Below are 53,878 nucleotides of genomic sequence, written 5' to 3'. Positions count from 1 at the left end.
AAGGAATTAAACAATACAAAGAGACGATCATCCAGGTTCCAAGGCCTGACAAAAATATTTCCCAAAAAAAACGCACAGGGCATAGTAAAAGAGCTGCAATCGAACCTGTAATCGGACATTTAAAACGAGACTACAGATTATGCAGAAATTACCTGAAAGGAATATTAGGTGATAATATAAACGTAATTCTGGCTGCTGCAGCTATGAATTTTAAACGACGAATTAACCTCTGGCGCACAGAGGCAATTAACTGTTGGATACTGATTTATAAAATGATTATAAATGCTTGCTGGATTTTTATGCCCCCAAAAATTAAAATCGACTTTTTGAGGGACGACTAATTACAGTGCGTCATATAACAAAAAAGAGGCCGCTCTACTTCTGAGACGGCCTCTTTTTTAATTTACCTTATTTTAATTTAGTAGTCTTAAGCATATTCGCATCTGCTTCGTTTACAGGCTTAAAACTTACCTTTTATTAATTTAAAAGTCTGAACATTGCTTGCCTGTTGAACCTGAACTGTATACATTCCAGGAATAAAATTACCACCGAAAGTATAGGTCTGATTGCTTGCACCTACAGTCTTAAATAATATTTTTCCGTCATAACTCATTACGGTGATATAAATCTTTTCAGAAGATCCACCACTGGCTACCAAATTGAACAGCGAAGTTGACGGGTTGGGATAACACGTGATTTTAAGTGCTGTAGTTGTTAACGTAGTGGCAGCTGCGGGAGCAGCCAGTGACGCCGAAGCTGAAGCCGCGCTTCTTAGTCCTGCAGTGTTGAGGCCTGCTGCAGGATCTGTCAAAACATAGGCAAAAGAAGTACAGCCGCTTGCATCTGTCACATAATATTTAAAATAGCCTGATCCCACCACGAATTTACCTGTTCCTGCGTAAGGGGGCGTTCCTCCGTTTGCACTAACAGTAACTGTCGTACTGCCATTTACGAGGGCCGGGGCATTTGCATAGGCTTGTAAAGCGGTAGTTGGCTGTTGGATAACAATACCGACCGTGTTTGCTAAACCTGTAGCATCTGTTACAGTAAAATATTTGGTGCCGTTAATCTGGGCACTATTATCCCAGGTAGCTGTATGGTTACCGTTCAGACTCCAAGTGAAGAGACCTGATATTCCACTTTCGAAATCGCCCGCAGGGTATACATTCGGACCGACCAAGTCTCCGGCAGGGGTTGCTTCAAAAAACGCGATATTGTCGATATAGGTCGTACCGGAATTTTCCGCTACTTCAATCAGGAAGCTGGCATCGGTTGTGGTAATCGGGCCATTAAAAATAAACTGGTGGTCAACTCGGCTTGTCCCGAATGTGCTTGTCTGCGTTGGCGTAAGACTATAATAAGGAGATTGCGTTTGACGGATACTAGCTCTTACAACGCCATTGCTCGTTGTACCCAGTGTAGAAAAACGCAATACATACGATTTACTCGAATAAACGGTTCCAATTGTCCAATAATTTAATGTGTAATTGTCTGTAGGCGTATTAAACGAAAGTTTCAATGATCCGCTGCCTGAAGAAAGTCCGGTAAAACTACCGGTTCCGGAATAAGGAGCTGTTCCCCCAGCCGCGCTTACCGTAGCAGTAGTCGTGCCGCCAAAACAAGCTACCGGACTAGCTGCAGCACTAAGACTGAGTGTGCCGCCCGAGGTGGAAGTCGTGGGGACAGTAGGAATAGTAATTGGTTGCGGCGAAGTCAACGAAACTGTCGGTGGGGCAACCGTGATACTGGTCGTGCTGACACATCCACGGGCGTCTGTTACCGTATAGGTATAATTTCCTGCACCGACAGTAAAGTTGCCCACTCCGGTATAAGGTGCTGTTCCACCGTTGGCAGTTACTGAAACAGTCGTGCTGCTGCTGCCGGATAAGATGGCCGGTGCGGTAGAACTTGCCTGCAAGGCAGCCAGCGGCTGGCTGATTACAACGCCGGTGGTAGACTTGGCGCCTGTTGCATCCGTTACTGTAAAATAACTGGTTCCGTTTATCCTGGAACTGTTATCCAATGAAGCCGTATGGTTACCGTTTATGCTCCAGGTAAAGAGATTGGATATGCCCGCTTCAAAATTGCCTGAAGAGTATAAATTTTCACTCACCAGATTACCAGATGACGTCGCTTCAAAAAATGCGATGTTATCGACATAAATGGTTCCGGAATTTTCTGATATTTCAATCAGGAAGCTAGCGTCGGTTGTGGTAGCCGGCGCATTAAAAATAAACTGGTGGTCCACCCTGCTTGTTCCAAACGTGCTGCTTTGGCTACTAATAATGGGTAGATAAGGGGAAGCTGTCTGCCGAAGGGAGGCTTTGACAACTCCGTTACTACTGCTACCCAGTGTCGTAAATCTTAAAACATAAGATTTGGTACTGTAAACCGTACCTATACTGTAATATAAACTCGTAAAATTGGTACTGGCTGAATTATTAAAAGTAAGCTTAAGGGAGGCGTTACCCGAACCGGCCTGGGCGGAACCAGTGCCTGTATAGGGTGCTGTTCCTCCGCTTGCGGCAACAGTAGCAGTAGTACTTCCTCCAAAGCAGCTGACAGCGGGTGCAGTTGCTATGCTTGTTAAAGACGAATTGCTCGTTGCAGGCGGAGGTGCCTGAGGATTGGAATTGTCGAGTATCAATATCTTGGATGTGTAGGGTGCCAGGGTTACAGTGCCGGGATAAGCCGTATTGTCCACACCAATGTAATTTGCTCCAAGGCTGATCGTCTTGCTGCTGGTAGAGGCATTGTATTCAAAACGCACCTGTGATTCCACCGGAATCGTTGAGGCATTGACCGCATAAAACTCTATATTGTCAATATATGTCTGGCCGGAAGACTGGAGCACTTCGATCAGGTAACTCGGGTTGGCTTCTGACGCTGTAGGCGTGATTAAGAATTCATGTACCTGTGCCGTATTACCAAAAAATTGCGATTGCGTGGCGCTGATAGAATTGTAAGGAGAATTGGTCTGACGCAAAGACGCCTTTATAGTTCCATTGACAGTAGTGCCGAGGGTGGTAACTCTCAGCAAATAGGTATTACCTGCAGTTACAGAAGTTCCTATGGGGGCATACATCGTGGTAAACTGTGTAGAAGAAGAATTAGGTGTAATTACGACAGAACCTCCTGATATCTTGTTTGTGTTATCCCAACCTGCCGTAAAATTACCGTTCGAACTCCAAAAAGTGACGTTGCTGCTACCCGACTGAAAAGTTCCATTCGGCACACTGTTGGCAGTCAATAAACTGTTTATTTTGTAAGTAGGAATAACTGGGGTTGCCTTGGAATTATAATCCTGGTTAATATACGGCTTCCATTGGTCCAGATTCAAAATAGGGGGCTGTACAAAGGTTCCGTTTTGATATTCATGGTAAAAGAAGAAAAACGGAGAGGTGACATCATTTCTGTAATAATTATTATCAAAAGTCCCTATGGCCCTCATGTCCGTTTGAATATCTGTTACGTTCGGAACAAACAACTCCCCATTCCAGTAAAAAAAGGAAGATTGGTTACTGTACAAAGGAAAAAATATATTATTTTTAAACGTATTGTTTCTGAGCAGGGGGCCGCCGTAAAATCGTTGAAGGTCAAGTGCGTTTTGTGTATTGTAAATGGTGTTCCCAGTCGTGGTGACATTGGATATATTATCATAAAATAAGCCCCCTCCGACACAATTGGCAACCGAGTTGTCTGCGATGATTAAATTGTCTGATGCCACGTCAAGGTAGATGCCCCTTCCACCATCTTTAAGGGTGGGATTGTTGGTGCCAAGACTAGCGCCAATGGCATTGGTCACAATATTGCCCGTAACGCTTCTATTGGTAAGGGTGGTTGAACTTTCCCAGTTATAAATCCCGCCGCCATCATCTTTCACCTGACAAAAATTGGTGACAAAATTGTTTTTGATGTTAACACTGGCTCCGCCAAATTGTATGCCGTTAAATCCAACGCCATCTACCGTATTGTATTCCGCCAGTGTGTTACTGCCGTTAAGTGAAATGCCAATATATGTATTGTCGCCGCTCATACCCATGCCCGCCAGGAGTGCTGTATTGGTTACTGTATTGTTTCTGACAGAAGTGGGACTAACGAAAGTATTGTTTACACTTATACCAGTGCTTAACGCATTTTTTACCAGGTTTCCTTCCAGGCTGATATTGGGTATATTCTGAATCCAGATGCCGTAGGTCCCTGAATTGTTGACATCGCAGTATTGGATGGTAACGGAGCCACTGTTTGTGGCAGATATCCCGGCAGTGTTTCCTCCTTCTACACTAATATTATCCACGGTCAGGTAGCTATTTCCTCCCAAGTTCAATACATTGTCTATTGTGCTGACATTAATTGCATAGTTGGAAGGGCTATTACTTCCGAAATACATCTGAAGCGTTTTATTGCTTTTATTGAAATACCATTCGCCTAACTTGTCCAGCGTCCTGGGGTCGTTCTGTATAAAATACCCAAAATTAGCCAGCCCGGGGTAGGTATTGGGCGTAGGGGGATTTGTATAATTTAAAGTGGTACCGGAATGACTGGTTATTTTACAAATATCCAGTATCCAGCGGACTTTCCTAATTACCACATCGGCCCCTGTCCAATTGGGAGATCCTGGCAATTCATTGTCGGTGATCGAATTGGACCCCACGGATTCATAGTTTAAATACCCTCCGTTAGCAGCATCGGCATTTGGGTAGCGGCCCATTGCCTGCGAAGCACCATTTAAGGTAATCATGTTCAAAGCAGTACTGGCAGATCCCACGGTAGTTTGCCAAATACCATTACCTACATTACTCCAGTTTTGGACGTTTGTAAAGCCGGAAAATATGGGCTTTGCCCCCGAACCGTAAGCACCAATTGTGATACGACTGGACGAATTTCCAGATGTACTGGCATTGAGTGAACCATAAAAGAAATCACCTCGCTTGAAAAGCAGGTTGTCGCCCGGTTTCAGACTGGAAAAAAAAGCACTTGCTTTTGCCAGGCTCTGCCAGGGAGTGCTTGGGTTTTGCGCCTGTGCAGCCGAATAGGAGTCATTACCGTCGGTGCTAGAAACATAATAGGTGTTGGCCTTTAAATCGGACAATACCAAAGTCATAAAAGTTAATAAAATCAGTTTTAAGCAGTTTTTCATCATTGTAGACTTTTTGGATAATAGTTGAATTTAATATTATGAATTGTAAAAGATTTTTATTTATTGATTAAAATTTTTATCATGCGTAAGTGTTTAGCAATATAATATTGATGACTAAACAATTTTTTAAATAATTATCACTTAAATAGGGGGATAAAACAAAATTGGATTCAATTTTGAAAGACAGCATCATTCAAATACCATGCCTAACGACCTAATTTTTTCAAAAAAAACGCGGCTAGTTAGTAACAAAATTATTGTGGCTGTGGATAAATTTTATGCTGAAATGCTACAACATGAACAGAAAAAATGTTTTTAAGCACTAAAGATTTTTTTCAGTCATTGCAATCAGTGGTAATTTTTCCGGTTTTGATTAGGGGAGATTAAATGCTAACATATATATTTGCAGCTTATGCATAGTTTTGCCGAATTAAAGAAAAACTTAAAAAAAGATTTTACAGGTCTCAAAAAAATAAAAGTTGCCTTATTGGGCGACAATGCTACTCAATTGTTAGTGCAGGCCTTAAGGGGCGAGGGCTTTGTCAGGGGTATTGACCTCGAAATTTGGGAGGCCGATTTTAACCAGATAGCGAGGGAGGTATTAGACCCTGCTTCGGACCTTTACTTGTTTAAACCCGATATAGTTATCCTCTTTTATTCTACGCATAAACTGCTTTCTACATATAATAAACTTCCTACGGATCAGTACAGCGGCCTTGCAAACAGACAATTGGAACTCGTCAATCATATTGTTTCTGCGTTGAATGACAAGCTGAGCTGCAATATTATTTATTACAATTTCAGTGAAATTGATGATTCGATATTCGGCAGCTACGCCAACAAACTATCTTCGTCCTTTTTGTTTCAATTGCGTAAACTCAACTATGAACTAATGGTTTTTGCTTCGCAGAATTCGAATTTTTTTATATGTGACTTATCTTCTGTTCAAAATCATTTTGGGAAGCCGCAGCTTTTTCAGCCCGCTGTCTACATCAATACTGAAATGGTCTTAAGTATTTATATTTTACCCGAGATTGCAAGCAGAACAGTTGATATTATTGCTGCCGGCTCAGGGCATTTTAAAAAATGTCTGATCCTAGACCTGGATAATACGCTATGGGGGGGAATTATCGGCGATGACGGGCTTGAGAATATCCAGCTTGGAAGTTTGGGTATTGGTAAGGCTTTTACAGAATTTCAGTATTGGGTAAAGAAATTGCAAAAAAGAGGAATTATTATAGCTGTTTGTAGTAAGAATACCGAGTCCATTGCGAAAGAACCGTTTGAGCATCACCCGGATATGATTTTAAAGTTGGAAGATATTGCGGTTTTTGTAGCTAATTGGGAAAATAAAGCCGACAATATCAGGAAAATCCAAACTATATTAAATATTGGTTTTGATTCAATGGTATTCCTGGATGACAATCCATTTGAAAGAAATATGGTAAGGGAAAATCTTCCAGACATTACGGTACCGGAATTACCGGAAGATCCTGCTGACTACCTGGAATTTTTATACACATTGAACCTTTTTGAAACTGTTTCCTTCTCCGGTGAAGATTCAGAGAGAACGAAACTCTACCAGCTAGAGGCAAAGCGGTCAGTGCTGCAGCAAAGCTTTGTGAATGAAGGCGACTATTTAAAAAGCCTGGCGATGGTGTCGCTGGTAGAACCCTTTAATAAATTCAATACGCCCAGGGTTGCACAACTTTCGCAAAGATCTAACCAATTCAATTTGCGGACAATTCGGTATACTGAAAAGGATATTGAAGCAGCGAGATTGAATGAAAGCACATTTTCCTTTACATTTACACTGGCAGACAAGTTTGGTGACAATGGGATGATTTGTGTTATCATTCTTGAAAAAGAAGACGAACAAACGCTCTTTATAGATACCTGGTTAATGAGCTGCCGTGTTTTAAAACGAGGAATGGAGCATTTTGCACTGAACACCATAGTCCATTTTGCAAAGGAAAAAGGATTTCTTTATTTAAAGGGTGAATACATTCCCACAGCCAAAAATGAAATGGTAAAAAACCATTATGCCGAACTGGGTTTTAAGCAGTTGGGTGTGTTTTGGATATTGAATTTAAACGAATGCGAGGAGAAGAAAAATTTTATAATCAGAAAGTAGCACAATGGAAAAACCTGAAATACTAGCACAGCTGAATACAATTTTTATTGATATCGCTGACAATGAAAATATTAGATTGAATGAAATGTCATCCGCCGGCAATGTGGAGGGATGGGATTCTTTAACGCATATCCAGCTGGTGGTAGCCATCGAAAAGTATTTCAAAATCCGTTTTACTTCAAAAGAAATCCAGAGCTGGAAAAATGTGGGAGAATTGATGGATAGCATTGCCGCTAAAGTATCTGAATGAATTATTGATTAATCATTTTGTTAAACTCCAGCCCGTCAAATTAAGGTTTTTATGATTTTTACCTCTATACCTTTTTTTTTATTTTTTATTTCTTTTGCCTTTCTATACTATATTTTCCCGCTAAGATTTAGGTGGGTTTGGATATTGGCGAGCAGCCTGTTTTTCTATATGTACGGTAACCCTTACTCTATAATAATCATTGCATCAATTATTTTTGTTACCTGGTTTTGTGCGCTGCGAATGGAGAAGGGTCCTTCTGAAAAAGTTACACCTTATTTTCTTTTCGCGATTATCATAAATATTGCGCTACTCGTGTTCTTCAAGTACGCCAACTTTTTCACGTCCACCGTATTTGATCTTACCAATATTGTGAACACGCAGGTATTTCATGCTGGTGCGCCTTACAGCAATCCCTTTATTCTAAATGTAATAGCACCGTTAGGCTTATCTTACGTTACTTTTCAGGCGATTGGCTATCTCATTGAAATTAAGAGGGGTAATCACAAAGCCGAAGGAAACATTGGCTACCTGTCAACTTTTTTGCTTTTCTTCCCTAAGATAATTGCGGGGCCCGTGGAACGTGCACATCATATTTTGCCCCAGCTAAAACAGTATAAACCGTTTAATTATGATAATATAAGCAAGGGGTTAAAGTTGATTATATGGGGGCTATTTAAAAAATTAGTCATTGCCGACAGGCTATCAATATACGTTGACGCCGTATTAGATAACGCCGGGCATCATTCTGGAACGTCGATTAGTATTGCAGTCATATTTTATGTGTTTCAAATGTACGCCGACTTTTCAGGTTATACCGATATGGCGCTGGGAATTTCAAAAGTGTTGGGTTTTGACCTTTTACAAAATTTCAACAGGCCCCTCCTAGCCAAATCGATAACCGAATTTTGGCGCAAGTGGCACATCTCTTTATCAACCTGGTTCGCCGATTATTTTTATACACCCATTGCAATATCAAAAAGAGATTGGGGCATCTGGAGTGTGGTGTATGCTTTTTTTATAACGTTTATCACTCTTGGGTTTTGGCATGGCGCCAACTGGACATTTGTAGTATTTGGAGCCCTGCAGGGCTTCATACTTACGATTGAATTTTTTACCCGGAAGGCAAGAAAAAATATGCGTAAAAAAATTCCACCATTACTTAATAATATCATTGGTACTATTTTCACGGTTGGTTATTTTGCCCTGTCGCTGATTTTTTTCAGGGCTTCCAGTGTCAAAGATTCATTGATAATCATCAGGAGAATCTTTACCATTAAAGGTCCTGTCTATATTGAAAACCCTACAATAATTTTGTTTTCGTTGCTGGGCATTTTTTTTCTTGCCCTTATTGAATTAAAGAGGGAATATTTTGACACACTTTTCAATATTTCTACAAACAGACATTGGTTCATACGGAACTGCTATTATTGTTTTTTGCTATTGGCAATTTTAATAGCAGGAGTGTTCGACGGGGGAGAATTTATATACTTTCAATTTTGATGAGTCGTTTATGAGCAAGATACTGACACAAATAGTGACGCAACGGGGCTATTTATATCTTTTAAAAAAGCTGGCTGCTTTTATGGTATTGTTTATTCTTTTCGATTTTATTATCGGTAGTTTCTTCCGCTATCTGTATTTCAGGCAGACCTCGGGTTGGGAGTTCAGGACAAAATATTCAGTGGAAGACACCCGGGCCGATATATTAATTTTTGGTGCTTCCAGGGCACAGCAACAATATAATCCTATTTTTTTTGAGGAACGTTTACACCAGACTTGTTATAATGTTGGACGTGACGGCCAACCTATTTTTTATTATTATGGAATATTGAATGGCGTACTGAGAAGGTATTCCCCCAAAATGATTTTCCTGGATATTGAAAATGGCGTTTTTAATTCGGAGCAAAGTAGTTACGACAGAATCGGGGTACTGCTGCCCTTTTACAAAACGCATGCTGAGATGCGCCAGGTCATTGAATTAAAAAGCCCCTATGAAAAAATGAAGTTGCAATCCAGTATTTATCCCTTTAACTCACTTCTCTTTAAGATTGCAGTTGGCAATACTAAATTTAATAAAAACAGGAATGAGGATATAAAAGGCTATATTCCGTTATCCGGTGAACTCCATGAACCCATTAGAACTGTGAGTTTTTTAAACCAGCACGTCCTTGATACCAACAAAATAAACGTTTACCGTTCCTTTATTAACGATTGTATAAAACACCATATTAAATTGTACATTGTTTGTTCACCCTACTACATGAAGACAATAGGAACAGACACGTCCATATCGATTGCTAAAAAGATAGCCCATGAAAATAATGTTGATTTTATAGACTATTCAAAAGACGAATTATTTTTAACTAATTCAACATTATTTGATGATACGGTTCATGTAAATGTGGCGGGTGCCAGGATATTTTCAAATAAGCTTATAGACAATATTCTTGTGAAAGAATAGCAGACGGTATAGTAGTCAATCTATGGAGCAAATCGCAGCACTATGGAATTCCCGGCTTCGATTTTTCAAACCAAAAAAATAAAATATAACTTGTTTTAAATGCTGTTTAATTCCTTTCACTTTTTATTTTTTTTTGTAATTGTAACTACTCTTTACTTTTTATTGCCTCATAACAGAAGGTGGTTGCTTTTACTGTTGAGCAGTTGTTACTTTTATATGGCATTTGTGCCAGTTTATATTTTAATCTTAGGCTTCACAATAGTAGTAGATTATTTCGCAGGCATTTTTATCGAAAATGCTGCCGGTAAAAAGCGTAAATTTTTTCTTGTTTGCAGCCTGGTCGCTAACATCGGAATTTTATGTGTTTTTAAATACTATAATTTCATAAATGAAAATTTTTCTTTTTTACTCCATGGATTTGGATTAACAAATCCCATCCCTTATTTATCAATCCTGCTTCCGATTGGCCTTTCCTTTCATACTTTCCAGGCCATGAGCTATACCATTGAAGTTTACAGAGGCCATCAAAAAACGGAACGTCATTTTGGAATTTATGCCCTTTACGTAATGTTTTACCCGCAACTGGTTGCGGGGCCGATTGAAAGACCACAAAACCTGTTACATCAATTCAGGCAGCAATACGATTTTGACAGTGACAGGGTTTTTGAAGGCTTAAAAATTATGATATGGGGATTGTTTAAAAAACTGGTCATTGCGGACAGGCTCGGAATTTACGTGAGTGGCGCTTATAACAATGTCCCGGAACAAAACGGTATGACTTTATTATTGGCAACAATTTTTTTTTCATTCCAGGTTTATTGCGACTTTTCAGGTTACTCCGATATTGCCATTGGAGCGGCCAAAGTAATGGGCTTCGATTTAATGACCAATTTCAGAAGGCCGATTCTAGCTAAAAGCACCGGTGAATTCTGGCAGCGCTGGCATATCTCTTTATCTACCTGGTTTAAGGATTATTTATATTTTCCCATGGGAGGTAGCCGGGTGTCTGTTCCAAGGTGGTATATGAACCTGATGGTCGTATTTCTCATCAGCGGCTTGTGGCATGGTGCTAACTGGACGTATATTATTTGGGGGGGCATCAATGGCTTCTACCTGGTTTTTGCGATTGTTACCCAAAAATACAGGGATCGGTTTAACCAGTTTACAGGCATTGTTAAACGTCCGCGTTTGCATTTATTCTTTCAGATTTCAATTACCTTTTTACTGATTACGTTTTCAAGAATATTTTTCCGATCACGCAATATCAGCGATGCTGTCCAGGTAATAAAAAAAATCTTCACTTTTAAGGGTTCCATTTTTAATGATGGTACAGCTATAATTATCTATTGCTTCTTTGCAATATTTTTTTTACTGAGCGTTGAATTGAAAAAAGAATTTTACAGAGGCTCCTTTACTTTGTCGCGTCATAAAAATTTTTGGGTACGCAATTCCTACTATTCTTTTCTAATTATTCTTATCATACTCCTGGGCGTTTTTGATGGCGGACAATTTATCTATTTTCAATTTTAAACAATTCTCACATGATAAAAACAGGTAAAAGTACTTCCATTAAAAATTTCCTATTTAAACTTTGCGCATGTGTAATATTGTTGTTGACGATTGATTTCGCCGGCGGCAAAATGCTCAAAAAGTTTTATTTCATGCAAGAATCCGGTTATGATTACTTGACTACTTATTCTATTGAAAGGGCCACGCCGGATATTTTAATTCTGGGATCGTCAAGAGCAGTTAATATTTTCAATACGGGCATTGTTGAAACGCAAACGGGATTGTCCTGCTATAATGCTGGCAGATACGGAGAGCCTGTTTTTTATCATTATGCCGTATTGCAGGCAGCCCTAAAAAGATACACACCTAAAATGGTGATTTTGAGTTTTGATGCCGGTAATTTTAACAAGGGTCTGGAGGCCTATGATAGAATAGCCGTTCTTTTGCCTTATTATGAGAATCACCCGGAAATACGCCCGATAATAGCATTAAAAAGCCGTTATGAAAACATTAAACTCCTGTCAAAAATATATCCCTATAATTCTTTATTGCTGCCTATTATTACCGGCAACAGCAGGTATAGCAAAACAAAATATATCACACAAAAGGGCTTTATTCCAATAGGAAAAATTTTTTCCGGTGCCTTGCAGACTTATGACTATACCAAGGAAACAAGTTTAGACAGTACCAAGATCGATATCTACAGATCTTTTATTAAGGATTGCGTTGCGGCACACGTACAACTGCATATCGTATGCCCACCCTATATGATTCATGCAATTGGCACAGATCCTTCCATTACGGAGGCAAAAAAAATTGCTGCGCAATATCATGTTGAGTTTCTAGATTACTCAAATGATACTGCTTATACAGCCCATCCTTTACTTTTTGCCGACTACAGGCACTTGAATTCAACAGGTGTAGAAGTATTTACAAGAAGTGTGATAGCCAAAATACATAATTGAAAAACAATGACCGTAACATATGGATAAAGAAGTTTTTTTAAGTTGCCTGGCTCTATTTTTCAGCATTTCCCATTGCGGAAAGTTTATATTGCGCATTGAAAAAAATCACAAGCGACCGGGTTCAACACGGGTGGTAAATTGTGTCGTGAAAAGTATCATTTTTAATTTATTAATCTCATCTTAATGTCAATAACACTCTCAAAAAAAGATATCATCTGGGGCTATTTTGCCCAGTTTTTTTCCATAGCCTCAGGGATGATTATGTTGCCCATTATACTCAGGATGCTGACGCCTGATGAAATTGGCATGAACTATCTTATGCTTACAGTGGGCTCAATGGTTTCATTATTTGACTTCGGTTTTGCTCCCCAGTTTGGGCGTAACATTACCTATATTTTCAGCGGGGCACAATCGTTGCAAAAGGAAGGGGTGGAAGAACAGGTGGGGGAAAACAAAGCAATTAATTACAGGTTGCTTTCAACCATGATACACACGGCCAAATCTGTTTACAGGTTGTTATCTGTAATCGTATTGGTGGTTATGTTAACCTTTGGTTCTGTCTACATATACAAGGTAACCAATGGCTTTACAAACGTCCACAATTCATTTGTTATCTGGATTGTCTATTCTGTTTCAACATTTGTCAATATTTATTATACCTATTATTCGTCTCTACTGACGGGTAGGGGAATGATAATGGAGTCTAAAAAAGCCATGGTGTATTCCAAGATCGTCTATATCATTCTTTCAGCGACCATGCTGTTCTGCGGTGTTGGTTTGCTTGGCGTTGCCATTGCCAACCTGATTTCACCTTTTGTCAACCGGTATCTGTCCAACAAGTTCTTTTTTACCCCAGAATTAAAAGAACTGCTTGACAGGTATGAAATAACAAAACAAGAAAAGGTGGATCTATTTAAAGTGGTCTGGCATAATTCAAAAAAGCTTGGATTGGTTTACATTGGTTCATACGCCATCACTAGGTTTAGCATGTTCCTTGCTGGTTTATATCTATCGCTGAAGGAGATTGCTTCCTATGGCCTAATGATGCAGTTTGTATCCATCATTTTAACCCTGTCTGGTACCTTGTTTGTGCTTAACGAACCGAGGCTGTCAGCCCTGAAAGTTGAAGGAGATAAAAAGCTTTTATTGAAGACCTTTTCCTTCAGCATGGGTGTGTATTATGCGTTGTATTTTATTTTAGGGGCTGGTTTTATATTATTGGGTCCCTGGGTGCTCACCTTTATACACTCCAATACAACGTTGCCCTCGTCACTGATTATCTTTTTGTATTTATTGGTTATGATGTTAGAATTAAATCATTCATTTTTCGCTACCATCATTGTTATTGGAAATTCTGTTCCGTTTATGTGGATATCACTGGTAACTGGCGGGTTAATTGCACTCGGCAGTTTTTTTTCACTGGCTTTTACAAGCATGGGATTACTGGGGCTTGTTCTCGTCCAGGGAATTGTACAATTATCGTATAATAACTGGAAATGGCCGCTGTTTATTTGCAATGAGTTTAAAATTAGTTTTTTAACTTTTCTGAAGCTTGCCTTCATGGAAGTATATCAGTCACAAAAAGAATATTTTTATGGTAAATCAAAACACGGATTTTTTTCAAATAGCAGATAATTTTAAAGAGCACATCAATACACCATCCTTTGCCATTATAGCATCAACAGTCATTTCGGACAGTAAGATAACCGTTGCAATAACAACCTATAAAAGACCCGATTTATTAAAAATATCACTGGATTCTGTCGTTAACCAGGCCGGCAATTTTTCTTATGACATTGTTGTGGTAGACGATGATCCCACGAGGGAAACGGAAACAGAAAAGTTAATGGAATCCTACAGGGGAGTAGCCGGGCTGAGTTATTACAAAAATAAGCAGAACCTTGGACTATTCGGTAACTGGAACAGGTGCATTGAACTGACAAAGAGTGAGTATCTAACCATCCTAAATGATGACGATTGGCTTGATCTGCATTACCTGAATAGGGTGATAGCTTTTATTAGGGCAAAACCGGCCACGGACCTGCTACTGGTCGGAATAGAAGTTATGAAGGAAGGTAAAACACTGACTCCACCCGATTTTAAATATAAAAAGAAAATTGATAAAATATTTTTTATTGAATTTTTATACGGTAATATCAACCCGGGATCCCTGGGAATTTTGCTAAAAACCGATATGGCAAAAAAAATTGGCGGGTTTAATAATTTGTTTTTCCCGACGTCTGATGTTGTTTTTCTTATTAACTATCTGGCCACGGCCAAACATGCTTACAGAACTTCGGAAAAGCTGGCTTATTACCGGTTGTCCGTGAATGAATCATTTAAAACAAGTGTGCAGGTTAGTAATATAAAGTATGACAAAATTTTAAGAAGCCAGTTGATGCGCAAAATACCTTCTCTGAAATTTATTATTAAACTTGCCCTGCCTGTCTTTGACTATTATCAATTCGAAAGAGTTTGTGATTACTCTGCTGAATTCAATACCTTGTATTCATCAGAAAAGATACCCCTGAAACAGAAAATAAAAGGCATTAACCGACTCGCCTATTATTTTCTGCTTGTTGTTCGACGGGTGTCCTTAAAACTGGCTTCTATTTTTATTACCGGCGTAAAAAAGGTATAGGCATAATTTTTAGTTTGCTTAATAGCCGTTTTAAATAGAGCGTCTTCAGGTAACCTGTTCTAGCCTGCCGGGAAGTCTTCCATTAACAAAGTGGCCGGAATCAATTTCCGCATAATATCGCCTTTTGTACGGACAAATCATCTGTAAATAGTTTTGTGAAATACACGCCATTGTTGATGGCTGGTACCTTCTGATCAATTGTATTAAATCCCTTTTGTAACCCCACTTTATTTGCATAAACAATTCTGCCACTTGCGTCGGCTAGGACAATCTGTAAATTTTGCTGGTAGTTTGTATTCAGATTGATCGTTAAACTCCCCGTGCTTTTGGAAAGTAAAACACTGTTGATTTTAAAAGAGACCACATTTGCCGCCGATGCAGAAACAACCTTACTGTAGGCAAAAGTACCATCCCTATCAACCATCACAAGTCTGTAATAGTTTATTCCTTTGAGCGGGTTATTGTCGGCAAAATTGTAGTTGACTTGTATATCGGCCAGATTGTAAGAATTCAGCTGCCCGATATTTTCAAAATATTGCCCATCACTGCTTCTTTCTATGGAATAATGACTTACGTTTATTTCTGAAGCTACCTGCCATTGCAGGGCGATTTTATCATTGTTATTTTGTGCTTCAAAATCGATCAGGGTTACCGGCAATATTCCAGTCTGGTTGACATTGACCGTGGCCATGGCAGAATCTCCGGTATTATTGATTACTTTAAATTGAAAAGTATAGGTTCCAACGGTTAAATTACTTATTGAAGTACTTGGGCTGCCCGGACTGGAAATAGTGAATTGATCGGGGCCTGCAATTTTTGTCCAGCTGTAGGAAATAATTGTTCCAACCGCACTTCCTTTTAGTATGGTGTTGTTGGTTGGCAGCACCAGGGAAATATCCGTTCCTGCATCCGCTTTTAACGCGGCATCCAATGGCCCGGATTTTAAAAGCAGGGCTGATGTAAAGGGATGCAAGGTGATGGAACCATTGTAAAAAGTACTGTCTACACCTAAATATTTCGCATCCAGCGTAATAGTGGTATCGCTGCTTCCCGAGTTGAATTCAAACCGGTTTGCACCCGTTGCAATGACTTTGCTGTGTACCTCACCGTTGATAAAAGGCTGCCACTGGGAAAAATTCAATGCAGGCGGATCAACAAAAGTGCCTCCAACTGTCAGGTGGTAGTAATAATCAAATGCCGCAGCCAGATCATCTCTTACATAGTTACTATCGAAAATTCCAATTTCCTGCATATTTGCTTGTATTGTTGTTACGGTGGGTTCATTTAGCTGACCATTCCAATAAAATACATTGCTGACGGTGGGGTAAAAAATATTTTTTGTAAAGATATTATTGTGTAAGATTTCCGATGGTGCGGTGCTCGTATTAGGGTATCGCTGTAAGTCAATTCCCCATGGCACATTGTACATAGTATTACCGCTAACCCTGATATTAACACCTTGGTTTAATAAGATACCTGAGCCATCCGATTGCGACACTGTATTATTCAGTATGTCTACATTATGAGTATTACCATCCATATAAATCGCATGTGTTCGCCCGTCGTTTTCTCTTCCCAATCTTGCTCCTATTCCCCGCATGACAATATTTGAGGCAACTACTCTATTGATCTTGGTGAGATCGTTGTAAGTATAAATACCGCCGCCATCATCTTTCGTCATGCAGAAATTGGCTATATGATTATACCTGATTGATATATTATTTCCGTTAAACTTTATTCCATTAAATCCAATTGAATCGAGCCGGTTGTATTCAACGGTAGCATTATCTCCTGTTTGGATAATACCACAATATGCTCCATCATTGCTTCCTCCCATGCCTGTCATATTACCACAATTACGAATGATATTTTTTCGGATGACAGAAGGAGATGAGACTTCTCCATATATAAGGATTGCATTATTCAAAGAGTTAGTAACGGTATTGTTCTCAGTTAAAGAATTAGGGATATTCCACATGTATATTCCGACGTTATTATTATTAAAAGTGCAATTTTGCACCTTCATATTACTTCCATTCTGGCTAAAAAAAGCACGGTCATTTCCCCCTTCAAAAGCAATATTATTGATGACTAGAAAACTACGGGCTACTCTTCCGGTTCCGTTAAAACCGCCGTCGCCACAATTAAATAAAGTATCAACTGTAGAAGCTTTTATTGTGTAGGAAGCAGGAGTGGCGCTGCCAAAGTATACAGATAACTCTTTGGTGGTTTTATTTAAAAACCATTCTCCAAACTGGTCTAAGGTTCTGATATCATTTTGAATAAAGTAACCATATCCAGCTACACCAAAATTACCATCCGTATTTTTATAAGTCAACGTTCCTCCAGAATGGGCTGTAATGGGGCATATACTTGTAATATAAGAATACTTTCGGATTACAGCATCTGCACCCGTCCAATTTATTGAGGCTGTCAATTGATTATCTGTTATGGAAGGGGCGCTGCTATTAAAGCTTTCATAGCTAAGATATCCACCGTTGGCAGCGTCGTAATTAGGATATCTTCCCATTCTTTGCAGGTGATTGTCAATACTAACTAGCATTAATTTGTTATTTCCCGTGTTTACACTAGTTTTCCAAATACCCCCACCTACATTTGTCCAGGTCGATAAAGTTGTAAAACCTGAAATGAGGGGCTGGGCGCCGGTTCCGTATGATCCAAATACTATGGGCAGCGAACTTGTACCCGATTTACCGACAACAATGGAACCATAAAAAGTTTCACCGCTTTTAAATAGTATTGAATCCCCGGCCGCAATGATGCCAAATGAAGCATTCAATTTTGCAATGGTTTGCCATGCAGATGTGGGTGAGAGGCCAGTATTTGTATCAAGCCCTTTTGCTGAAATGTAATAGTTTTTTGCCTGCACCGTACTTGCAGAAATTACTAGCAGAATAATAAATAGTTGTCTCATAGGAAGGGATAGGATTATTTTCGATTATAGAATTCCGTTACCAGCATATCAACTCCATCCGAAATGCGGATATTACTGATATAACCAGTTTAAAACTGATCATTTCTTAAAATGAATTCAGCTTAAGATGCGAAGGCCTGACTTTAAAAGACCGAAGCATTAAATGATTTCGTTCGAAAAAAATACGAAAGGGTGGTGGGAACAAGTAAAATGGTTTTCATAGTTTTCAATTTTTAATATTGGATATAGTATATGCACAATGCCGTTAATGGCATTTGTATATAAAGTTAAAAATAATACCAGGGATTAACTGGCTAAAGGATACGGACCAATTTGAAACGCATAATTATGTGCCTTATTATTTGAGATAATAGGTTTTGGAAAGATCGGGTAAAACTGGGCAGTTGCTTCGGAAAATACGAAGTTGATATTTGGAAAATTTCCGCAAAAAGGACGGACTTTTTTACCCCTTCGAAAAACAGTTGATATCCTAAACAAATAAAAAGACTTCAGCTATTACCATTGTTGTTGCGGAATAAACGTTTACATCAAAACTTAAAACCTGTATAGCTAATAGCCTTACAGGTTTTAAGTAAGCACACATTACTACTTATTTGTTTGCTTAATAATTGGGATTCTGCGTAATAACCCCTTTGCTCTGGTCGATGATAATTTGCGGTACCGGCATATAATAATCCTTCGGGCGCTTAAAAGTGCGGCCCGGTATTACTACCGCACCTTTATATGGTTCCAATGGGGAAGCCGTTTTCGGTTTATTATAAATAGTATCCAGGTTTATAATCTGCGCTTTGTCCCATCGCATTAAATCGAAATGACGCACATTCTCAGCGCCCAACTCAACCCTTCGCTCATGAATCAATTGTTTAATTGTTGCGCCGCTCACCGGTTGTAAACCTGCACGGGTGCGAACTGCATTGATTTCAGCATCGCCAGCGCCGGGGCCGCTGGTGCGGATTTTAGCTTCCGCCACCACCAGGTAAATATCAGCAGTACGCAACAAAGGTTGTTTTAAATCTCCATCGAGATTACCTGAATTATCAGGGTTGAAAGCCGTATATTTTCTAACGCAATATCCTGTAGTAGATGATTGACTTGGCAGCATACGCCCGGTAAACTGGCCTTTCTTCCCCGCAAACATCTGGTACGCATCCTGATCCTGTATTTCAATCATAGTAGTTTGGTGAGGGATGGAATCACCCACTGATAACAACGTTGCCTGTTTGCGTACTACATCTGCCGGCTCAAACTCTTCAGCAAAATTTTGTGTCGGGTGATGAAAGCCCCAGCCATTCCAGGCCCTGTTGGTAAAGTAAATATTGATAGGCGAGTTGTTGTAATTGTTTTTATTCCACACCGCAAACAACAATTCAGAATTGTTCTCCTGGTTACCCAAAGTAAAGTTATCCGTGTAGTTGGGTGCCAGTGCATAATTGGCATTGGTGATTACTTTGGTGCCATATTCCTGCGCTTTATCCAGTTTTTCCCAGAACAGGTATAATTTAGCTAGCAAGCCCCAGGCAGCACCCTTGCTTACACGGCCCTTGTCTTCGGCGCCATACGTTTCGGGCAGCAAGTCAGCAGCTTTCAGCAAGTCTGATTCTATTAATTTTCTTACATCTTCTACAGTTGACTTGGCTACATTGTAATTACCGGTTAGTACATTGTCTTCCTGTATCAGTGGCACTTCCCCGAATATTAAATTAAGCGTCCAGTAACCATGTGCTCTTAAAAAATAGGCTTCACCTAAAGAACGCTTCCTTATATCTTCGTTCATCACAGGAACCTTCGGAACATAGATCAGTGCATTGTTCGATCTTGCAATTTGCTCGTAAGCCCATCCCCAGGTGGGGTGTAACTGGTAGGTAGCCGAATTGGTTGTAAATCTTTCTATTTCCCAAAAATCAGAGTGATCGCCATCAACTGAAATATCATCTGATGCATCATCAAACGCATACAGGTTATGGCCTACACCTTCTTCCTGTGTAAGAACATTATAGATACCATTGATACCGGCAACTACATCACTTTCGTTGCGCCAGTAATTGGCAGGCGTATACTGGCCCACAGGCGTAACATCCAATACTGATTTTTTTAAACAGCCAGCTCCTGAAAAAACAATGAGGGCCGAGGGAATAATCAATTTATAATTGAACCTTGTCATAATATTTTTCTTTTAAAAATTAAAGTTTGCACCAATGGTTAATGATCTTGCGGAAGGGTATTGCGCCACATCCACTCCTCTTTGTTTGTTACCATCAGTATAACCCAATTCTGGGGTGTATCCCCTGTATTTGGTAAGATAAAAAGCATTATAGCAACTGGCATACAGCCTGATTTCAGGGAACTGCACGTTGCCAATTTTAGGTTTTGAAAATGTATAGCCAACGGATACATTCTTTAATGCGAGGTAATTGCCTTTTTCAATCCAGAGGTCGGAAGAGCGATAATTTTGGTTGGCGTTTGCCCTTCCAAGACGTGGAATGGTATTGCTTGTACCTTCTCCATGCCAGCGGTTCAGGGATTCACTATACATGTTAAATACCTGGGTTGCATCCAGCCCGGCCATTCTATCTGCATTGTATAATTCAAACCCAAATGCACCTGCAAAAGAGAAATTAAAATCAACCTGTTTATATTGCAGACTACCATTGATGCCCAATACCATTGACGGATTAGGATCTCCCAGGTAAACCCTGTCTTTATCATTCACAATACCATCACCATTCAAATCACGGAATCTTACATCGCCTGGCCTGATATTGGCTTTGTTGGGATCGTTGCTGATATTGGCATCCTTGTCAATATCGCCCTGGTTCTGATACAAGCCATTTGTTTTAAATCCATAGAAAGAAGCAATGGGCTGTCCTTCATAAGTACGCGAAGTTTCCAACGATTCCCTGCCATAAAAAACGGAACTGATGTAATCAGAATTGGTGCCATATAAAAGGGTCACTTTGTTTTTTATAAAAGAAGCATTGCCCCCGATGGAATAAGTCAGTTCACCTGCTTTGTTCTGGTAATTCAGATCTACTTCAATACCGCGGTTATTAAGTGTGCCGATGTTTTGATTTGGAATGGTAACATTACCGCTGCCATAAGACAGGTTCACATTGGCACCGTAAGTTTCAACCAATGAATAGGGAATCAACATGTCTTTGGTATTCTTGTCGAACCAGGTAAGCGTACCGGTCAGATGGTTTTTCAGCAACCCGAACTCGAGACTTATGTTTTTCATTTCTGCTCTTTCCCAGGTAATATTTGGATTGGCAAGACTAGTTACAAAAGAACCGTCAACAACATTGGTGGCTGATCCGAAAGCATAGTTGATACCGCCGCTTCTGATAATGGAGAGGTATTGAAAATCGGGAATATTTTGATTACCCAATTGTCCCCAGCCGGCAGTCAGCTTCAGGTTATTGATAAAGTCAACACTGTTTTTGAAGAATTTTTCGTCGGATATACGCCAACCTGCAGAAACGGCGGGAAAGTAACCCCAACGGCTGTTTGGTGGAAATTTGCTTGATCCGTCGGCACGCATAGTAGCCGTTAAAAGATACCTGCCCATAAAGCTATAATTTGCCCGGGCGAAGTAGGACATCAACCCTGCCGCCCCACGGCTGCCACCTGAGAATTGGTTGGCGCTGCTTCCATTGTCCAGTATGCGGTGATCATCAGCCGGATCAGTATAACCTCTGCGTTCTCCATAATAACCATCGTTTTTAAATGACTGGGCAGAATAACCTGCTGTAACATTCAGGTTGTGCACTTTTGCAAACTGTTTGTTATAGGTAAGAAACAATTCATTCAATAAAGAACTTGACTCGGCATAACTGCGTCTGAGTGAAGCAAGTCCGTTTACCCTTGTCTGATCTGGCGTTGCAATACTAAAATTGTACCCGTTATAACTATTGTAATCGTACGCTATATTGGCCTTAAATTTTAACCCGCTGATAATATCGATTTCAGCAAAAGCATTCGCAAGCAGGTGATTGTTTTTATTAAACTGGTCTGTAGTGGCTGCAGTAAAAACAGGGTTATTGATATCGCCCAATTCGTTGCTAGCTTTGGAACTGCCCCAGCTGCCATCTGCATTTAAAACAGGGATAGCAGGATTAAAACGCAATGCTGACCAAACAAGCCCGGCCTGTGTAGACCTTGTATCAAGCCCACTGTTATTGGTGAAAGAGTACAAAACATTCTCGCCCACTTTTAGCCTGCTGCCAACTTTATGTTCAGAATTAATTCTTGCACTGTATCTTTTAAAAAATGAATTAGCAATCATTCCTTTTTCAGCATAATAGTTACCAGAGATACTGTAGGTGGAAACTGCATTGCCACCTCTTACCGCAACATCAGCATTGGTTACTTTACCAGTTCCAAACAGGGCACGCTGCCAGTCGGTGCGCTGCGTAGAATAATTGGCATCATTCCAGATAGATGGAACAGGCAGATTATCGTTTGTAAACTCCTCTTTTTTTAAGGTTACCAAATCAGGTGCTGTAAGTAATGATAAATATTTAATGGGGTTTGAATTACCGGTATATACGTTTACCGAAGTTTTCAATTGTTCGCCATATGTACCTTTTTTGGTGGTGATTAAAATAACCCCATTGGCAGCACGTGTTCCATAGATCGCAGATGCAGAAGCATCTTTTAGTATTTCCATAGAAGCAATGTCGTTGGGACTTACATCATTCAACCCCCCAACGGGTACACCATCTATTACAACCAACGGATCAGAATTATTGATGGTACCTGTACCGCGGATTTTTATGTTTGGCACGCTACCCGGCGCACCGTCATTCCGGATGATATCAACTCCTGAAGCACGTCCCTGCAAGGCTGCAGCAGAGCTGCTCACCGGAAGGTTTTTAAAATCATCCCCTTTTACGGTACTGATGGTTCCGGTAACATCCCGTTTGCGCTGCGTGCCATATCCAACTACCACCACGTCTTTTAGTGAACCGGCTGCGGCCTGAAGTGAAATATTTAAAGCAGATTTACCGGACACGTTTACGACTTGTTTTACGTAACCCACCATGGTAAATTCAAGCTCTGTTGAACCTGAGGGCAGGGAAATAACATATTTGCCCCTGGAATCTGTTATCACTGCGGTTGAAGAGTTTAACGCAGTAACAGTGACGCTCTGTAAACTGTTACCGTCCGCATCTGTTACAGTGCCCGTTATTGTGCCCTGTGCAAAAAGCAAACTGCTGAAGAACATGAGTAAGACAGCCAATGACAATCTCTTGTTACATCTCATTTGTAGATAGTTTTGGTAATAAAAAAATATTGAACCCGTTGTGTTACCCAATAATGTTCAATAAACACTTTTGGTTCCGCAAGTTAAATGCCTTGAACTGATTTGAATGTTTTTAAATGATTAATATTTGTTGTAAAAGCAAAGGCCTTAAATTTCCCGTATAACCAACACGTAAATATGTAAACTTAATTTTAGTTTCGCGCTAATCTGCAGGCATTTATTTACTCAACCGTTTTCGTAATTGCCTTTACTTTCATTACTTCCTCAGGATTTGTTCTAACAACCTGAATGCGGTTTTTTGCTTTTGCAGCAATGAGCAGGAGATTCTTTTCAGTCTTTATGCTGATAAGATTGCGTACATCTCCGTTAACATTAAGCCCTGTTTTTTCATAAGGCACCGGTGAAAAATTGCCCTTACCGTCACCCTTTAACACCAATCCTAAGCCTGCATCTAACGGACCAAGGTTTACACGAAACGGGAAGAAATTGCCAGCCAGTACAATGTCTTTATTACCGTCTTTATCTAAATCAACAGCCACCAAACCGTTGACTGCACTGATTTGTGCCGCAACGGGTAATGGCCTGATGGTAAATTTTCTGCTGCCCTCATTTTGTAAGTAAACAGACTGCAATGTTTTTATTGTTACTGTCTTCGCTTTATCCAGTTGTTCTTTTGTAAAGATGTCCTGCAATTGTGCGTCTGCATAATCAGCATATAATAAAAACTTTTTTTGGATCGCCGGGATCTGATCCGCCAATTCATCTTTTGAAAAATAAGGATAACTTTTTCCCTGGTTGTAATAACAAAGAATAGGATCCATCATACCATTGCCATAAAAATCGGCATAGGTAATAGTCAACGGTTCAGTAGCACTTGCCTTTAGTTGGGTGTTGGTACCAAGATTACCAATTACCAGGTCAGTGTCTCCGTCTTTATCAAAATCATCTGGCAGTATGCGGCACCACCATCCCTGTGTATCTGCTAATCCATAAGCCGTTGTTTGGTTAGAAAATATGCCATTGTGATTTTCAAAAATAGTAACCGGCATAAATTGTCCAACCACTATTAAATCTTCCCATCCATCTTTATTCAGATCCAGCCATACAGCGTCCGTAACCATACCGGGATAAACAAGGCTTGAATCTTCTTGAGTTACGTCTTTTATAAACCTGATTTCTCCGGGCTTGCTTACATTTTTGAGCATAAAGCTTTCTGGTGCAACAGGAAAAATACCCGGCGATAATTTGCCACCCACATATAAATCTGGCAAACCGTCCTTATTATAATCAGCGGCACGGGCGCATCCGCCACTTACCGTTTCTGCGGGCAGTGCATTGGGCAGTCTGCTGAAATTACCATGACCGTCATTTTCAAAAAAGCGGTCCTGGTAATTCTTGTTATTTAAAAAGAAATCAGCACCGCCGCTTACCAGGAACAAGTCCGCATCGCCGTCTTTGTCCGCATCAAAAAACAATGCATCCGTATTGGTGAAATTTTTATCGTTATTCCATGGCTGGCTCAGTGAAGGGATAAACTGACCCGATTTTGTTTGCAGGTACAAAACACTTTCTTGTCCCGCAGATGCACCAATAAAAACATCTTCCAATCCATCCCCGTTCACATCTGCTTTGGTAATACAGGGCCCTGTTTTCGAAAGCTGGTAGGGTAGTAGTGGCGATATTTTAAAATCGACAAAGGCAGATTGCTGATGCGTAAAATCAATTCCTGTAGCAGCAGTAACATCTTGAAACCACAGGTTAGATTTAGGGATTTGCTGTGTATCATTTTTAGCCATGGCATCACTTTCATTAATTGTAAGCAACGTATCCGCCTTTGTATTACTTATTAAAGTCTCTTTACCTCCGGGCCACTTTATTGTGATGGATTCAATCAGGCTGTCAGGCCCCACTCCAATATGCATTACCGGATCAACAGAAGATTGAAAGCCACGGGTTAAATACTGCTCCTGCAGTTGGCTGTTGTGAGCCGTTTTTACATATACTTTCGCCCCGATGCCTTGTGAGTTTTTTTGCGCTCCCCTGAACTTCAATTTCAGGTAATGCGCCTGCGTGTTATCGCTTGCATTGTTTTTATAAATAGTAGCAGCATCATTCAGGTTGTTGATCACCAGGTCAAGATCGCCGTCATTGTCCAGGTCAGCATAGGCGGCTCCGTTGCTAACCGATTTTTTGGTAAGGCCCCAGCTGCCAGTCACATTTTTAAAAGTGAGATCATGATTATTTTGAAAAAAATAGTTGGTAAGTTTGGTTGAGGGCATCTTTTTTATCAACTCCCACATTTCTTCTTTACTGCCATTGGTACTGCCCACTTTTGAAGTATAACCCGAAGTATATTTTACAAAGTCCAGATTGGTGATGTCTTTGTTCAACCCGTTTGAAATAAACAAATCTTTCCATCCATCATTATCAAAATCCGCCAGCAGGGGAGCCCAGCTCCAGTCAGTGTTTGAAACACCTGCCAACTGCCCGACCTCGCTGAAAACCGGTGTGCCACTACTATCGATGCCATTATTCAGCTGCAACGTATTGCGCATTTGCTGGCTGTGAAAACCAGTATTTAAGCGCATATTGTATTTGTCATAGGTGTCGGCTCCTTTTAATAATTTTTGCCGGTGGTTATCTTCCGGCAACATATCCATCACCATGATATCCGGTTTGTCATCGTTGTTATAATCAGCGATATCACTGCCCATTGCAAATTCAGAAATATGGCTGGCAGCCTTTGTTAGTACCTCACGAAAACTGCCATCATGGTTATTCAGGTATAAAAAATCTCTTTCATCATAATCATTGGTGACATATATATCAGCCCAGCCATCATTATTAATATCGCTGACGGCAACGCTTAATCCAAAATTAATTCCGCTTCCGTCAATGTGAGCGACAGTACTGATGTCAGTAAATACGCCACCATCATTCCTGTACAAACGGTTGCCAAATTTCGGATGTCTTGTTGACCGCAATTTTGTTGTATTAAAATCCGGGTTGTAAAACATATCGGCATGGTTGACCATAAACATATCTAGATCACCATCATTGTCCATATCAAAAAAGGCGGCAGTAGTAGTGTAGGTTCCGGGAGCATCCAGCCCATACTGCTTTGCGCTTTCTGTAAAAACAGGAATGCCATTTTTTACACCGTTGTTAATATACAATTCGTTCGCCCTTTCAGCATCGGTGCCTGGGCCGGAATAACACACATAAATATCCAGCAACCCATCTCCATTAACATCTACCATCACCACACCAGTCTTCCATTTATTTCGGCCGGTTGTTCCTGAGGCTGCAGTGATGTCTTCAAATTTAAAACCGCCTCTATTTAAATATAATTTATTGGATGTCATATTGCCCGTGAAGTATATGTCTGCAAGCCCGTCATTGTTAACGTCGCCCACGGCAACACCGCCGCCATTATATAAATACTCGTACGTGAGAATATTGTAATCCTTGTCTTCTGTGATATCATTTCTGAAATTGATATGGGTGCCTGCTGCTGGCATTTCTGAAAACATAGTTTTGGTACGCTGCCTGCAGGAGGCTGCCGCCATCAATACAAAAAAAATAAGCAGACTTTGACGAAATGAGAATTTCATAAAATTATTTAACGAGCCAACACCGGTATCAGCTGGTTATTTTAACTGCGAAAATAACAAATGGAAGGCGATAAATTTTATGGTGATTGAATTGCGCTTATAAAGGGATAAATAAAATCTGAGGATACTACAGTTGTTTTCATCACGATAAAACCCTACTTTCAATGATCAACAACCAAACGATTATTTTAATTTAACCCAGCAATGAACCGTATACTGCTACCTACAATCGCCCTGCTCTTCAACACTTTTTTTGCAAACGCACAACTGACTACCATCAACCCGACCCTGCTAAAAAAACAGTGGCCCGCTAACTGGATATCCTGTCCCGGCATCTCGCAAAGGGAATATGGTGTTTACCACTTTCGGAAGTCTTTTAACCTGGATAAAAAGCCGGATAATTTTATTATTCATATTTCAGCAGATAACCGCTATCGCTTGTGGGTAAACGGTTCACCTGTTTGCAGCGGCCCTGCACGGGGCGATTTATACAACTGGTTTTTTGAAACAGTTGACTTATCATCTTACCTGCAACAAGGACGCAATACCATTGCAGTTATGGTTTGGAACCTGGCGATATACGCACCAACAGCACAGGCAAGCAGCCGTACAGGATTAATTGTACAGGGAGATCAGTCAGCGCAGGCTGTAGTTAATACCGATGAAACATGGAAGGTAGTAAGAGATGAAGCTTACACAGTATGCGCACTGGAAGATGGCAGCTATCATCGGGAAGTAGGAGCGGGAGATCATGTAAAAGGAAGTGTTTACCCCTGGAATTGGCAGCAGGTAAATTACCCTGACGAAAAATGGTTAGCAGCGACAGCTTCCTACAATGGCCTTACGTTTGGCAACGGCAGCGGCAATATGTGGATACTGGTGCCGCGGACAATACCATTGATGGAAGAACGCCAGCAACGGATTCCTTTAATAAGAAGAGCAGCAGGTATTGCAAATGATGCTGATTTTCTCACAGGAAAAAAATCCTTGACTATTCCGGCCAATCAAAAAGTAAGCATCCTGATGGATCAGACTTTTAACACAGTAGCTTATCCTGAATTAATAACAAGTAATGGCAAAGGAGCCCTGGTAAAGATCACTTATGCCGAAGCATTGAAAGATACAGCGGAAGAAAAGGGGAACCGCAACGACATAGAGGGACGTACTATTATGGGTACCTACGATGAATACGAACCAGATGGCGGTCACAACAGGCTGTTCAGGCCGCTTTGGTTCAGAACATACCGTTACATGCAACTGGATATAACCACGAAGGATGAACCGCTGGTGATTGAGGATTTATATGGACGTTATACTGGCTATCCGTTTGAAGAAAAAGGAAGTTTTAGCAGCAATGATACTTCATTGAAAAAGATTTGGGAAGTGGGATGGCGCACCGCCCGGCTTTGTGCGGGTGAAACTTATTTTGATTGTCCATACTATGAACAGCTGCAGTATATTGGTGATACCAGGATACAGGCACTGGTGTCATTGTATGTTGCCGGCGACGACAGGCTGATGCGCAAAGCCATCAATGATTTTTATAACTCCAGGGTACCGGAAGGACTAACGCAAAGCCGTTATCCTTCTACAGAATTACAAATCATTCCACCATTTTCCTTGTATTGGATCAGCATGGTATATGATTATTATATGCACCGGAAGGATGATATTTTTATTGAAAAGTATCTGACGGGGATGGCAGGGGTACTGGATTGGTACGAAAAAAATATCGACAGAAAGAAGCAAATGCTGGGGCCCATGAAATGGTGGAATTTTGCAGACTGGAACACGGCTTTTGATGGGGGCAGGCCTGACGGCGCCGATGATGGTAATTCATCGGTCATCACTTTGCAATATGCCTATACACTCCAACAGGCAGCTATTTTATTCAGTCATTTTGGTAAAACAACAATGGCGGCGCATTATTCAGCATTGGCCAATTCGCTTACGGCTCATACTTACCAGTTGTGTTTTAACCCAGTCAAAAATGAAATGGCCAATACACCAGACAAAAATAAATTCAGTCAGCATGCCGGTATTATGGCCGTGCTCACGGGGGCAATACCTGCTACCAAAATAAAGACGGTAATGCAGCAAATTTTATATGATACCAGTTTAAGCCAGGCCACTTTTTATTATCGTTTTTATCTTACGCAGGCTCTAAAAAAGGCGGGCATGGCAGATGTATATTATTCACAGCTAAAACCCTGGCGGGATATGCTGGCAATCGGCTTAACCACCTTTGCTGAAAATCCGGAGCCCTCCCGTTCCGATTGCCATGCCTGGAGCTCCAGTCCCGATTACGATTTTCTTGCCACCATTTGCGGCATAATGCCTGGCAGTGCAGGATTTGCGACTGTTAAAATTCAACCTGCTCTAGGGGAATTGACTAGTGTTAATGGCTCGATGCCCCATCCGTTGGGTAACATTCTTGTTTCGCTTAAAAGAAAAAATGTAAACGGTATTGAAGGAGTGGTGACCCTGCCGGCAGGTTTAAACGGAAGTTTCGTTTGGAAGAATAAAACAATTTCATTAACAAGTGGCATACATACTATTGAAATTAATTAACCAAAAGCTGTAATTTATATTCAGTGAATGCGTTAAAAAAGAATAATTTTTATAGCAAATAAAATTACCATGCCCGTTGTGTTCTTATTTGCTTCGCAGCAAAAACAGATCAAATGAACAGACTTCAACTTGAATATTTTGGAGAGCTTAAAATAAATGTAGCAGCACCAAAGCCTACAGACGAAACTGGAATCGGCCACAGCAATGTTATCCCGCTTACCGGTGGCACTTTTAATGGTCCGAAACTTCGGGGTATTATTTTACCTGGCGGGGCAGATTGGCAGTTAATCAAGGATGCAGAAGTAGCAGAAATCAATGCCCGCTACACTTTGGAGGCAGACGATGGTACGCTGATCTACATTTCGAATAAAGGGATGAGGGTTGCCAGCCCGGAAGTGCTAAAGAAAATTTCCAGCGGAGAAGTAGTACCACCTGATGCTTATTATTTCAGGACTGTCCCTGTATTTGAAGTAGCAAAAGGAAAATATGACTGGCTGATGAAATCTCTCTTTATTGCGAAGGGGATCCGCAATCCTGATAATGTGACCATACAGGTTTGGTGTGTTTTATAAACTGACAAAGGCTCTGGTTACTACGATGTTCAAAATAATAGCACACATATATTAACTAAAACAGGCAATGTCGCAAAATAAAAAGCAGGCCGCTATTAAGGCAATACTGGGTGAATATCAGAAGGCAGTGAATGCATTGCAGGAACTTATCATGCCCCTGGACTCCCTTACATTAACAACAATTGTAGACGCAGGTACAACGGATGCGGATTGCCGGTCTATTCAAACCATACTGGCTCATGTTGTCCACTCCGGATACGGTTATGCTGTCTATATCCGCAAGCATAAAAATTTTCCGGGCAATAGACCTGAAAAGGAACTACGCTTAACAGCCGTAGAATACAAAAGCGATCTCGACAAGCTGCTGCGATTTACTGACAGAACCTTCGGGGAAATTACTGACGATGAGCTGGAAGAAATGAACAACGAAAAAAAGTTGCTTACCGGCTGGGGCCAGCACTATGATATAGAACAAATGATGGAACACGCGATAGTACATGTTTTGCGACACAGGCGGCAGATAGAAAATTTTGTAGAAATCATTAAAGTACGCTAGCAACAAATATGGACAGCATCCTTTGAAGATATTGTATTCTGCTAAAAACAATGTGAATAGATCAGGAAATTTTTATACGGGTCTTATATAGCATATCTCCTGGAACAAGAACAAAAGAAAATTTTTATTTTTTTGCGAAGAAACAACTGACTTAGTGCCATCACGGTAAAAAAATCTTATAATTAATGTTCATTTAATAGCATAAAGAAAAAATGATACGAAGCAGGGAACGGAGAACTGGATTTTTTAAACCGCTTGCATAAGATGTTTAGTAACAGGATAAAAAAACCTTCCTGTTTCATTACAAATACAGAACTTAGCAACTCAAAAATTTAAACGATTTCATATGAAGAAACTGATCTTGCCTGTACTCGCACTTAGTACAATATTGGCTGCCTGCAATAACGGTACACAAAAAACGACCACTGAAAGCGTTGACAGCACAGCATCCACCTCTACGGTTGATCCTGCCAAAGACTGGAAATTTGGTGTTGCCCTGTGGACATTCCATACTTTTAATTTCCCGCAATCGCTGGACAAAGTGGATAGCGCAGGTATCGTTTACATCGAGCCTAATACATTTCATAAAGCCGGACCTGAATTAAAAGATACACTCGTTGGCCAACTGTCGCTTGCCGGTATTGATAAACTAAAAGCGCTGATAGGGCAAAAAGGCCTGAAGATGGAATCCATTTATATCAATGGAGATTCCACTATTCTCTCCTGGAAAAAACAATTTGAGATTGCCAAACAGTTTGGCGTGCAGTTCGTCACCACCGAACCGCCATTAAACATGTGGGACAGCATCGATAGCCTTGCAGGTGCATTTGGTGTAAAGGTTGCTATTCATGAACACTGGAAAGGCATGAGCCACTACTGGAATCCTGATACGGTATTGCTCGCCATCAAAGGTCATCCAAATTTTGGAGCCTGTGCAGATTTAGGCCACTGGCCAAAAAGTGGCATCAATCCGTTGGAAGGCATCAAAAAATTAAGCGGTCACATTATCGGCATACATTTAAAAGATATAGCAAAATATGATGACCCGACATTAAGAGACGTTCCGGTTGGTACGGGTGTTGTTGACTTTCCAGCCATTTTTGCAGAGTTGAAAAAGCAAAATTTCAAAGGCCATATTTATATTGAAAGAGACGCGGAAGATTTGCCAAGCAATCTTCCTTCAGTAATTAATACAGTGAAATATTATAATGACCAGATTGCAAAGCTGAAATAAATTATTAAATACAAATGATGCGAAGCGGACAATATTGTTTACAATTTTGTTTCTGCTTCGCATTTTAATTTGTTTGAAAATATTGCAATCGATAGATGATGATTTTAAAAGAATCAGAAAGTCTAACGTAATTTGAATTGTTCCCAAAGACGATATCAAAATTTAGTTTGCTTACCCTTCGATCGCACACGATTATTAATTTACACTTGCTACCTTCAATTTATGAATGCAAACTCACGTGTCGTTACACTTATTTTAAGCCTGTTTTTTTATAGTACCACCCAGGCGCAAATCCTCAGCGAATCATTGATGCAACACCCATGGAAAGCCCAATGGATTGCGGCGAAGTATGCGCCGCCAAAAGAGTACGGGGTTTATAAATTCCGTAAAAACTTTGAGCTAACGGCAAAGCCAGCTTCTTTTGTGGTGCATGTATCCGCAGATAACCGGTATAAATTATTTGTAAATGAACAATTGGTTTCTCTCGGGCCTGCAAGAGGTGATTTATATTTCTGGAATTTTGAAACAGTGGACATCGCCAGCTATTTGCAGGCTGGTAAAAATACAATTGCGGCATTGGTTTGGAATGATGGCAAGCAAAAGCCCGAGGCGCAGATTACTTATATGACAGGTTTTATTTTGCAGGGCAACAGCGGTGCGGAAGAAATAGTCAACACCAACGCAACCTGGAAAAGTATTAAAGACAGTAGCTATGCACCGCTTGAAACACATGTTCCCGGTTACTATGTGGCAGGTCCGGGGGAAGTGGTACAGATGAAAGATCATGTGAAGGGATGGCAACAAATAAACTATGATGACAGCAAATGGCAATCATCCAGGTCAATTGGCAGTGGCTTAACAAAGGATGCAGCACGAGATTCAAGAGGGTGGATGCTGGTGCCATCTCCCTTGCCACCAATGGAATTAAAAATGCAGCGCTTATCTGCTCTGCGCAAGACAGAGGGCATCCCCGCGCCAGTCAATTTTCCCGCGGTAAAAGCAGCTTTTACCATACCTGCCAATACAACCGCAACCTTATTGTTAGATCAGGGCTTTTTAACCAATGCTTATCCCTCACTGCTTTTCAGCAAAGGCAACAATGCCGGCATTTCCTTGTCTTATGCCGAAGCTTTATACTCAAAGGGAAATGAAAAAACCAAATCGGGCAGGGGAAAGGGTAACCGCAATGACGTAGATGGAAAAATCTTTATTGGTAAAATAGACAGCATTGTTGCAGATGGATCAGACGGACAACAATACACATGCCTCTGGTGGCGCACTTACCGTTACATACAGCTAAGGGTAACAACCAAAGATGAAGCGCTTGTAATTGATGATATCTATGGCACATTCACCGGCTATCCTTTTGTGCAAAAAACAAGTTTTCACTCGGGCAATGCAGTGGATGATAAAATACTGGAAATTGGCTGGCGTACCGCAAGGCTTTGTGCTTTTGAAACCTATATGGATTGTCCTTTTTATGAACAGTTGCAATATATAGGTGACGCCAGGATACAGGCGCTTGTTACATTGTACAATACCAGCGATGACCGCTTGGTAAGAAACGCGTTAACGCTCATGGATCACAGCCGCATTGCGGAGGGCATTACCCTGAGTCGCTACCCGACAGATCTGCAGCAACAGATTCCAACTTTTTCTTTGTGGTGGATTGGTATGTTGCACGACTACTGGATGTATCGCCCGGATGCCATTTTTATAAAAGACAAACTACCGGGAGAACGGCAGGTATTGAATTTCTTTCAACATTATCAAACCGCCGATGGCTCTTTAAAAGATGTGCCTTACTGGATTTTTTCTGATTGGGTAGAGCATCGCAGGGGCTGGGATTATGGACAGGCGCCCATCGGTAAATCAGGCTATTCAGCCGTGCTGGATCTGCAGTTAATGTGGACATACAAAGTGGCTGCAGAAATGGAAGCTGCCATCGGTTTTATGGATTATGCAAAACTCTATAACAGGAAAGCGGCACAATTAAAACAGACCATTCAAAAAAAATACTGGGATAAAACGAGACTGCTGTATGCAGATACAGAAGATAAAGATTTGTTCTCTCAGCACACCAACTCACTGGCCGTTCTTGCAGGCATGATCACCAGAAAAGAAGCAACTGCATTGGGTGAAAAATTATTATCAGATACATCCATGGCACAGGCATCTATCTACTTTAAATATTATTTGCACCAGGCACTGATAAAAGCAGGCCTTGGAAATGACTATTCAAAATGGCTGGGCAAGTGGCAGGAAAACATTGATTTGGGGATGACCACCTGGGCCGAGATGTCGGACGTCAGCGGCACCCGCTCTGATTGCCACGCCTGGGGCAGCAGCCCAAATATTGAATTTTATAGAACTATTTTAGGGATTGATTCTGATGCGCCCGGCTTTGCGAAAGTGAAGATAGAACCGCATCTGGGAAAGCTTAAGAATGTCAGCGGATCAATGCCGCATCCGAATGGCATAATAAGTACCAGCTATAGAAACGAAAACAATAAATGGACAGTTGAAATCAGTCTTCCTGTTAATACTGCAGGGTACTTGGTATGGAAAGGAAAAACATTGCTTTTAAAAAGCGGCGTAAATAAGTTCAACTTTTAATTCCTTCATAATAAGAGATGGGGTTAAATTGTAGGTTAATTCTGCTGATGTCGAACAGGCAATTGCATGTCATGACAGCACAGGATAGTTATCAATGCGTTATCTTGTACTTTCACCAATCATTACACAATCAACCTTATACTTGCCATGAAAAAAATTACTTTCTCTGCTCTCCTTCAATTATGCCTGCTCATGAGCTTTGCGCAAATAAAAGTGCAGGGACTATTGACTGAAAATTTTACCAATCCCATTGCGCTTGGTGTACAAGCTCCACGGTTTAGCTGGCAACTTGTTGCAGAAAAAAGAAACACAATGCAAACCGCATACGAGATCAATGTAACTACCGACAAAGGATCTGCATGGAAATCAGGAAAAATTTCAAGTGGTCAGTCTGTACAGCTGAATTATGCAGGAAGCCCTTTACAAAGCGATCAAAAATATACCTGGAAAGTAAGAGTTTGGGATAACAATGGCAAAGCTTCTCCCTGGAGTGAAGCAGCTTCTTTTAAAATGGGATTGCTGAACACCGCCGACTGGAAAGCCAAATGGATTGAAGCCGGTTATGTTGAAGACTCCATTAACAGGCCCGCCATCTTATTCCGCAACCAGTTTGCATTGGCTAAAAAAATAAAATCAGCCACTTTGTATATTACCGCACATGGTATGTATGAAGTACAGTTAAACGGAAAACGGGTAGGGGATGCTTACCTGGCACCGGGCTGGACAAGTTATAACAAGCGCCTGCAATACCAGGCTTACGACGTTACCAATATGCTTAGCAACGGCAACAATGTAATCGGTGCAACTGTCGGTAATGGCTGGTACCGTGGCTTTTTGGCGTGGGATGACAACAAAAATATTTACGGCAAAAAATTAGGTTTGCTGGCTCAGGTGAATGTGGTATATACTGATGGCACAAGAGAAGCAATCGTTACTGATGATAAATGGAAATCAACCAACAGTGCTATCAAGTCAGTTGAGATTTATCATGGCGAAACCTTTGATGCAAGAGAGGAAAAAAATGGCTGGGCTGCGACAGGTTATAATGATGGCGGATGGAAAGGCGTTAATTTATTAACGACCACATTTGATAATTTGATCTCTACCGAAAATGAGCCGGTAAGAAAGCATGAAACATTTAAAGCCATTAAAGTAATCACGACGCCATCCGGTGAAAAAGTACTTGACTTTGGACAGAACCTCGTAGGGTGGGTAATTGTAAAAGCCAAAGGAAATGCAGGCGATAAAATTGTGATCAAACATGCGGAAATACTGGATAAGGCAGGCAATTTTTATACAGAAAATCTGCGAGCTGCAAAAGCAACCGCCACTTATATTTTAAAAGGTGGAGCAGAGGAAACTTTTGAACCGCATTTTACCTTTTATGGTTTTCGCTACATTAAGCTAGAGAACTATCCCGGTACAATAAATCCCGATAATTTTACAGCGGTTACTTTATACTCAGATATGAAGCCGACCGGCACATTTAGTTCTTCCAATGCTTTGGTAAACCAGTTGCAGCACAATATTCAATGGGGACAAAGAGGAAACTTTTTGGACGTGCCCACCGATTGCCCGCAACGGGATGAACGCCTCGGCTGGACAGGTGATGCGCAGGCTTTTTCCAGAACAGCGAGCTTTAATTTTGGGGTAAATAATTTTTTTGATAAGTGGATGAAAGATGTTGCGGCCGATCAGTTAGCCGATGGCAGAATACCACATGTTATCCCGAATGTACTGGGGCCGGACAATGGCGGATCTGCAGGCTGGGCCGATGTTGCAACAATTATTCCCTGGAACATGTACCTCGCTTATGGAGATAAAAAAATACTGGAAACGCAGTACCCCAGTATGAAGGCATGGGTTAAATTTATGACTGATAAAAGTAAAAACGATTTGTGGAACATAGGTTTTCATTTCGGCGACTGGCTGTTCTATCGTCCCTTTGATGACAATGATGGACGATCAGCTGTTACGGATAAATATTTAATCGCCCAGTGCTTTTATGCCAACTCGGTACAGTTGCTGATCAATACCAGTAAAGTATTAAATAAAGCGGACGACGAAGCCACCTATACCGCATTATTGAAGCGTGTAAAAGATGCCTTTTTAAAAGAGTATGTTACACCTAGCGGCAGGTTAGTATCGGGTACGCAAACAGCATATGTGCTGGCTTTAAATTTTGATATGCTGCCCGAAAATTTACGCAAACAGGCAGCTGAAAGACTCGCTGAAAACGTAAAAAGTTATGACACACATTTAACTACAGGTTTTTTAGGTACGCCTTATTTGTGTCATGTGCTTACAAGATTTGGCTACTCGGATATTGCATATAGTTTGTTGCTTCAGCAGGATTATCCAAGCTGGTTGTATCCTGTAAAAATGGGTGCTACAACTATCTGGGAAAGATGGGACGGACAAAAGCCCGACAGTACTTTTCAAACACCCGGCATGAACTCTTTTAACCATTATGCTTATGGCGCAATCGGTGACTGGATGTACCGCCAAATGGTAGGATTGGATACCTACGAAGATGGTCCTGGCTACAAGCACATCAGGGTTAAACCACATGTAGGCGGCGGATTCACCAATGCATCAGCCTCTTTGCAAACTTACTACGGCACGTTTAGCAGTGGCTGGAAAACAGAAGACAATAAAATTTTAATGGACGTGGAGATACCGGCCAACACAACAGCAACCATATATGTACCGGCGACCGCTGCAACAGCTGTGACAGAAAACGGGAAAGCGGTTTCAACTATAGCGGATATTAAAGTTTCAGGAACAGAAGAAGGATATGTTTTGTTGCAGGTAGGTTCAGGTAAGTATCATTTTGTAATCACGAAATAAAAATTGATAAGCTTAGAACAATGATAGAGTAAAGAACTAAAATATTTGAAAGCTTACTAAAGTGGCCGCGTATATTAACTTATACACGGCCACTTTATTTATGCCCCGTTCTTGTGGTTATAATTTAACGATGCAAAAATTATATAATCAGTTTTATCAATTATCAGCTATGCCGCAATTAAACCACTGCATCATTGTAAAACCGGGTTATTGCCTGACACTTTAATGGTTTCAAGGTGATATTTTTCACTTCGCCGGTGTGTTAATTGATAGCTGTGCTTTAAAACTATACCAACCAGCACAGCACCGGCTGCAATACCAAGCTTGCTGCCAAGGTGTGTAAAATCGTGGTCTATGATGCAGTTCACAACGTTTAGTGAAGCATAGCCGATACCCAGCGCCCTGAAAAGCCAGCCCGATTTTATCCAGTACCAGTGCTGGTGGCCACCGTTTCTTGTAATGCTAAAACGTTCGTCCGTAAAATCAATTTGAACTCCTCTTTTGGGCAATGAGAATATATCCGTTACCGCAAAATGGTAACCACCTACATAGGTAGTATCAGAGCCCATTGTATAATACCTCACCATTACCTTGGTAAAATAAAAAGAATCATTTTCAATTTTGTTGATAATGCCCTTCATCCATTCCCTATTATTTAACTGAAAACTGATATAAGAATCTTTATAAAAATACTGAACAATGCGGTCGCCTTTTTTCAAAACCAGTATATCGTTTTGCGCATGCAGGATCAAAGTGCAAAAGTTGAAAAATAAAAGGATTGACAGTTTAGCCATGGGGTGTAAATATATACCAGGTAGCATGTTGGCCCCCTCAATGATATGTTAAACTAAGTACATATTTCATCTTGCAGCAAATACATATGGTTCTGCTGTGAATTTTTTTCATACATTTTTATGTAGCAGCTTGCTGCAAAAACCTTCATTATTTTTTTAGGAACAAAGTTGCTTTGTCAATATTTTTGCTGCGTATGTTCAAACTTGCTGCCCTGTTTTTTTGGTTCAATATTTATTGCGGTTATGGGGTATTTGCTACGATGAATCCTTTTCCTTCGCATCCTTCAAATGATTCATCAAAGCCTAAACCCGTTTATACCACCACCCGGTTGGTGGGCGAAAAACCCAAACTGGATGGTGTACTGAATGATGCATGCTGGAACACTGGTGAATGGGCCGGCGAATTTAAACAATGGATTCCTGCCGAAGGAAAGCAACCTTCTCAATCAACTTTTTTTAAAATTTTATACGACGATGAAAATCTTTACGTAGCGGTAAGGGCAGTCGATCACGAGCCAAAAAAAATTCAACGTAAGGCTGGCCGCAGGGATGAATTCGCAGGAGATGTCATTGGTATTTGTTTTGACAGCTACCACGATCACCGCACGGGATTTGAGTTTGACGTAACTGCGGCAGGACAGAAATATGATGCCATCTTAACCAATCCAATGGTAGGCGATGCCAACTGGAATGCCGTATGGTACGCAAAGACAGCCATGGAAGATTCTGCCTGGACGACCGAAATGCGCATACCATTAAGCCAGTTGCGTTACAGCAGCGAAAAGAACCAGGTATGGGGATTGCATTTCTGGCGGTGGATAAATCGCCTGCAGGAAGAAAGTGATTGGGAGCAACAATCTTTCACCGGGCCAGGTATGCTGTATTTATTTGGTGAGTTAAAAGGCATCAGCAATTTGCCGAAATCACAAAGGATAGAATTGCTTGTATCAGGATTGAGCAAAATGAAAACCTTTCAAAAAGATCCCAACAATATATTCGCCAGCAAGGGCCATGTATCCAGCAGCACGGTCGGGCTCGATGCTAAAATAGGTTTGTCAAGCAACTTCACGGTTGATCTTTCCATCAATCCCGATTTTGGCCAGGTTGAAGCGGATCCTTCGGTGATGAACCTAACTGCGTTTGAACCGTTGTTTGAAGAGAAGCGCCCTTTCTTCCTGGAAGGAAAAAATATTTTTAGTTTTGATATTGATGATCTCAGTCTTTTTTATTCAAGACGCATTGGCCATGCACCTTCCTACATGCCTGGGCTGGGCCCAAATGAATATCTTAAAATGCCTGACAACACGACCATTTTAAGTGCAGCCAAATTAAGCGGCAAAACGCAGAAAGGCCTGTCTGTAGTGGTACTGCAAAGCTTAACTGCCAATGAAAGAGCAAGCATTAGCACGCCGTCTGGTGGTAAAAAAGTTACCGTTGAACCACTGACGAATTATTTTGTTGGAAGAATGCAGCAGGATTATCGAAACGGCAACACCGTGCTGGGAGGCATCTTTACATCTACCAACCGCTTCTTCAGTGATCCGCATTTAAATTTTATAAACCACAATGCATTTACCGGCGGACTTGATTTGCTGCACCAGTGGAAGGACAAGGAATTTTTTGTGGATGCAAAAGTTACCGCCAGCAATATTAACGGATCAACCGAAGCAATCAGTGATTTGCAATTGTCGTCTGCCAGGTATTTTCAGCGGCCTGATGCTTACCGTTTCGATAGCACCCTTACACAACTGTCAGGGATTGGCGGTAAAATAAAAATCGGCAAGGGCAGCAAGGGATTGTGGCGTTATTCAACAGATCTCACCTTTCGTTCCCCAACACTTGAATTGAATGATATTGGGTATATGCAAACGGCCGATCTGATTAAACAAGGCAATGCCGTTTCTTATTTTGTAAATACGCCGGTAGCTGTTTTCCGCACTTATACCATTGGCTTAAAACAAAACAATAACTGGGATTTCAAGGGGCATTATTTATCTTCCGATTATACCTTAACGACTTACCTGGAATTTTTAAACAGGTGGAATGTTACCTCTGCCCTGAATCATATTTCACAGTCGCTCGACATACGCCAGTTAAGGGGTGGGGAGGCCTTGCTCATACCGCCGAGTTGGATGGAATCAATATTGGTTAAATCCGATTTTGCTAAAAAAGTCGCCTTCAATTTCCAGGGCAGTTATTTTTTTGAGAACAAAAGAGGGAAGTATTTCCTGGTAAGCCCGGGTATAACCGTACAACCTATAAATACACTTAAATTGTCGCTCAATTTAAATTATACTTCCAATATGGATCAGCTGCAATACACAGATGCTTTTTTCAGCAGCGGAAAGCGGGCGCCTGTTTTAGCCCGGATAGATCAGCATGACCTGGGTGCAACTTTCCGTATTGACTACAATATCACCAACAACTTATCGCTGCAGTATTATGGCAGCCCGTTTGCTTCGGTTGGTAAATTCAATAGCTTTAAAAAAGTAGTGCAGCCTAAAAATAGTATTTACAGTAATAGGTTTCAGGCTCTCTCAACTTCTGTTTTACAAAGTGACAATTACCTGGTTGATGATAATGGCGATGGAGTTACCGATATAATCATTCACAATCCTGATTTTAATTTTTACCAGTTCAGGTCCAACTTTGTCTTCCGTTATGAATACCGTCCGGGCTCGCAGTTATATTTCGTATGGAGCAACGACAGAACCAATTTCATTAACCCCGGCAGCAATTCTGTAACAGACATACACAGCCAGTTATCAAAAGTTTTTCCCACCAATATCTTTTTGGTGAAGTTGAATTACTGGTTTGATTTGTAAATTCAGCAACTGTGCTATTCGTTTTGGGTAGCTCGTATAAAATGGCCGAAAATAGCAACTGTTCTGCTTTTTACCAGGTTTAGGTAAGCTGAGGATTCTGTAAGTTGTTGCATTGTTCCACCACCTGCGTATGCCTCTTTACTGATGGTCTCAACCAAACTGAATTCACTGTCCCTGAAAGCAATCCAGTTTTTTTGTGCCTGGATCAGCACTTTTTTATCATCACCTTTTAAGGCTGCCAATAGCTTTTTATAGTATTTATTCAGCAGGCTGTCGCATAATTTTGCTGTTTCATAAGTCGCATCTGCCATACTGAAATCAGCAAAATTAGATGCAAGATGTTTTTCAAATAACAATTCAAGCCTGAATGTATCCAGTGTAAATTCTATTTGAACGATATTGAATTTCGATGCTTTTAACCGCTGTTCCAGTTTCGGAATTTCTTTTTCTACATCCTGTTTTATTTTCTTTTCCAGTTCTGCCGTTGTTTTTGATTGAGCTGCAGTTATTGCGCACATTAAGATGAATACAATAAACAGTATTGGATGTTTCATACTTGTTGATTTACTTTAAACATTACATGCTATTTTTTTATTTAAAGTAATTAATTTAAAAATGCAGAACTTAAAAATTGCAGGGTTATTGAATTATCTCTCTAATAGCCGCAGAAAGTTCATTTTCATTAAGAGCCGATTTTTTTGCAGTAACCAATTCTCCGGCAGCATTATAAAAATAAGTTACAGGCACAGCTTCAATACCTAAATCGGTAAATGGTTTAGATGAGTGAACATACAATAACTGGCAATTATTTTTTTGCCTGAAGGCTGCTATTTTTTCTGGTGATTCATCTGAGATCAGAACGATATTGACCTTGTCGCCAAATTGCTTTCCTGCCTTTTCAAAACCTGGAATTTCCTGCAGACAAGGCCCGCACCAGGTGCCCCAAAAATTAAGCACCATCGGTTTGTTGGCTAAATCGCTTAAGGCAATTTCTTTTCCATTCAGGTCCTGCAATACAAGACCCATTGCATTGATTGAAGGCGGCGTGTTGTGTTTGATTTTTCTTTCTATGAGAAATCCGACTGCAATAAGCAACGCAACAAATAACAATACCATCCTGGTTTTGCTCATACTTTTGCTATTATGTGAAAGTGTTTTTACCGCATCTGCTTAAACAAATTGATTAAGCCGTTAGTTGATGAATCATGCGAGCTCACAGGATCAGCTGTTTCCAGTTCCGGCAGTATCTTTTTTGCAAGTACCTTACCCAGTTCCACTCCAAACTGATCAAAACTAAAAATATTCCAGATTACACCCTGCACAAAAATTTTATGCTCGTATAAAGCAATCAGTTGCCCTAAAGTATGCGGCGTAATTTTCTTAATTAAAAAAGAATTGGTTGGCCTGTTACCGGTAAAAGTCCTGTACGGATCTTTGTCCTGGCTGCCATTCATTAAGGCTTCTGTTTGGGCAAAAAAGTTACTCAGTAAAATATTATGATGTTCACCGATCGGGTTGTGACTGATAGCAGGAGCAATAAAGTCGCAGGGAATTTTTTGTGTGCCCTGGTGAATCAACTGGTAAAAAGCATGCTGTCCGTTGGTACCGGGTTCACCCCAGATAACTGGTCCGGTTGCATATTCAACTGAGTGGCCATTTCGGTCAACATATTTGCCATTGCTTTCCATATTGCCCTGTTGAAAATAGGCGGCAAAACGATGCATGTACTGATCATAAGGAAGAATAGCTTCTGAAGCAGTTCCATTAAAATTGGCATGCCATATGCCAACCAGCGCCATTAATACCGGTATGTTTTTTTCAAAAGCTGTTGTTGCAAAATGAACATCTGTTTGGTGAGCACCTTTCAGCAAGGCTTCAAAATTATCATATCCAATAGTAAGAGCTATGGATAAACCGATAGCGCTCCACAAACTGTAACGGCCACCAACCCAATCCCAAAAAACAAACATGTTTTCCGGGGCGATGCCGAATTTTACAACATCAGTTTCATTGGTACTCAGTGCTACAAAATGTTTGGCCACATGCGTTTTATCAATTGCATGGTGTAAAAACCAATCCCTTGCAGTATGCGCATTGGTCATAGTTTCCTGCGTGGTAAAAGTTTTTGAAGCAATCAGAAAGATGGTTTCTTCCGGCGTCACCTTTTTCAGCGTTTCGGCAATATGCGTTCCATCAATATTACTTACAAAATAAGTTTCAATGCCATCCACCCAATAAGGCTTTAGTGCCTCTGTAACCATAACGGGGCCGAGATCACTGCCTCCAATACCAATGTTGACAATGTATTTTATTTTTTTGCCGGTATATCCCTTCCATTCACCAGAATGAATTTTACCGCAAAAACTTTTCATTTGCTGTTGTACTTTAATTACGTCGGGCATAACATCTTTGCCATCACTAATAACAGGTTTACCTGAAAAATTTCTAAGTGCAGTATGCAATACAGCCCGGTTTTCTGTTGCATTGATTTTTTCGCCGGCAAACATAGCGCTGATGGCATCACCCAATTGGCAGTCCGCCGCTAACTTAAGAAGAAGCTGCAATGTTCTTTCAGATATATTATTTTTTGAATAATCGAATACGATATCATCTGTTGTTATAGAAAAGTTGTTGAAACGATCGGGGTTTGCTGCAAATAAGTCTTTCGCTTGAACAGTTTTCATTTCCGTATAATGCTGTTGCAAAGCTTGCCACGATTGGGTGGTAATGGGGCTAATTTTTGGAAACATTGTTTATATTTTAATGGATTAAGAACCTTCGGACAAAGTTAACTTATGTGTGTTTGCCAATAATAATCTTGCCCGAAATGATGCAATAATATTTATAAAGTACCTATGATATTGATTAAATTTTTTACCATCTCAGTTGTTATATCAAGATGAGTAACCATTCGCACCTGTGTGGCCGAAATAGGCATTACCTGGATACGAAATTCAGCCAGTTTATCTGCAAGCGATTTAGGTGAAAAAGGAGCCAGCACTTCAAAAATAATGATGTTGGTTTCAGCCGGCATTATTTCGCCGACCCAATTTTTCTTTGTCAGCGCACTGGTGATTTGTTGCGCATGCAGGTGGTCTTCCGCCAACCTGTCAATATTATTTTCCAATGCATAAATGCCTGCCGCCGCCAAATACCCCGCTTGCCGCATTCCGCCGCCAAACACTTTTCTTACTCGCCTGGCTTTTTGAATATAATCCTTTGTGCCCAGCAGTACGCTGCCCACAGGCGTTCCCAATCCTTTGCTCAGACAAATAGAAATACTATCGAAAATTTCTCCGTATTGTGAAGCAGTTTCCTTCTTTGCTACCATCGCATTCCATAGCCGTGCGCCATCCAGGTGGAACTTCAAATTATTTTGCAAACAAACTTCCTTAATTTGTTGAATATCAGTAAAAGTGTAGCAAGATCCACCACCTCTGTTTGCTGTATTTTCCAAGCTTACTAAACTCGTTCTGGCCTTATGAATATCAGATGGGTTAACGGCTTCGCTGACCGCCAGAGCGTTTAATCTTCCCCTGTCACCCTTAATTGCCTTTACCTGGCACCCGCTATTGAAGGCGATTCCGCCGCCTTCATAAATATACACGTGGCTCAGGTTTTCGCAGATGACTTCATCTCCCGGCTGTGTATGTACCTTAATAGCTATTTGGTTGGTCATAGTTCCACTGGGACAAAAAAGGCCCGCTTCCATTTTGAACATTTCGGCAGCCATATGTTCCAGCTTATTTACCGAGGGGTCTTCTCCAAACACGTCGTCTCCAACGGAAGCCGTAAACATAGCCTCCAGCATGGCAGGGGAGGGTTTGGTAAAAGTATCAGAGCGTAAATCAGTTATCATGCTGCAAATGTAAGTGACAATGCAGTTGAATTTAAAGGCCGGTGTAAATTTTGCACTGTTCCATTTAACGAAAAGGTTGCAGCCCACAGCATAAAATGGCGAACTCCACGTTTTAAATTAAACCGAAGGATCAGGTGCAATAAATCATGATTTATATCATTGTTTTTTTGATTTACACTATGAATTGCCGATTTTTAGACGTACATTTGCACTATTTTTATGAAATTCTTTGCAGATTAACTAATTTTTTGCAACTATTTCTTCAACATTACTGTCTAATGACCGTTATATATTTCTGAATTAAAACAAGCAAATGAGGCAACTTAAGATCGCAACGCAGATTACCAACCGTGACTCACAGGCGGTTGAAAAATACCTGCAGGAAATTTCAAAAATTTCGATGATCACTCCGGAAGAGGAGACGATCCTGGCCCAAAAAATAAAAATGGGCGATCAGCGTGCACTGGATAAACTGGTACAGGCGAATTTGCGTTTTGTGGTATCCGTTGCAAAACAATACCAGCACCAGGGGCTTTCATTGAGCGATTTGATCAATGAGGGTAATCTGGGTTTGATTAAAGCGGCGCAAAGATTTGATGAAACAAAAGGTTTTAAATTTATTTCTTACGCAGTTTGGTGGATACGCCAATCTATATTGCAAGCGTTAGCCGAACAGGGACGTTTGGTCCGTTTGCCACAGAACAAAATCGGCACCTATAATAAAGCCAATAAAGCTTATATGGCTTTTGAACAGGAGCATGAGCGTGAACCCTCAACAGAGGAACTGGCAGAATTACTTGAAATGAGTGAAACTGAAATCAACAATATTTTCCAAAGCAACACCCGTCATACTTCACTGGATGCTCCCGTGCATGAAGCAGAAGACGTAGCAATGGGCGACTTGTTAAAAGGAGGTGCCGAAACGGATGAAGATGTAATGCACGACTCACTGCGCAATGAAATACGCAGGGTGTTGAAATCATTAAGTCCACGTGAAGCTGAGATAGTAAACGCATACTTTGGTTTGGATGGCGAAAATGGTGTTACTATTGAGCAAATAGGTCAGAAATATGATCTTACTAAAGAACGTATCCGCCAGATAAAAGAAAGGGCTATTAAAAGACTACAGAAAGCCAGGTATAGCGGTGCTTTAAAGGCATACCTGGGATAAATATATTTACCTTAATTGAAAATCCCCGCTGATATTATCTCCGGGGATTTTTTTTAATTTAAAAGTAAGCATAACAAACATTCATTGATTGCCGGTGTTACAACGCTGCATATGCTTACGTGAAAAGTGTGTGTTATAAAATTGATTTGTATTGTATGAAGAAGTTAGTCATTCCTGTTATCCTTTGTGTTCTGTTGTTCTCCTGCGAGAAAGATATCAACTTCAATCTGAATGCAGCACCAACAGTTTTGGTAGTAGACGCACAAATTGAAAATGGTAAAGCGCCAATTGTGGTGCTGAACAACAGTTTTTCTTTTTTTGATTCCATTAATCCGCAATTACTTTCCAAGTCATTTGTACACAATGCCATTGTTACAATCTCCAATGGTACGCTTACTCAACAACTTAAAGAATATACTTACCGGGTTACACCCGGCATCAGTGTTTACTTGTATAGTATCGATTCATCCAATCTGTCAACAGCCTTCACAGGCCAGTTGAATACAAGCTATACTTTGCATATTACCACAGAAGGAAAAGATTATACCGCAACTACAAGCATCCCTTCCCTGGCAAAAAAAGTAGATTCTTTATGGTGGAAACGGGCGCCTTTTGCTAAAGATACCAACGATGTTGTATTGTTCCTGAAAGCTACAGATCCACCGGGCCTGGGTAATTACGTGAGGTACTTTACAAAGAAAAACCAGGGACAGTTCTTACCCGGCGACAATTCGGTATTCGACGATCAGGTAATCGATGGCACTACCTATCAGTTCCAGATTGAACCTGGCATTGACAGGAATAATAAAGTTTCTTTTGACAGCAACTATTTTAAAAGAGGAGATACGATCTCTATGAAGCTTTGTAATATTGACAAGGCGGCTTATACCTTTTGGAGTACCTGGGAATTTGCGTATCAAAGTATTGGCAACCCGTTTGCCCAACCTAATAAGGTAATTGGTAATCTGAGTAATGGTGCATTGGGCGCCTTTTACGGTTATGCCGCAGACTACAAAACATTGATTGTTCCGAAATAGTTATGTTTCCAAAAAAGGCAATTAGTTGATAGAATTCTGCTATTAATTAGGGTCAATAACGCTTTATAAGAATAATAAACCGGTGTACACGCTATCAAGTCATTTCATTTTATATAACAAATAATCGTGTAAATTTGCGACGCCTGAAAAACAATTGACCGGCAATAAGAAAAATATGGAAAATCAAACAGCAGAAAAAGTTCATTGTTTAATCATAGGTTCCGGACCGGCAGGCTACACAGCTGCCATTTATGCCAGCAGAGCAGGATTGAAACCAGTATTATACCAGGGAATACAACCTGGCGGCCAGTTAACTATTACTACCGAAGTTGAAAATTATCCCGGTTATCCTGAAGGAATACAAGGCCCGGATATGATGGTGAATTTTGAGAACCAGGCGAAAAGAATGGGAGCGGATATCCGCTATGGACTTGCTACCAGAGTAGATTTTACAACCCAGCCTTATAAAATCGAAATTGACGAAGAAAAGTGGATTGAAGCAGATGCGGTTATTATTTCAACTGGCGCTTCGGCCAAATGGCTGGGCATAGAAAGCGAGCAGCGCCTTAACGGGTATGGGGTAAGTGCCTGTGCTGTGTGTGATGGTTTTTTCTTTAAAGGCAAAGAAGTGGCCATTGTCGGCGCCGGAGACACTGCTGCTGAGGAAGCATTGTATCTTTCCAATATCTGTTCGCATGTGCACATGATTGTGAGAAAAGGAGAGATGCGTGCCAGCAAGGTAATGCAAACAAGGGTGTTGAATACAAAGAATATAACCGTTTACTGGCACAGTGAAACCGATGAAATTGTAGGAGAAAAAAAGGTAGAAGCGGTGCGCATAAAAAACAATGAAACAGGGGAAAAATCAACTATCCCGGTTAGTGCTTTTTTTGTTGCAATCGGTCATCATCCTAATAGCGATATTTTTAAAGACTGGATAACTACAGATGAGGCCGGTTATATTGTAACAATTCCGGGTACATCGAAAACAAATATCGAAGGCGTCTTCGCGGCCGGTGATGTGCAGGATAAAATATACCGCCAGGCGGTAACCGCTGCAGGCAGCGGTTGCATGGCTGCCTTGGATGCCGAAAGATATTTAGGTGCAAAAGAACATGTTCATTAAAGCAGCAATTACCTGCATTGAAGAATAGCGTCGCTTGATACTGGTGCGGATTTATTGCCAGTTATCAATTGGTTTAATATGTATGTCTTCCGTTCACCTTTAATCATTTTTGATGATTACTATTCACCTGCATAGTCTTATATTTCGGTCTTTTCACGGGATGTTTAAGGAAGAAAAGATACTGGGCAATGATTTTGAAGTAAACATGGATGTCGTGATTGATGCACCGGAAACAATTACCAAACTGCATCAGTCGGTTGACTATGTAGCATTGCACGCCATCATTAAGCAAGTGATGGACGTACCAACCCCCTTGCTGGAAACGGTTGTGCAGGAATTAGCTGAGCGGGTAGGGGGCTTTGACAAGAAAATAAAAACCGTAAGCGTTAGCGTTAAAAAATTAAATCCGCCGATTACCAATTTCCAGGGAACTGTGGGTATTAGTTATTCCAAAGCATTCTCATGATAAAAACAATAGTGTTTGTGTTTTCTTTACTGTACTGTTTCCCGGCAGCTGCCCAGGATATCGGCCTGTTGCTCAAAGAAGCCAACAGGTTTGAAGCGATTCCCAATGAAAATGCTGCTTTTATTACCTATAAGCAGATACTACAATTACAGCCTACTAATATCAATGCACTCAATAAATGCAGCGAATTGTGCAGCAGAATCGGAAAACGGCAAGCAGATAAAGCTGTTACGAATGATTATTATAAAGCTGCGTTGATGTATGCCGACGTTGCTTTAAAAATAGATCCCAACAACGCTGAATCCAACTGCGTAATGGCGATTGCGCTGGGCAGAAGTTCACTGAACAAAAGCGGCAAAGAAAAGATTTCAACTGCCAAAGAAATCCGGAAGTACGTTGATATTGCCATAAAAAATGATCCGCGTAATTTTAAAGCATGGCATGTATTAGGGAGATGGAATTTTGAATTAAGTGAATTAAATATTATTGAGCGTACTGCGGCAAAATTATTATATGGCACTATACCCGTTGGTACCATCAGCGGGGCCATCGCAGCTTTTGAAAAATCCAACAGTATCACCGCCGGTTTTATTCTAAACTATTTTGAACTGGCAAGAGCATATCAAAAAAATGATGAAGACAGCAAGGCTATCGCCATTCTGAACAAAATGCTGTCGCTCCCCAACCAGACAGAAGATGATCCGCTGATAAAAGCAGATGGTAGGAAACTTTTGAAACAACTTCAGTAATTCCATTTTTAAGTCTGAGAAAACTTAGTGAGCCGTTATCGTTAATATGATCTTTTAAAAACTTTTTTAAATTACTTTTAAATATTAAAATCAATATATGATACAAAAATGTTTCTCTGTTGTGCTGTTGCTTACCTTCTATTTGGCCGGATTCTCCCAGGATAAATTTGCATCTGCCTATGATCCGCATGCATTATTTTCTCCCTTGTTTTATCCAAATGGTGAAACCATTACACGGGCTGCATCAGGTGAACCCAATGTTGGCTATTGGCAAAACAGGGCCGACTACAAGATCAGTGCCTCCCTGAATGAAGTAGCACACCAGGTTTCCGGGACGGTAACAATTACTTACAAAAATAACAGTCCGCATGACCTGCCATTTTTATGGCTGCAGTTAGATCAGAATTTATTTAATAATAAAAGTCGCGGACAGGCGCGTATGCCGGTTGATAGCCGCAGCCGGTATGGTGATGCCAAAAGCGGTTTTAATGGAGGTGACAATATCAGTAACGTACAAATAAATGATGCTTCAGCTAACTATACCATTACGGATACAAGAATGCAGATACGGTTGGCAAAACCAGTTAAAGCAGGTGGCGAATCAATCAAAATAAAAATGGACTTTTCGTTTACGATACCGGAGTACGGTGCTGACCGTTGCGGCATTTTAAAAACGAAGAATGGCGATATTTTTGCTGTTGCGCAGTGGTATCCACGCATGTGCGTATTTGATGAAGTACAGGGATGGAATACATTGCCCTACCTGGGACCGAGCGAGTTTTATCTTGAATACGGCGATTTCGATTTTAACATTACCGTACCGGCAAGCCATATCGTTGTAGCGAGTGGTGAATTGCAAAACGCTTCCGAAGTACTTACTCCCACACAAAACCAACGCTATGAAAGTGCAAAGAAAAGTGATAAGACAGTAATAATACGTTCAGAAAAAGAAGTGACGGATCCTGCCGCCAGGCCAAAAGGAACAACGCTTACCTGGCATTATAAAATTACCAATGCAAGAGATGTATCCTGGGCTTCTTCGAAAGCTTTTATCTGGGATGCGGCAAAAATGAATTTACCGAGTGGCAAAACGTCGCTGGCAATGAGTGTATACCCTGCTGAAAGCAATGGAGACAAAGCGTGGGGAAGAGCAACAGAATACACCAAAAAAAGTATTGAGAATTATAGCAAAAGATGGTATGAATTTCCTTACCCTGCGGCTTCCAATGTGGCGAGCAATGTGGGCGGTATGGAATATCCCGGTATTGTTTTCTGCGGATCAAGAGCAACGCAGGAAGGACTTTTCGGTGTTACCGATCATGAGTTCGGGCATACCTGGTTTCCTATGATTGTAGGAAGCAATGAACGCAAATACGGCTGGATGGATGAAGGCTTTAATACATTTATCAATTCACTGGCGCATGAGGATTTTAATAATGGTGAATATAAAGAAGAGCCGAAAAATATGCAGCAGATGGCGCAATATCTTTTTAACCCAAACAGTGAAGCTATTTTAAACACGCCCGATGCGATGAAGGAAGCCAATATTGGTACTGCTTTGTATTTTAAACCCGGATATGGGTTGGAATTATTGCGCAACGAAATTCTGGGACCGGAAAGGTTTGATTATGCCTTCAGGTTGTACATTCAGCGCTGGGCTTTCAAACATCCGACACCCTGGGATTTTTTCAGAACAATGGACAATACAGCGGGTGAAGACCTGAGCTGGTTTTGGAAAGGATGGTTCCTGGAAAATTACAAGCTTGACCAGGCCATAGAATCTGTGAAATACGAAAAGGATTCAGAGGCAAATGGTGCAATTGTAACAATTGCAAATCTAGACCAGATGGCAATGCCGGTAACGTTGGCTTACGAAACTGTCAGCGGAAAAAAAGATGTTATCAGGCTACCTGTTGAAGTTTGGAACAACACCCATACCTGGAAGGTAAAATTACCCACAACAGAAAAACTGGTGAGTGTTGTGTTAGACCCTAACAAGATTCTGCCTGATATGGACGCCACAAACAATACCTGGAAATCAAATTAGTAGTCAGAAAATAGTAGGAAAAGCTGCAAAGAAATTTGCGGCTTTTTTTATGCACTGTCTAAAACTAATAAAGAGTTACCCCCGGGACAAATGTCGCTAAACCAAAAACTTCCACAGCTGTATTTTTAAACCGCTGTGGAAGCCAATTTCAATCACCGGCATGCACCGGCTGATTCAGGATTACATTTAGCCTGGTTATTTTACAAAAATCATATCAAAGATATTTCCTGACTAAAGCTTTGCCATCGTCGCTTTTAAGGGCATAGGCTAGGGGTATCGGATTGTTGGTTTTGGATCATCATCGCTTCTTACAGCATAGATCTAGATATTGGGTTGACTGGTTTTTATGAGGCGATGCTGTATGCCCCGCATCAGATATTGGTTTTATTAGTTTTTTGGCCATCGTCGCTTTTAACAGCATAAGCCCGGTTTCCTGTAATTACAGCTTCAAAACACCTTGCTGCCGGATATTGGTTCAATCGGTTTGGCTTTATACCTTTCCTTTCTGAGACAAAGTTGCACCCCTTAAAGTTGCTGAACAAGAGCAGCATTACTGAATTGCTATAGTCAATTTATTACCCGCAGTAGCTTCATCCTAAACATGGAAGTGAAGGATGTTCCTGTAATAGATAACACTATGTTATAGAAGACTATTTACGGTTTTCTAAATGAGAGGGTCGCCCACTATCCAAAAAATAAAATTGCTGTCAATTGTCTATTGATAAAGAAAAAATGAATGGCCTAACGGATCCTGGTTTTCCATTTTCCGCTTTTAAGAAAAGTAAAGGAAAGAACAAATATGGTCGACCAGTAGATCAATTCATTGCTCCATGCTACAGTAAGATTGATGTAATGAATTTTCATGAATATCCAGGTGTAGATAAGATAACAGGTAATGGCAACTATTTCAATCATTAAATTCACCGTTGTTTTACCCGTACCGGTAACCCCATTTAACCATATGTTGGCAATACTCATCACCAGCAAACCACAGCTCACCATTCGTATTACTGGTATACCTGCCTTTACAAATTCTTTACCCTGGCCAAACAAACTAAAAAATGCAGCAGGAAAAATGTTGACGAGTAAGCACATAAAAGCACACAAGCCGAAGCACCAGAGCATAATTCGTTTAATAGCTTCCAGCACTTTGTCCTCTCTTTTTTGCCCCATTAAATTACTGACCATTACATTACAGGTGCCTGCAAAAGCCCATACAAAGACTCCGGTTAAGCCAAACACATTCCGCATGGTATTACTGATAGCTTTTGCTGTCTGATCATGCAAAGCTTCAATAAAAATAAAAAACACCAGCCAGGTGGTAACACTGATCACATACTGTGTAATCAGTGGCGTAGAAATCCGAATAATTTCCCGGGTAGTAGATTTATCATACTTAAAAGTAGTAAGCACCCCGTACTCCTTCTTTAAGCCAGTTTTATAAATTACAAATAACAATACCATCAAACCGCAAGCTTCGGCTATTACAGAAGCGACAGCAGCTCCGTTGAAACCCATGGCAGGCAACCCCCAGTGACCATAAATAAGTAAATAATCCAGTAGTATATTGACGGCGGCTTCGGCAATAAAACCAATCATCAGGTAGCGGCTGTTAAGCGAAGCCACCAGGAATGCATTGCCCATTTGAAACAGGTACAAAAAAGGCAAACCCAAAATACGGATTTTTAAAAAATACATCTCCTGCGGATAAGCCAGCGGGTCAGCAACCTGCTGCAATATAAATGGCGCAATAAACCAGGTAACACAAATACCAGCGATCGCTAACTGAAGGCTGATGCGTATAGCCTGCGCCAATATCACTTTAAAAGCATTGGAATTGTCTGCCCCGGCATATCTGCTGAATTCCGACTGCAGTCCATTGTTAAGGCCGTTTCCGGCAACTGCAAATATTAAATAAAAAACGCCGGTAATACCTGCATTACCTAAAGCAGAAATGCTAAGATTGCCCAGGAATATACTATTGGTAAGCATATTAATTTGGGGAACAATTATAGCCAGGGTAATGGGCAGGGCTATGGAAAGTATCTGTTTATTGGTTACGGTTACTTTTAAATCTTTTATTGGTGCTGTTACTTCCATAAGTTGGCAAATTTATCTTATTTTGCCAGCCTAAACACACATTTTGATTTCAACTTTCAATATACTGACCGATGTACCGGATACTGCAGGATGCAGTTTATTTATCGAGCTAAGTGGTCAGGGCATTTCTTACTGGGCATTATCTGCAGACAACAGTTGTTTTGCGCTATCAGTTTATCATTTCAGTGCTGCCACAACAAACGACAAAGCAGCGGATTATTTTAAAGACATTGTAAGCGAACAACCGTTGCTTCGCCAATCGTTTAAAAAAGTAAGTATTATTTACGCTTTTTCTGAGGCTTTACTTGTGCCGGCCCGTTTTGTAAATACTGCGACTGCTACAGAAATGCTGAACCTTGTTTATGGAGAAGA

General features: G+C 40.7%; 33 protein-coding genes and 1 pseudogene (1 of these 34 running past the window's edge). 23 read left to right on the top strand and 11 right to left on the bottom strand.

From position 1 onward, the window contains the following. Nucleotides 1–341 (top strand): annotated as a pseudogene (locus QWZ08_RS18390) (hypothetical protein); the annotation flags it as partial. Between the two features lie 119 nt (nucleotides 342–460). Here the strand turns inward: QWZ08_RS18390 and QWZ08_RS18385 are convergent. Beyond that, nucleotides 461–5,143: a right-handed parallel beta-helix repeat-containing protein gene (locus QWZ08_RS18385; RefSeq protein ID WP_290338987.1), complete on the bottom strand. Its 4,683-nt coding sequence runs from the start codon at nucleotides 5,141–5,143 to the stop codon at nucleotides 461–463. A gap of 409 nt (nucleotides 5,144–5,552) precedes the next feature. Here QWZ08_RS18385 and QWZ08_RS18380 point away from each other — a divergent pair, with 409 nt between their 5' ends. The 8 genes from QWZ08_RS18380 to QWZ08_RS18345 all read left to right on the top strand — a co-directional run bounded on the left by QWZ08_RS18380 (nucleotide 5,553) and on the right by QWZ08_RS18345 (nucleotide 15,100). Continuing rightward, on the top strand, nucleotides 5,553–7,274 hold the full coding sequence (locus QWZ08_RS18380; protein WP_290338986.1) for an HAD-IIIC family phosphatase: 1,722 nt from the start codon (nucleotides 5,553–5,555) through the stop codon (nucleotides 7,272–7,274). Between the two features lie 4 nt (nucleotides 7,275–7,278). Continuing rightward, the gene (locus QWZ08_RS18375) at nucleotides 7,279–7,524 is read left to right on the top strand and encodes an acyl carrier protein (protein ID WP_290338985.1); all 246 of its coding nucleotides are present in this window, start codon (nucleotides 7,279–7,281) and stop codon (nucleotides 7,522–7,524) included. 51 nt (nucleotides 7,525–7,575) lie between these two features. Beyond that, nucleotides 7,576–9,024 carry an MBOAT family O-acyltransferase gene (locus QWZ08_RS18370; RefSeq protein ID WP_290338984.1) on the top strand — a complete coding sequence of 483 codons (1,449 nt, stop codon included), beginning with the start codon at nucleotides 7,576–7,578 and terminating at the stop codon, nucleotides 9,022–9,024. Nucleotides 9,025–9,034: 10 nt separating this feature from the next. Next, nucleotides 9,035–9,985 (top strand): SGNH/GDSL hydrolase family protein, encoded by a 951-nt coding sequence (locus QWZ08_RS18365; RefSeq protein ID WP_290338983.1) that lies wholly within the window; start codon nucleotides 9,035–9,037, stop codon nucleotides 9,983–9,985. A 216-nt stretch (nucleotides 9,986–10,201) separates the two neighbouring features. Further along, nucleotides 10,202–11,515 carry an MBOAT family O-acyltransferase gene (locus tag QWZ08_RS18360; protein WP_290338982.1) on the top strand — a complete coding sequence of 438 codons (1,314 nt, stop codon included), beginning with the start codon at nucleotides 10,202–10,204 and terminating at the stop codon, nucleotides 11,513–11,515. A 131-nt stretch (nucleotides 11,516–11,646) separates the two neighbouring features. Continuing rightward, nucleotides 11,647–12,459 carry a hypothetical protein gene (locus tag QWZ08_RS18355; RefSeq protein ID WP_290338981.1) on the top strand — a complete coding sequence of 271 codons (813 nt, stop codon included), beginning with the start codon at nucleotides 11,647–11,649 and terminating at the stop codon, nucleotides 12,457–12,459. A 183-nt stretch (nucleotides 12,460–12,642) separates the two neighbouring features. Next, entirely contained in the window at nucleotides 12,643–14,094 is a 1,452-nt protein-coding gene (gene wzx / locus QWZ08_RS18350) for an O-unit flippase-like protein (protein WP_290338980.1), read from the top strand. Beyond that, nucleotides 14,054–15,100, top strand: a complete 1,047-nt coding sequence (locus QWZ08_RS18345) for a glycosyltransferase family 2 protein (protein ID WP_290338979.1) — start codon at nucleotides 14,054–14,056, stop codon at nucleotides 15,098–15,100. Before wzx ends, QWZ08_RS18345 begins: the two co-directional genes overlap by 41 nt. A gap of 100 nt (nucleotides 15,101–15,200) precedes the next feature. On the opposite strand, the gene QWZ08_RS18340 is transcribed toward QWZ08_RS18345, so the two are convergent. The 4 genes from QWZ08_RS18340 to QWZ08_RS18325 form a co-directional block, all read right to left on the bottom strand. Next, a complete protein-coding gene (locus QWZ08_RS18340) occupies nucleotides 15,201–18,035 on the bottom strand; it encodes a PKD domain-containing protein (RefSeq protein WP_290338978.1) in 2,835 nt (944 codons plus the stop codon). A gap of 622 nt (nucleotides 18,036–18,657) precedes the next feature. Then, on the bottom strand, nucleotides 18,658–20,217 hold the full coding sequence (locus QWZ08_RS18335; RefSeq protein ID WP_290338977.1) for a RagB/SusD family nutrient uptake outer membrane protein: 1,560 nt from the start codon (nucleotides 20,215–20,217) through the stop codon (nucleotides 18,658–18,660). A 12-nt stretch (nucleotides 20,218–20,229) separates the two neighbouring features. Beyond that, nucleotides 20,230–23,319, bottom strand: coding sequence for a SusC/RagA family TonB-linked outer membrane protein (locus QWZ08_RS18330; protein ID WP_290338976.1), 3,090 nt, complete (start codon nucleotides 23,317–23,319; stop codon nucleotides 20,230–20,232). Nucleotides 23,320–23,540: 221 nt separating this feature from the next. After that, the gene (locus QWZ08_RS18325) at nucleotides 23,541–26,933 is read right to left on the bottom strand and encodes a VCBS repeat-containing protein (protein ID WP_290338975.1); all 3,393 of its coding nucleotides are present in this window, start codon (nucleotides 26,931–26,933) and stop codon (nucleotides 23,541–23,543) included. 204 nt (nucleotides 26,934–27,137) lie between these two features. On the opposite strand from QWZ08_RS18325, the gene QWZ08_RS18320 reads away from it, so the two are divergent. The 6 genes from QWZ08_RS18320 to QWZ08_RS18295 all read left to right on the top strand — a co-directional run bounded on the left by QWZ08_RS18320 (nucleotide 27,138) and on the right by QWZ08_RS18295 (nucleotide 37,332). Next, nucleotides 27,138–29,504 carry an alpha-L-rhamnosidase-related protein gene (locus QWZ08_RS18320; protein WP_290338974.1) on the top strand — a complete coding sequence of 789 codons (2,367 nt, stop codon included), beginning with the start codon at nucleotides 27,138–27,140 and terminating at the stop codon, nucleotides 29,502–29,504. A 113-nt stretch (nucleotides 29,505–29,617) separates the two neighbouring features. Next, a complete protein-coding gene (locus QWZ08_RS18315) occupies nucleotides 29,618–30,076 on the top strand; it encodes a DUF3237 domain-containing protein (RefSeq protein ID WP_290338973.1) in 459 nt (152 codons plus the stop codon). Nucleotides 30,077–30,143: 67 nt separating this feature from the next. Beyond that, nucleotides 30,144–30,632 carry a DinB family protein gene (locus QWZ08_RS18310; protein WP_290338972.1) on the top strand — a complete coding sequence of 163 codons (489 nt, stop codon included), beginning with the start codon at nucleotides 30,144–30,146 and terminating at the stop codon, nucleotides 30,630–30,632. Nucleotides 30,633–30,978: 346 nt separating this feature from the next. Continuing rightward, a complete protein-coding gene (locus QWZ08_RS18305; protein WP_290338971.1) occupies nucleotides 30,979–31,866 on the top strand; it encodes a sugar phosphate isomerase/epimerase family protein in 888 nt (295 codons plus the stop codon). Nucleotides 31,867–32,088: 222 nt separating this feature from the next. Continuing rightward, the gene (locus QWZ08_RS18300; protein WP_290338970.1) at nucleotides 32,089–34,482 is read left to right on the top strand and encodes an alpha-L-rhamnosidase-related protein; all 2,394 of its coding nucleotides are present in this window, start codon (nucleotides 32,089–32,091) and stop codon (nucleotides 34,480–34,482) included. Between the two features lie 147 nt (nucleotides 34,483–34,629). Further along, entirely contained in the window at nucleotides 34,630–37,332 is a 2,703-nt protein-coding gene (locus QWZ08_RS18295; protein WP_290338969.1) for an alpha-L-rhamnosidase, read from the top strand. A gap of 191 nt (nucleotides 37,333–37,523) precedes the next feature. On the opposite strand, the gene QWZ08_RS18290 is transcribed toward QWZ08_RS18295, so the two are convergent. Continuing rightward, on the bottom strand, nucleotides 37,524–38,126 hold the full coding sequence (locus QWZ08_RS18290) for a hypothetical protein (protein ID WP_290338968.1): 603 nt from the start codon (nucleotides 38,124–38,126) through the stop codon (nucleotides 37,524–37,526). A 194-nt stretch (nucleotides 38,127–38,320) separates the two neighbouring features. On the opposite strand from QWZ08_RS18290, the gene QWZ08_RS18285 reads away from it, so the two are divergent. Continuing rightward, a complete protein-coding gene (locus QWZ08_RS18285; RefSeq protein ID WP_290338967.1) occupies nucleotides 38,321–40,951 on the top strand; it encodes a DUF5916 domain-containing protein in 2,631 nt (876 codons plus the stop codon). 14 nt (nucleotides 40,952–40,965) lie between these two features. On the opposite strand, the gene QWZ08_RS18280 is transcribed toward QWZ08_RS18285, so the two are convergent. From QWZ08_RS18280 to QWZ08_RS18265, 4 genes are all read right to left on the bottom strand, one after another. Beyond that, entirely contained in the window at nucleotides 40,966–41,505 is a 540-nt protein-coding gene (locus tag QWZ08_RS18280) for a lysozyme inhibitor LprI family protein (RefSeq protein ID WP_290338966.1), read from the bottom strand. An 85-nt stretch (nucleotides 41,506–41,590) separates the two neighbouring features. Further along, nucleotides 41,591–42,082 (bottom strand): TlpA family protein disulfide reductase, encoded by a 492-nt coding sequence (locus QWZ08_RS18275; RefSeq protein WP_290338965.1) that lies wholly within the window; start codon nucleotides 42,080–42,082, stop codon nucleotides 41,591–41,593. Between the two features lie 26 nt (nucleotides 42,083–42,108). Further along, nucleotides 42,109–43,701, bottom strand: coding sequence for a glucose-6-phosphate isomerase (pgi, locus tag QWZ08_RS18270; protein ID WP_290338964.1), 1,593 nt, complete (start codon nucleotides 43,699–43,701; stop codon nucleotides 42,109–42,111). A gap of 92 nt (nucleotides 43,702–43,793) precedes the next feature. Continuing rightward, a complete protein-coding gene (locus tag QWZ08_RS18265; RefSeq protein ID WP_290338963.1) occupies nucleotides 43,794–44,810 on the bottom strand; it encodes a threonine aldolase family protein in 1,017 nt (338 codons plus the stop codon). Nucleotides 44,811–45,123: 313 nt separating this feature from the next. Between QWZ08_RS18265 and QWZ08_RS18260 the strand changes: the two genes are divergently transcribed. The 6 genes from QWZ08_RS18260 to QWZ08_RS18235 all read left to right on the top strand — a co-directional run bounded on the left by QWZ08_RS18260 (nucleotide 45,124) and on the right by QWZ08_RS18235 (nucleotide 51,406). Next, nucleotides 45,124–45,981: a sigma-70 family RNA polymerase sigma factor gene (locus QWZ08_RS18260; RefSeq protein WP_290338962.1), complete on the top strand. Its 858-nt coding sequence runs from the start codon at nucleotides 45,124–45,126 to the stop codon at nucleotides 45,979–45,981. 155 nt (nucleotides 45,982–46,136) lie between these two features. Beyond that, nucleotides 46,137–47,018 carry a DUF4249 domain-containing protein gene (locus QWZ08_RS18255; protein ID WP_290338961.1) on the top strand — a complete coding sequence of 294 codons (882 nt, stop codon included), beginning with the start codon at nucleotides 46,137–46,139 and terminating at the stop codon, nucleotides 47,016–47,018. A gap of 175 nt (nucleotides 47,019–47,193) precedes the next feature. Further along, nucleotides 47,194–48,144 carry a thioredoxin-disulfide reductase gene (gene trxB, locus QWZ08_RS18250; RefSeq protein ID WP_290338960.1) on the top strand — a complete coding sequence of 317 codons (951 nt, stop codon included), beginning with the start codon at nucleotides 47,194–47,196 and terminating at the stop codon, nucleotides 48,142–48,144. 112 nt (nucleotides 48,145–48,256) lie between these two features. Continuing rightward, a complete protein-coding gene (locus QWZ08_RS18245) occupies nucleotides 48,257–48,610 on the top strand; it encodes a dihydroneopterin aldolase (RefSeq protein ID WP_290338959.1) in 354 nt (117 codons plus the stop codon). Continuing rightward, on the top strand, nucleotides 48,607–49,359 hold the full coding sequence (locus QWZ08_RS18240; protein ID WP_290338958.1) for a tetratricopeptide repeat protein: 753 nt from the start codon (nucleotides 48,607–48,609) through the stop codon (nucleotides 49,357–49,359). Before QWZ08_RS18245 ends, QWZ08_RS18240 begins: the two co-directional genes overlap by 4 nt. Before the next feature lie 97 nt (nucleotides 49,360–49,456). Continuing rightward, the gene (locus QWZ08_RS18235) at nucleotides 49,457–51,406 is read left to right on the top strand and encodes a M1 family metallopeptidase (protein WP_290338957.1); all 1,950 of its coding nucleotides are present in this window, start codon (nucleotides 49,457–49,459) and stop codon (nucleotides 51,404–51,406) included. A 741-nt stretch (nucleotides 51,407–52,147) separates the two neighbouring features. Here the strand turns inward: QWZ08_RS18235 and QWZ08_RS18230 are convergent. Continuing rightward, the gene (locus QWZ08_RS18230) at nucleotides 52,148–53,506 is read right to left on the bottom strand and encodes an MATE family efflux transporter (protein WP_290338956.1); all 1,359 of its coding nucleotides are present in this window, start codon (nucleotides 53,504–53,506) and stop codon (nucleotides 52,148–52,150) included. Between the two features lie 43 nt (nucleotides 53,507–53,549). On the opposite strand from QWZ08_RS18230, the gene QWZ08_RS18225 reads away from it, so the two are divergent. Next, nucleotides 53,550–53,878, top strand: partial view of a DUF3822 family protein gene (locus tag QWZ08_RS18225; protein WP_290338955.1) — the start only. The gene runs 499 nt beyond the window's last position; 329 of the gene's 828 nt are visible here — the first part of the coding sequence; it begins with the start codon at nucleotides 53,550–53,552; its stop codon lies beyond the right edge, outside the window.

The organism is Ferruginibacter paludis (assembly GCF_030409685.1).
GTDB classification, from domain to species: domain Bacteria; phylum Bacteroidota; class Bacteroidia; order Chitinophagales; family Chitinophagaceae; genus Ferruginibacter; species Ferruginibacter paludis.
This window is presented reverse-complemented; position numbering and strand designations above follow the sequence as displayed.

Bases quoted from the DNA above. Each gene is read 5' to 3' on its own strand.
- QWZ08_RS18385 (WP_290338987.1), bottom strand. From the start codon at position 5,143: ATGATGAAAAACTGCTTAAAACTGATTTTATTAACTTTTATGACTTTG.
- QWZ08_RS18380 (WP_290338986.1), top strand. From the start codon at position 5,553: ATGCATAGTTTTGCCGAATTAAAGAAAAACTTAAAAAAAGATTTTACA.
- QWZ08_RS18375 (WP_290338985.1), top strand. From the start codon at position 7,279: ATGGAAAAACCTGAAATACTAGCACAGCTGAATACAATTTTTATTGAT.
- QWZ08_RS18370 (WP_290338984.1), top strand. From the start codon at position 7,576: ATGATTTTTACCTCTATACCTTTTTTTTTATTTTTTATTTCTTTTGCC.
- QWZ08_RS18365 (WP_290338983.1), top strand. From the start codon at position 9,035: ATGAGCAAGATACTGACACAAATAGTGACGCAACGGGGCTATTTATAT.
- QWZ08_RS18360 (WP_290338982.1), top strand. From the start codon at position 10,202: ATGGCATTTGTGCCAGTTTATATTTTAATCTTAGGCTTCACAATAGTA.
- QWZ08_RS18355 (WP_290338981.1), top strand. From the start codon at position 11,647: ATGCAAGAATCCGGTTATGATTACTTGACTACTTATTCTATTGAAAGG.
- wzx (WP_290338980.1), top strand. From the start codon at position 12,643: ATGTCAATAACACTCTCAAAAAAAGATATCATCTGGGGCTATTTTGCC.
- QWZ08_RS18345 (WP_290338979.1), top strand. From the start codon at position 14,054: ATGGTAAATCAAAACACGGATTTTTTTCAAATAGCAGATAATTTTAAA.
- QWZ08_RS18340 (WP_290338978.1), bottom strand. From the start codon at position 18,035: ATGAGACAACTATTTATTATTCTGCTAGTAATTTCTGCAAGTACGGTG.
- QWZ08_RS18335 (WP_290338977.1), bottom strand. From the start codon at position 20,217: ATGACAAGGTTCAATTATAAATTGATTATTCCCTCGGCCCTCATTGTT.
- QWZ08_RS18330 (WP_290338976.1), bottom strand. From the start codon at position 23,319: ATGAGATGTAACAAGAGATTGTCATTGGCTGTCTTACTCATGTTCTTC.
- QWZ08_RS18325 (WP_290338975.1), bottom strand. From the start codon at position 26,933: ATGAAATTCTCATTTCGTCAAAGTCTGCTTATTTTTTTTGTATTGATG.
- QWZ08_RS18320 (WP_290338974.1), top strand. From the start codon at position 27,138: ATGAACCGTATACTGCTACCTACAATCGCCCTGCTCTTCAACACTTTT.
- QWZ08_RS18315 (WP_290338973.1), top strand. From the start codon at position 29,618: ATGAACAGACTTCAACTTGAATATTTTGGAGAGCTTAAAATAAATGTA.
- QWZ08_RS18310 (WP_290338972.1), top strand. From the start codon at position 30,144: ATGTCGCAAAATAAAAAGCAGGCCGCTATTAAGGCAATACTGGGTGAA.
- QWZ08_RS18305 (WP_290338971.1), top strand. From the start codon at position 30,979: ATGAAGAAACTGATCTTGCCTGTACTCGCACTTAGTACAATATTGGCT.
- QWZ08_RS18300 (WP_290338970.1), top strand. From the start codon at position 32,089: ATGAATGCAAACTCACGTGTCGTTACACTTATTTTAAGCCTGTTTTTT.
- QWZ08_RS18295 (WP_290338969.1), top strand. From the start codon at position 34,630: ATGAAAAAAATTACTTTCTCTGCTCTCCTTCAATTATGCCTGCTCATG.
- QWZ08_RS18290 (WP_290338968.1), bottom strand. From the start codon at position 38,126: ATGGCTAAACTGTCAATCCTTTTATTTTTCAACTTTTGCACTTTGATC.
- QWZ08_RS18285 (WP_290338967.1), top strand. From the start codon at position 38,321: ATGTTCAAACTTGCTGCCCTGTTTTTTTGGTTCAATATTTATTGCGGT.
- QWZ08_RS18280 (WP_290338966.1), bottom strand. From the start codon at position 41,505: ATGAAACATCCAATACTGTTTATTGTATTCATCTTAATGTGCGCAATA.
- QWZ08_RS18275 (WP_290338965.1), bottom strand. From the start codon at position 42,082: ATGAGCAAAACCAGGATGGTATTGTTATTTGTTGCGTTGCTTATTGCA.
- pgi (WP_290338964.1), bottom strand. From the start codon at position 43,701: ATGTTTCCAAAAATTAGCCCCATTACCACCCAATCGTGGCAAGCTTTG.
- QWZ08_RS18265 (WP_290338963.1), bottom strand. From the start codon at position 44,810: ATGATAACTGATTTACGCTCTGATACTTTTACCAAACCCTCCCCTGCC.
- QWZ08_RS18260 (WP_290338962.1), top strand. From the start codon at position 45,124: ATGAGGCAACTTAAGATCGCAACGCAGATTACCAACCGTGACTCACAG.
- QWZ08_RS18255 (WP_290338961.1), top strand. From the start codon at position 46,137: ATGAAGAAGTTAGTCATTCCTGTTATCCTTTGTGTTCTGTTGTTCTCC.
- trxB (WP_290338960.1), top strand. From the start codon at position 47,194: ATGGAAAATCAAACAGCAGAAAAAGTTCATTGTTTAATCATAGGTTCC.
- QWZ08_RS18245 (WP_290338959.1), top strand. From the start codon at position 48,257: ATGATTACTATTCACCTGCATAGTCTTATATTTCGGTCTTTTCACGGG.
- QWZ08_RS18240 (WP_290338958.1), top strand. From the start codon at position 48,607: ATGATAAAAACAATAGTGTTTGTGTTTTCTTTACTGTACTGTTTCCCG.
- QWZ08_RS18235 (WP_290338957.1), top strand. From the start codon at position 49,457: ATGATACAAAAATGTTTCTCTGTTGTGCTGTTGCTTACCTTCTATTTG.
- QWZ08_RS18230 (WP_290338956.1), bottom strand. From the start codon at position 53,506: ATGGAAGTAACAGCACCAATAAAAGATTTAAAAGTAACCGTAACCAAT.